Below are 57,671 nucleotides of genomic sequence, written 5' to 3'. Positions count from 1 at the left end.
TGGGTGGTCAGGGGAATGTATGGACAGAATATATTTCCACTACTTCCCATGCTGAATATATGGCTCTGCCAAGAATGACCGCATTGGCCGAAGTACTCTGGAGCCCGGTAAATCTGCTTGACTGGGATAACTTCCGGTCACGGTTGCAAACCCAGTTTTCAAGGTTCGACCGGATGGATGTTAATTATTCCCAGGGTTCAGGAAAAGTTGATGTGACACCATTGATGAATATGGATAATAGGCCTTATACGCTGAGGCTCGAAACAGAAGCAACGGGGACCTCCATCTATTACACCCTGGATGGTAATACGCCGGACCGGAGTTCCTTTATTTACAGAAAACCCATAAATATCGACCATGATGGTACTTTAAAAGCAGTTGCTTTCAAAGATGATAAACAATTGGAAAAGCCTGCGGAATATGAGATAGAATATCATCGGATTGTTGGTAAAAATATTTTTTACCTTGAAAAGTTCAGTGAACGCTATCCTGGAAACGGGCCACAGACATTAAATGATGGCTTAAGCGGCTCATTGAATTATAATGATGGCTATTGGCAAGGATTTAATGGAAATAATGTGGATGTCGTAATTGATCTGGGTGAGGATTTTACTTTCAAAACCATTTCTGCAACATTCCTATTGGATCAGAAAAGATTGATATTTATCCCTGAAACAGTGAATTATTATTTATCGGAGGACGGGGAAAGATTTCAGAAAATAGCAAGTGTAACGCATAATATTTCTTTAAACAATGAAAGGGTACTGACTAATGATTTTACTGCCAAACTTAACAAGCCTTTAAAAGTTAAGTATCTCCGTGTTGAAGCCATCAACATAGGGGTATGCCCGGAATGGCATCCGGAAAAAGGACAAAAAGCGTGGCTTTTTATCGATGAAATCGTAGTTAAGTAAATTAGTGAATTTTTTAATAGCTGATTATCATGAAGATCGTATCCATCATCTCATTCCTGGTCATTTTAGCCCTCCCCGGGTTTTCACAGCCTGATCCTGCCGTTTATTACGCTGCTTCACGCCTTGACTATTATACCAGTGAAGAAGTGGGAGAGATACTGGTATACGTTCCCGCAAGGTTAAAAGGACATAAGATCAACATCGACCTTGTTTTTGAATATGAATCCCTGAACAAGGGCTATCCTGCTGCTTCAAACGGTATTTCAACCGTTCCTTTTCCTATGGAGCGTTTAAGACAAGGGCAGAATGAGATCACTGTTTCTTTTTATGAAGGTGATAAATGGATCGATTCACGAAAAGTCTGGATTACAGTGAGACCCCATCGCGACAACGCGGTAAAGATTGACCGGGCTACCGGCGGGCTTTCCGTCGCCGGGCTGCCTTTCTTCCCTTTTGGCTTTTACACATATTTTCCTGTGCTGCCGACCATGCCCGAAGAAGAAGCCGTCAAAGGATTTAACCTGATCTCCCCTTATCAGAAAATAGGCAAAAAATCCCTTAAAGACCGGAAAGCTTACATGGACAGGTGTGCCAGCCTGGGCATGAAGGTGAACTACAATCTATGCAGCGTTACCGGCGGTTGCGGTGTCGGAAGTTCCCGCCTGCCGGGCCTTTCCAGGCATGAGAAACTGGAAATGCTCCGGAAGGAAGTAGAGAAGTTCCGCGACCACCCGGCACTGCTGGCATGGTATATCGCTGATGAGCCTGACGGTCAAGACCTACCGCCTGACTCATTATTGGAAACTTACCGTCTTATCAAAGAACTTGATCCTTACCACCCGGTAAGCGTCGTTTTCATGTCGCCCAGGAAGGCCGCTGATTATCGGGACGTCATGGATATTGCCATGACCGACCCATATCCCATTCCGCAGGGAAAAGTTGTTGAGGTTACGGCATATGTCGATCTTCTTAAAAAAGCTTATTGGCTGGAAAAACCTGTCTGGGTGGTCCCGCAGGCCTTTGGAGGGAATGAGTGGTGGCAAAGGGAGCCGGATCCACGCGAGATCAGGGTTATGACCTGGCTGACCATTATTCATGGGGCAACTGGTGTACAGTATTTCATCCGAAGCGGTCCGAACAGCTTCCCCAAATCCACTGCCATGTGGGATGAATGTGGCGCCATGGCGCTGGAAATTGCCGAATTGACGCCGGATATAAACTCTCCCCATCCCGCCCCGGCATTGACCTCAGATGATCCTCATATTCATGCGAAAGCCTGGAACAGGGCAGGCCTGGTAACTATTGCTGTCGTAAATGCCCGTAATGAACCTGGTGAATTTAAGCTGAAAATGGAAGATCTGGATTTCACGATAGAGGCCGATGTGTTTTTTGAAAACCGAAAGATCCAGATTAAAGAAGGTGTTATTGAAGATATTATAGATGGTTATGGCACAAGGGTTTACCGTTTCGATGCCAGGAATAAACCTGACCGGATGAAGGGTTTAATGCCAGGCAACCTTACGGTTGATCCGGGTTTTGAAAATCTTTCCACTGTAGGTGTCCCGGCGGCCTGTTATGTTTATGCAGGTGATGACCGGGGCAATACTTATTTCATCGATTCCCGCAGATTTCAACAGGGCGAGCATTCCCTGCGGCTGAACAACCCGTCGGTGAGGCCTGGCGCCAGGCTGTCATTCTACAGCTTCGAACCGGAGGAAAACAAGAGCTATACGATCAGTATCATGGCACGGTCCGGCCAGTCATCAAACCAGCCAGGCAGAAAAAAAGGCGGACCTGTGAGGTTCAGGCTGGCGTTGGGGACTGAAGAACGAACTTTTAACTGTTCGGAAAACTGGCAGAAGTTTGAGATTAATGCTGTGCAAGCTGGCAGCCAGGCAGAAGGGAACAGCAGGCTTTCACCTCAGCTTGAAATGGCGGGCAAAGGCACGGCCTGGTTCGACCTGTTGCAGGTTTATCCGGACATGGAGATGGTGGCGAGAAGTGGGGAAGAGGGGAAAGGGAGTATTATTGAGTTAAAATCGATCCATCCGGAAGCAAAGATTTATTATACCATTGACGGGAGTGAGCCATCTACCGGATCTTTGCCATATATGATTCCGGTTGAAATCGACAACACTATTCTCTTCAAAGCAGCGGCTTACAAGGATGGGATAAGGGTTGGGTATATTGAGGAAAAGGTCTCTCCCTGATCTTTAAAGTCTTCTGCGCAGCCTATTTAACAATGATTGCGTACTTGAAGAGATTTACAATTTACAGTTTACGATCTAAGATCTAAGATCGAAAATTGTAAACTGTAAATCTCATTGCTTTATTTCTACCATTGCCGAGATGCTTAGCTCCGCGAATTCTTCCAGCGGAATACCGATCAGTTCACACTCCAGGATGTTTTCCCGGCTGACAGATGCTGCAAATGCCTTTTCTTTCATCCGTTTAGTTATTGATTTGGGCTTAACGCTGGATATTTTTTTATCCGGATACACCAGTGAGGTAGCGAGGATCAGTCCTGTGATTGTCTCTCCTGCCGCCAGGGCATGGTGAAATTCTGAAGTACGTGGCAAGTTGGTAGCTTGTTCATTATGTAATTTGATCGCTTCAGCAATATCAGAATCTATGCCCATCTCAGTGAGGATGCGGGCGGTTTCCAGCCCATGTACCTTCGGGTCGGCATGGGTGATTTCGACATCAAGGTCGTGCAGCAGACCTGCCAGTCCCCATTTCTCCTCGTCCCTTCCCAGCCGTCGGGCCAGGGCGCGAAGTACGGCTTCCGAGGCAAGGGAATGAAAGATCATCCGTTCGTTTTTAATGTAGTGATGGAGCAGTTCGATGGCTTTTTCTCTGGGTAATAACATGGGAAGAGTTTTTGTAAAATTAAATGAAAAATCGTACATCGTCCATGAATTTCCCTCCCCATAATCTCCAGATATTTCTAAATTTGCAATACACGTAAAACCCAATACTCAATACCCAACACTTAAACCTCAGCACTCAACACTCAACACTCAACACTATGTCTAAAAAAGGCTACATCATCTCCATCACGATCATTGGGATCTTCTTCTTTATCTTCGGGTTCGTTACCTGGCTCAACGGTATCCTGATCCCTTACCTGAAAATTGCCTGTGAGATAACCAACTTCCAGTCGCTCTTCGTGGCCTTTGCCTTTTATATCTCTTATACCGTGATGGCCCTGCCTTCGTCATGGATCCTAAAAAAAACCGGTTTTAAAAAAGGCATGAGTGTGGGACTTATCGTAATGGCCCTGGGCAGCCTGGCCTTTGTCCCCGCCGCCATGACCCGCACATACAGTTTGTTCCTGACCGGCTTGTTTATCATGGGCACCGGGCTGGCTATCTTACAGACGGCGTCTAATCCTTATATCACCATTATAGGTCCCCGGGAGACTGCCGCACGGCGAATCAGTATCATGGGAATCTGCAACAAGCTGGCCGGTGCCATCGCCCCGCTTATCCTGGCCTACTTTATTTTCAGCGACGGGGATGCATTCATCAAAAGCCTGGAAGGCATGGGAGAAGCTGCCAGAACTACGGCACTTGACGAACTAGCCAGCCGGGTGATCGGGCCTTACATCGTAATGAGCATCGTGCTTTTCCTGCTTGGACTCCTGATCCGGTTCGCCCCGCTGCCTGAAATCGAGGCCGAAAAGGAATCGGAAGAGGATCTGGCATCTATAGCCGGTAAAACCAGCATTTTCCAGTTCCCGCATCTGATCCTCGGCGTCATAACTTTGTTTTTCTACGTTGGAATTGAGGTGATCGCCGGCGATACGATCATCCGGTATGGCATGGCGCTGGATGTTGCCCTTGAATCGGCTAAATACTACACTTCCCTGGTCCTGGTGGCCATGGTGATCGGGTATGTCATTGGCATTCTCCTGATCCCCAAAGTGGTGTCGCAGAAAAACCTGCTCACTTTGAGTGCCCTGTCAGGGATAGTTTTTACCTCCCTGGCCCTGATCATTCCAGCCACCGCAGCTATCCGGTTTCCTTTTATCGACCTGATGACTTTTCACCAGGTAGAATTGGTACTCCCGTATACAGTACTGTTCATCGCTTTGCTCGGCATTTCCAACGCCATCGTCTGGCCGGCGATCTGGCCACTGGCCATCCATGGCCTGGGCAGGTTTATCAAAACGGGCTCAGCACTGCTGATCATGGGCATTGCCGGAGGTGCAGTACTACCCCTTATCTGGGGCTATCTTTCAAATATCTGGTCAGCCCAGTTGGCTTATTCTATTGCCATCCCATGCTACCTGTTCATACTCTATTACGCTACCTATGGACATAAGGTCAGAAGCTGGAAATAAGTTTCGAGTTTTAATTTCTAATTTCTAATTTCTAATTCACATGTCCCCAACTCTCCTCATACTAGCAGCCGGAATAGGCAGCCGCTACGGCGGGCTCAAACAGGCCGACGGGGTCGGGCCTTCAGGCGAGGCCATCCTCGATTATTCCATCTATGATGCCATCAGTGCCGGATTTGGAAAGGTTGTTTTTGTCATACGCAGGGATATTAAGGATGATATGCAGCGGATTTTCTTTGATAAATGGTCGAAGAAGATCGAACTGGATTATGTCTTCCAGGAACTCGATCATTTACCGAAAGGTTTTATGCCCCCGGAAAGAAGGGCAAAACCCTGGGGTACAGGCCATGCTATCTGGGTAGCTAAAGAGAAGGTACGGGAGCCGTTTTGCGTCATCAATGCCGATGATTTCTACGGCAGGGGAGCGTATCAACTGGCTGCCGCATTCCAATCCAATCTGGATAATCTGCTCAACAGCCGTTATTGCCTGATCGGCTATATCCTGAAGAACAGCCTGTCGGATCATGGCTTTGTTTCCCGTGCCGAATGCCGGACCGATGAGAATGGCTTACTTTCTTATGTGAAGGAACGGACAAAGATTAAAAAGGAAGGACAGAAGGTGTTTTATGAAGATGAAAACGGAAACCGGATGGGAATTGACGAAAATACCACTGTTTCAATGAATATGTGGGGCTTTATGCCTTCTTTATTTGAATATCTGGAGGAAGGATTGATAAAGTTTTTCGAAGAAAACGCGTCCAGCCTGAAAGCGGAGTTTTTCCTCCCGGACCTGATCGATGACCTCATCAGGACAGGAAAAGTGGATGTCCCCGTTCTCCGGACCGATGAAAAATGGTTTGGCATGACTTATCAGGAAGACCGTGAGATGGTGCGCGGACGGCTGGCTGAGCTGGTGAAGCAGGGAGTTTACCCGACACCGATCTTGATATAGTGTTAAGTTTTAAGTTTTGAGTTTTAAGTTGGGGAATTTTTTAATACCCGAACTCAGAACTCAGAACTCATAATTCAGAACTCAGAACTCAGAACTATGATCCCTCCAGAAATCAGTAAAGTAATCGAGCATTTCAAGCTGAGCGATTCACCTGTCAGTGTTAGTCGCTGGGGTGAAGGCCACATCCACGAGACTTATCTGGTGGAAACGGGAAACCATAAGCCCGATTATATCCTTCAAAAGCTCAACCATTTCGTTTTCCGGAATATACCGGGAATGATGGAAAATATCGAAGCCGTTACCAGGCATATCCGTTCCAAACTTACCGGCTTTCAGGGACATAATCCTGATATTGAGTCGCTTACATTAGTTTATACAAAAAACGATCAGTCTTTTTACCTGGATGAAAATGAAGTTTACTGGCGGATGTATGTCTTTATCCCGGACACATTCTCACTCCAGAAAATCACTGAGCTGCCCCAGGCCTTTGAAGCAGGGAAAGCCATAGGATTCTTCCAGGCCATGCTGGCCGATCTGGATACCCGGCTGGTAGATACTATCCCTGATTTCCACAACATCGATTTCCGAATCAGCCAGTATGAACAGGCTAAAAGCATCGACCCAGCCGGGCAGATTGCACGGGTTCCGGAGGATATACGTTTCGTGGAACAGCGTTTCGGGCAGATGAAATCGTATTACGCGTCATTGAAGGAAAAGGCTGTCGTGCGGGCAACACACAATGATACCAAAGTGAACAACGTCCTTTTCGACCGGAATAATAAGGCACAATGCTTAATCGACCTGGATACGGTCATGCCGGGCTATGTGCATTTCGATTACGGCGATGCACTGCGCACGATAGCTAACACGGCTTTGGAAGATGAACGGGACCTCGGGAAGGTTCATTTCAATGAAGATGTCTATCAAGCATTCACAAAAGGCTACCTCAAGGAAGCCGGCAGTTTTCTGAATCAGCATGAACTCGAACTTTTGCTTTACGCACCCATCTTCCTTACATTTATTATCGGCCTTCGTTTCCTGACGGATTATTTAAACGGAGATGTCTATTATCGCATCCATCATCCGGATCATAACCTCGAAAGGGCGAGGGTTCAGTTCAAACTGGTGGAGGAAATGGAAAGGGCTCTGAATTTTAATTAGCAATCAGAACTTAATATTTTTTAATCGAAGACTATTCATCACCACCGACACCGAGCTGAACGCCATAGCTGCCCCGGCAATCATCGGATTTAAAAGAATGCCGAAAAACGGGAACAGTACCCCGGCTGCTACCGGTATCCCGATGAGATTATAGAAAAAAGCCCAGAAGAGGTTCTGCCGGATGGTATGCATGGTTCTGCGGGATAAGCTGATTGCGCTGACGATTTTGTTCAGACTGCCTTTCACAAGCGTGATCTCCGCTGTTTCCATCGCCACGTCTGTGCCGGTGCCCATGGCAATGCCAACATCAGCCTGCGCCAGTGCCGGCGAATCATTGATCCCGTCGCCCGTCATGGCCACTTTTAACCCTGCTCCCTGGAGCTCTTTCACGTAATCCAGCTTTTCCGCCGGAGTCACACCTGCACGGAAATGCTTGATGCCAACAGCTTTGGCAATCCGTTCAGCAACTTTTTTGTGGTCGCCGGTGATCATATGGATTTCCAGCCCGATTTCCCTGAGCTGCCGTATCGCTTCCGCCGAATCATCTTTTATAGGGTCAGCAACCGCAATCAGGCAGAGAAGCTGCCGGCCGGAAGCCACAAAGCTGACAGACATAGCCTCCTCCGTCCATTTATCAAAGATTAGTTGCGCTGTTTCCGGAACTGAAACCTTGTATAAATCCATTAAGTTTAGGTTGCCTGACAGGTAAACATCTCCGGCAATTTCTGCCCTGATGCCTTTCCCGGTAATGCTTTCAAAAGAATCAACAGTTGTTTCCGGTAAGTTATCCGAGCTCAGATTCTTTACTATAGCCCTTGCTATGGGATGTTCTGAAAGTTTTTCGGCGGAAAGTACAATACTCCTGATCCTGTCACGGTCAATATCTTCCTTAACCCAATGCCATCCCGTCACCTTCGCCTTGCCTTCGGTAATTGTGCCCGTTTTATCAAGCACGATGACATCGAGGCTATGCGCAATTTCAAGGCTCCGCGCGTCTTTGATGAGGATACCCATCTCTGCGCCTTTACCGATCCCGACCATAATGGCCGTTGGCGTGGCCAGTCCCAGGGCACATGGACAGGAAATGATCAGCACCGTGATCGAGGTCATGAACGCATAAGTCAGGCTGGGGGCGGGGCCGAAAAACCACCATCCCAGGAAAGTCACAATTGCAGCACCGATCACAGCGGGGACGAATATCCCCGCGATGCGGTCAGCCAGCTTTTGCACCGGCGCTTTGCTGCCCTGGGCCTCCTGTACTTTCCGGATGATCTGGGCAAGCATAGTTTCTTCACCGACTTTGTCGGCGACCATTTTTAAACTGCCAGTGCTATTAATCGTAGCGCCTATCAGTATATCTCCCGTTTGCTTGTAAACCGGCAGCGATTCGCCCGTTATCATGCTTTCATCCACCGAAGAGGAGCCTGAAATAACACGACCGTCAACCGGAATCTTATCACCAGGCCTGATGAGGATGATATCTCCTTTAATAACCTGATCAATAGGTGCTTCAATCTCAATTTCGTCCCTGATTATGGTAGCGGTCTTTACGCTAAACCCCATTAGTTTCCTGATGGACCCTGAAGTGCGGAACTTTGCCCTTTCTTCGAAATATCTTCCTAATAAAATAAGGGAAACAATCACGGCAGCAGCTTCAAAATACACGTGTGGCTCAAACCCTTGTTTTATTAAATAGGATGGGAAAAGTGTGTTAAAAGCGCTGAAGATAAAAGCCGATCCCGTGCCGATAGCTACGAGGGTATCCATGTTGGCACTCAGATGAATAGCTCTTTTATATGCATTTATAAAAAATTCCCGGCCAAACCAGGCCAGGACGGGTAAGGTCAGCAGCATCATAATCCAGTTTACGTTAGGGACCGTGTGGAAAGCCATTGCCAGAATGACAACCGGGATGGAAAAGCCAATAGAAAAAAAGGTTTTTCTTCGGCTGGCTGACAACCGCTTTCCTTCCTGTTGTTGTAACTTTTCGACGTCTTTGCCCGGATCTTCCGCCAGATCATAACCGATGGCCTGCAGTGCCGACTTTAATTGCCCGATATCTGTCAGGCGGTCGTTATAGTCAATCGAAACAGTATTCATAGCATAATTCACTGAAGCTTTTTCCACTCCCGGAGAGGCTGAAAGGGTGGTTTCAACGCTGATGGCGCATGCAGCGCACGACATGCCCTCGACCCGGTATATTTCACTGACTTGTGACAAGGTTCAGATTTGTTCGGCTTTGTAACCGGCTTGATCCAGGGCAGATATGATAACATCCGGTTTTATCTCAATGCCTTCAACGGTAAGCGTTCTTTCAGAAGAATTAAGATTGACGCTCCATTCCTTGATTTCTTTTATTCCTGAAAGAAATGGAGTGACAGTTTGAATGCATCCGTTGCATTTGATATTCGTTTTAAAATGAAGAGTGGTCATAGTAAAGAATCATGTTGTAATAAACATCAAAATTAACGTTTAATGGTCTGATATGTTCATTTTATTGTTACGACAATTACGCTTTGCAGGCTGAAAAAAAGAGGATGGAATGATGTGAGAGGCTCACCCCGTCAGCTACTGCTGGCGGGGTCGTTTACTCGTATTACCAACTGGCCGTTCTTGTCGGTCAATGAATTGTCTTTTATTTTTGCTTCACTTTCGACAAGTAACATGGATAAATTTAACAAAGCCCTGAAATTGAACAAACCAAGTTGACGGGTTTTGTTCGCCTTATCAATGAGGTGAGCAAATTGCAATTTAAAGTCTTTCAATTGATTGCCTTTGGTTAAAATGTATCCGTTGTGCTTTAATCTTGTTAGGTTAATTCCCCGCCCCTTGGGGCGAAAGTATTTTAACTGACGGGTTAACCCGTCAGTTAAACAGATACCCCGCTGCTTGCGGCGGGGAGTTTCATTCCAGCCATGTCTTGCCATGGAATTTCAGGATGCGATTCCGATCGTTCTTAATCATTGATAAATAATTTGAAGATCTTCATGAATACTCTCTTTTATAATGGTATTCTTGATTGCCCCTTCCGTAACAAGGTCGACTTTAATGCCCAGCTTTTGAGAAATTAGATTCTCAACATGGACTTGTTGGAGAAGTGATAGGGTCGATTTGAACCTTACAAGAATATCAATATCACTCTTACTTGTGTGTAACCAAATGACCACCTAAAGATAGTGAATATAAATACTATTGGTTACCCCGCTGGCCTGGATAGGTTCGCCGTAAACAAAAACAACAACTTCTCCTTTTATTGCCCAACCTTTTTCAATTATTTTAGCATCAACATCCCGGATGAAGTCACTGGCACTCATAGGTTGGTTCATAAATTCCGGATGTATGCCGTAAAGAAGGGACAACCGGTTCAATGTTGCCGGCACGTCGCTGAAAGCAATGATAGGCCTTGGGATATCAAGCTGGGATAGATATAGCGCTCCTCCTCCAAATTTTGACCAGATGACGATTAATCTGGCATCAATATCTTTCACGATCGATTTAACCCCATGCGCTAATGCGGCAGTGCGGTACCTGGATTCCTGCATGTGCTTCGGGATGGGATGGCTGATCTTTTGCTCCCGGATATAGCGGTTGGTTAGCCGGGCGATGCGGCTCATCATACGGACCGTTATTGCCGGCCATTTGCCTATTGCCGTCTCACCGGAAAGCATGACAGCATCTACACCGTCGAAAATCGCATTGGCAACATCCGACACCTCGGCACGGGTTGGCGTGGGGGACTCTTTCATGCTCTGAAGCATCTGGGTGGCTACGATTACAGGCACACCATAATCGTGACAGGTGCTGATGATCCTTTTTTGTAAAATCGCCACTTCCGCCAATTCCATTTCCACGCCTAAGTCACCCCGGGCAATCATGATCCCGTCGCTTTCGGAAACGATATTATCAAGATCGTCTATCGCCTGCGGCTTTTCGATCTTGCTGATGATGGGAATAAAAAGCGAATTGACCGGTAGCATGCTTAGATCTGTATCGCGGTATAATATAGGTTCATATGGCCTGGCCCCCAATGCCTTTAAATGATCTTTGAGCAACCTGACATCGCCAGCACTCCTGACAAAACTGAGCGCAATGTAATCAACCTGCTTTTTAACAGCAAATTCAAGGCATTTAAGGTCCCATAGGGTTAATGCAGGGACTGACAATTGGGTTTCCGGTAGATTAATTCCCTTTTTTGATGTAACAAGCCCCCCCTGGATTACCTTGCATAACAGGCGGTCTGCGTTTTTGCCCGTGCAGCGGAGATCGATATTGCCATCGTCGATCAACACCCTTTGCCCGGGTTCAACTTCTTCTATGATTCTGGGCAAAGTGGTCGAAAATACAGCGGTTCCGTCATCTGCAAGGTGGCCTGTGGTCTCTTCCCTTGTAAATTCCACCATTCCATCATTCTGCAGGGTGATCCCGGGGTCAGCAACTTTTCCGATCCTGATTTTCGGACCTGACAGGTCGCCCAGGACAGCAACAGGGATGCCGGTTTCATGGGATGCCATCCTAACCTGATCAATCAGTTCGGAGAACCCTTCAAAGCTCCCATGAGAGAAATTGACCCGGAAAATCCGGGCGCCTTCTGAGATCAGCTGCCTGATGTTTTCCACACCGGTACTGGCCGGTCCGAGGGTTACAATGATCTTCGTGAGTATTAAATCTTCCATATTTATCTTCAATCTTCTGAATACTGCCTACTACCTTCTGTCAACTGTCAACTGCCCTATATCTTCAACACATACTGCACCATCACACTGCGCAACGGCTCTGCTTTAAGCGGTCTGAGAGAATAAATGCTGTTCATGAAGTTATTGCTGATCAGGCTCACCTCATGGTGCTCGCTGATTTTATAACTGGCCCGCAGATCAAATATCCATTTGCCTGTGTTATTGGTTTCATAATAATCCATGTATCTGATACGCTGGATGGACCCACCGGCAGCATCAGTTGATTCTTCAAATTTTTTAATGGCCAGATCCAAATTTTCAATTTTACTGAAATATTTCGCGCTGAATCCAACGGAGAAGGAATAAACGTTCAGCTCTATATCGCCTTTGAAGGTATGAAGAAATCTGTATTTCAGAATGTTATTTGATGGATCGAGACTTGTGTTGTTATAGCTGTAATTAGTATCATAGATATCCACTGCGTAAACATAATCCGGATCTAATGTCTTCGGCAAAATGTAATTATAACCGAGAATGGTACGCAAAGTCACCTTATCTGCCAATTGGGCGGCCCCGGAAACAGAGATGTCAGCACCGATGATCCGTGAATGGCCTGTATTCAGAAACTTAAACCCTGCTCCTCCGATAGTAGAGTATGTAGAATCCCAGAATCCGAACAGATACTCTACAGTATTCGCGTATTCCTGCTGGAACAGCGCAATATCGATATATCCGAAGTACTTGAAAAATTTGAAGCCCTGTTTTACACCAACTTCTGCATTCCAGCTTTTTTCAGGTTTAAGCTCAGGGTTCTCAAAAACGCCAAAAGTGCCGACATTTGTCCGGATGTAGCGTTCGGCAATTGTCGGAAAACGGTACCCCTGACCATAAGAAAACCTGACATAAGTTTCTTTCATTACTTTCAGGTTAAGGCCTGCCCTGAAAATCGGCTTGAAATCATTTTCAGTACCGTTCATATTATAATACTCAACCCTGAGGCCAACGGATAGGGTAAGGGTTTTGAAAAGATTGTCTTCGAATTGGGCGTAGCCGGAAAAATTGTAAAAGCGGTTGATGTCGTTTCCTCCTCCCTGATACATATCTGCATTTGCGAAAGCATACTGTCCGGACAGTCCACCTATAAATTCCAGGCCCTGGAGGAATTCGTAATCTCTGCGGAAATTATAATCAGCAAATATAAAAGTGCTCTTAATATCTTGATTATTAGATTGATGAGTATTGTTGTAAAGAATTCTCGCTTTAAAACTGTGCCTGAAACCAACCTTCGAATAATAATTGACGAAAGGGTCGAGATTGCCGATGAATTGATCTTGCAGGAAAACGGCGCCGGGATATGCACGGAAAAAGCCAGAGGTATCATCCAGCCAGGCCAGCACCATGGGAGTATGCTGTAACATGAAATTGCCATTAACACCGTAATTCAGGCCCTGATACTTCTTTGAGCGCTGCCTCAGGGTGAAATTAATTCTTGCCCTTTGGGTTGCCATCTCAGAGTCAGCAAAATTAGAGATTGTATCCGTTACAAAAGGGCCTGGCCTTGGCGCACCGATATAGCCATGATCGAAGTAAAGGTTTCCGCCTAACACAAAGTCAAAATTGTCAATTTTTCTGAGGTGCAGGAAATTGGCACCGGTGATATAAGGATAATCATTCCACCACTTCTGGCTCCGATCAGAGGGTGGGGTATAAGCACCGCAGAAAACCGTTACTTTGGTAAGCGGTTTGTCACCAGGCATCGCTGTCCTGATGTGAATGGCCCCGCTTAAGGCTGAGGTGCCGGAAAGCACCGAGGATGCCCCTTTGATCACTTCGATCTGTTCAATATTTTCGACAGGTATAAAATCCCAGTATGGACGGCCGGCATCACCGGAAAGCATAGGCATATCATCTACGAGAACGGCCACTTTACTGCCCACGCCGAAAGTAAAACCGCTCCCGCCGCGAATCTGGGGCTCATTGTCAAGAATGTTAAGACCTGGCGTGTAATCAAGAATAGTCTGGATATTCTGCGTATTTTTCGCTTCAATAAGATCGGCTTTGATGATCTCCATGGAAACCGTCATCTCTTCGATAGGGCGGTCAAATTTCCCCGCCTTGATCTCCACCCCCTGCAACTGGCTGACAAATGGATCCAACAATATGTTCCGCTCTATGACCTGGCCGGCTTCGATATGAAAAGAAACCGAATCGGATTTCATGCCTGTGTAAGACACTTCAAATATGTAAGAACCATGATTGAGCAACAGGGAAAATTCCCCGTTGATATCTGCTGCCGTACCGAAAGAGCGGTCAAGCCTGAGGATGATGCTGGCCCCAACCAGCGGCTCGTTAGTCAGTTTGTCCCTTACGCTGCCACGGAAAGTCCCTTGTCCCTGGCCATAAAGCCCTATGCTGAAGATGAGGGCTGCAAAGATTAGAATTTGCCTGCCCATCCGCTACCGAATCATTACTTTCTGCACACACCGCCGGTTCTTGCCGTTGAGGACTGCAACATAGACCCCTTGCGGCAAATTGGCCGGAAGCATGACCTGGTTATTGTCAAGCTGTTTCGAAAGAACGGTCTGGCCAGTCACATCGATGAGATAGAACCATTGATGAAAGTACTCTTCCTCGGGATTAAGCTTTATAACCAGCCTTTCATCAGCAGTGAAAAGAAAAGATTCGGTAATGCCGGGATTGGAAATGCCTGATGGAGGATAGATCAGTTGCAGATCATCGACCAGCAGGTAGCTACTGTCGATTGCACTGGTGCTGTCTCCTGAATTAATAACTGTCAGGACATATACAGGGGTACTATCATTAAAATAGGTGAAAGGCACAGAAAAGCGGGTCCAATTATCATAGGTGACACCGCGTTCGGTGACATGTACCGCCATACCCACCCAGTTGGGCAGGGTGCCGTTTTCAGGTAATTTACATGAATCGACATGAAGAATAACCTTGAACTGGGCGGCATCATCTTCCTTCGGGAAGAATTTAAACCAGCCGGCCAGGCTGTCAGGGCGGGCAGTAAAAGGAGTGTTCCATTTAGGGTCACCTGGATCGGTGTAAGAGTAACTGGCGTCGAAATCAAACTCGGCATGAAATCTTCCATTAGTGATAGCACCGGTGGCTACCAGGTTGAAAATGGAGACATTGTACAATTTAAGTGAATAATTCCCTGAATGGGCGTCTTCGCTCCGGTCAAACGTGACAGGTGTAAGAGGAGCTATTAGTGGATCATCACATGTTTTAATTGTACTCCAGTCGACCGGTTCGTCTCTAACTGTACCCGCATTTTCCCAATTTTCGAAACCCGGGTTTTCAAGCTGCTGGCCATAAAAGAACGCAGGTAACATCAATAATAAAATGAAAAAGCGTAGAGGACTTTTCATATGATTTCAGATTAGTGGATCTTAAAATTAGTTTCTGACTTTCAGAGGGGTAAAATTACAAAAAACTGATGAATCTCTGATTAAGATTTTTTTCTTTATGCCGTATCAGCGGCTAATGCCTGGATTGAGAAGCCTGATCGGCTTTTTAGTTGAAAACCGCCTGACGATATTAAAACGGTACATTCCTGTATCATAACTGATAGTCCGATCAGAAACAGGTGCCTGCGTGACAACAGACATATTCGTGAATGAAACCCCGAAATACCATCTGTCACTGTTATACCCGGCTGAAATAAAAATTTCCGCTCTAAAACCCAGGACTAAACCTGATTTGACTTTGTTCTCGTTATCAACAAGGAGAAGTTGGGTATAACCAACATTCCCCGAGCCATTGATCGCACCGATGATGAAAAAATGTTTTTTAATCACAAAAGAATATGCATAACCTAATATAGGCCCTATGGAGAAATTATTAGACCGGTCGAACTTCATGTTATTATAAAATAAACCATAATAAAGCTGAGAAGGAACGATGGATGAGTCGCCGACGTTAGAATTATAAAACAAGCTTCCTCCCACAAGAAAAGACCCGGCGCTCTTTTTCTGCCATTCATTCTGCAATACGGCAGCACGGTAAGAAAACTTACTGCTGTTAACGATGTAACTTACGTCCAGGCCTATAGTCCATGACCGGATATCCCCTCGGATATAATAAAGATCGCCTGCCTGCCAGCCGGGGATCATATCTTTGGTATTTCTCAGGTAAAAACCCTTGTAATTCTGAAGATATATCGTTGCATTGAAACAAGGCGCAAAAAACCTCATGGTGAAATCATAATACTTTGTCTTCCCGTATTTTTCATCATCCTGGTTTACAAACGGAAAATTTATCCCGATATTTAATCCGAGAATTCCGTGATTAACACCAATCCCGAGCAGTAATTTGTTATTTGGCGTGTATGCCAGGCTTTTCCCGACTAAGTTGTCGTTGAAACCCATATTACTGTATTTCACTGAACCATAAACCCGGGTAGTATAATCGGCTATATAAGTTGAAATATAATTGGTGTCATATGTGACGGTAAATATTTTTTTAAAGAAAGCTCCTTGCCCTTTTGCCATTAAAGCGGGAAAGAATAAAATTAAAATCAGAAAGACTAATTTGAATCTCATATTCAGCATTTAACAGCTTAATTTGGGCAAAATCAAAAGTAATTAATCTTTAATTATCAAATGCTACAGAGTATATAGAAGGATTTTATATATTTGATTTTCGAAGAGTAATATTTTCCGGTTCTTATGAGTAATAAGGAAGTCAGAAGACGGTTTTCATTTTTAATCACCGTTTTAGCGGGAGGTTCTGTATCCCATATTATACATCTGCTTGTAAGTCATAGCCTGGATATAAAATATGCCGGAAGGGTTGCAGGTACTGTTATTGTGAGTTGTATCCTGGAACCGTTTCGCTGGTGGGAAGAATTGACCTGGAGAAGAAGGATCAGAAGGGTAAGCATTTCGAAACCACCGGTTTTTATCATCGGTTTTTGGAGAAGCGGGACCACACTTCTCCATAACCTGCTATGCCGTGCGCCTGGCACAGCTTATATCACAACCTATCAGACCGTCTTCCCCAACCATCTCGGTCATTCCTGGTGGTTTAAACCTATTATCGGGAAATTCTGGCCTACACACCGGCCATTTGATGATGTAAAAATGGGCATGGACCTTCCGCAGGAAGAAGAAATTGCCCTTGCTAACGTACAGGATATCAGCTTTTATAATTTTCTTTGTTTCCCGAAAGATTTTGACCGGTTTTATAATAAGGAACTTTTCATGAAAGATCTGGACGATAAACTTATCGCCAGGTGGAAGTCTGAATATTTAAAGCTGATCCGTAAGGCAATCCTGAACAAGAAAGGAGACAGGTTTATCTCCAAAAACCCTTCAAATATGGCAAGGATCAGTCAAATTCTCGAAATGTTCCCTGATGCCAGGTTTATCTTCCTCTACCGCGATCCCTACAAGACTGTCGAGTCTTTTTATCGTTTTTTCCAGGAAGTCATGCCTGTTATTCAAGTTCAGGATGCCAATGAAGAACTGACACGCGAAAGATCAACCCGTGTTTATGCTGATATGGTCAGGCATTATTATCTTGATAAGGATAAAATCCCTCCACAAAATCTGATGGAAATCAAATTTGAGGATTTCAGTCAAAATGCCATTGAAGGCTTGAGAAGGATCTTCGATCAATTTGATATATCCGGCTTTGAAGATTCCCTGCAGTATTTTGAAAGCTACATGGATGAAATGTCCGGTTTTAGACACGACAGCTATGAGGTTACCAGTGAAACAATCCATTGGGTAAATAAATACGCCGGCGATATCGTCACCAGGATGGATTATCCAGCCAGAAGGGCATACTGATCCAATTGGTACCTTGAACTTATATATACTATCTTCGCGCCATCATTTTACACCTTAATTTTATAGAATAAAGATGAAAAAAGAAGATTTCGGTAACGATAAACGATCAGCATTTGAAGCAAAAACAGAAGCACAAAAGATAGCCTTCGGCCCTGTGATGTTCCAGGCAGCCCGTGCATTGGTTAAACTAGGAATCCTGAAATTGGTTAGCGAAGCCGGATCTTCTGGTGTTCCTTCAAAGGATGTTGCTGACCGGCTGAACCTCTCGGAATATGGCGTGGAGGTTCTCCTGGATGCGGGTCTGAGCATGGGCATTGTCATGATGCAGGATGAAAAATATATCCTGACCAAAACCGGCTTTTTCATCCTGAACGACAGCATGACCATGGTTAATATGGATTTCGTCCACGATGTCTGCTATGAGCCATTTTTCTTCCTCGAAGAATCGGTCAGAAATGGCAAACCGGAAGGCCTGAAAGTGTTTGGCGACTGGAAAACAATATATCCCGGGTTGCAGTTCCTGCCTGAGCAGACAAAGAAAAGCTGGTTTGGCTTCGACCATTACTACTCTGATATCGCTTTCCCGGAGATCATCCCCCTGATTGCTAAAGATAATCCATCTACTTTAATGGATGTGGGAGGAAATACCGGCAAATTTGCCGTTCAGTGTGTGACACAAATGTCCGGATTAGAAGTAACGATAGTCGATCTTCCGGATACCCTGAAGGCAGCCCAAAAAATCATCACCGAAAAAGGGCTTGGAGAAAGAATCCACTTCTTTGCGGCTGATATGCTCGACCATAAAAACGACTTACCAGAGGGATTTGATGCGATCTGGATGAGCCAGTTCCTCGATTGTTTTTCCGAAGAGCAGATCCACAGCATCCTCACCAGGGCTGTCAGGGCAATGGACAATCATTCTGCCCTCTATATCCTGGAACTTTTCTGGGACCGGCAGAAATATGAAGCTTCTTCATACAGCCTCAATGCTACTTCGCTTTACTTCACCTGCCTGGCCAACGGCAATAGCCGCATGTACCATTCATCAGACATGCACAGAATGATAGAGGCAGCAGGATTAAGGATTGAGGAAATAACGGATCATATCGGGATCAGCCATACGTTGGTTAAATGCCGGAAAGCGCGATAGCTGAATTTAAATGCGCTTTAGCGCATTTTCCGCTGTAAGAATCAGAATGGGTAACCTATCCCGAAGTTGATTATTACATCTGAAAATTGCCATTTATTTAAAACCCACCTTTTGCTTTCCGGTTTTGCGGGATTATACAAGGGGATCGCAAAATCAACCCTCATGAGGAAGAAGTTGAAGTCGAGCCTTACTCCTAGTCCTACATCGATCGCTAACTCTTTATAAAATCTGCCGAAACTAAAATTCCCTCCGGGATAGGATTCGGCATCTTTTAACAGCCAGATATTGCCAATATCGGTAAACAGCGCGCCTTTGATAAAACTGTAAACCGGGAAACGTAATTCTATGTTCGCCTCAAACTGAACATCACCCATACGGTCAAAATTGTCTTCCGGATTCTCATATGAACCAGGCCCGAGCAAACGATATGGCCATCCCCGCATACCATTGGCACCTCCGCCATAAAATCCTTTCTCCATCGGTAAGACTTCAGCATTGCCATAAGGAATGCCGACGCCCATGAACAAACGGTAAGCCACAGAATTACTCCGGCTGATTACGTCAAAGAAACGAATGTCGCCGTCAATCTTGACATATTGCGCATAAGGGATGCCAAATAAAATATAATGCCCCAGGGTGTCTGTCTTTGCATTGAAAATAGTGCTGCCAGTTTTTAATACATTACCGGCTGTCTCAAAGTTTCCTTTGAAATAGAAGAAGTTCTGGATTTTCCGGATATCCTGTGTGTTATAGGTGAAAGAATACCTGGCAGCCGTGATCAGGTTATCCTTATATTGATTTTTAATACGGTCATTTGGCACTTCCTTCAATTGCTGTTCGAATTCCGGCGATAGCGTTACATTGACAAGACTCCAGTCAAACGGGAAGAGCTGATGCCGTTTTCTTTCCGATTCTCTCCAGTCATATCCAAAAGAAAGACTGGTCAGCCACCTTTCATATTCCGGCCTGATTTCATAACCGATACCCAGGCTTGTCGTAGTTTTTGGTCTGAAGTACTTGGGAAATCTTTCCTGCCTGACCGGGATTAAAAAACGAGGGAATATGATACTCATTTCCAGGCCGGATTCGATGGTATTAAAAAATGGAGTGGCCGCGGAATAAGCAACGTTGTTGCCGAATATTTTCTGGGCTTCCATTGCCCCCCTTGCTTTGAGTCGTAAAGTCTCAGATCCTCTGAAAATATTGCTGTTCTGATAAGTGAAGTTCAAGCCGATACCAGGCCTTCCGCCTGAATTGGTCACCTCGGTTTCAACCGTAAATGAATGAAGTTTTCTCTTCGACAGGTCAATATTACAATCCAGTAACCCTCTTAAAGCAGTATCCGGTGTCAGGACCTCCACAAAACGGATATTGGAATAACCAAAAACGCCCAGTTCAGCTATTCTCGACCGTGTCTTGCTGATATCGACCTTGCGATACGAATCGCCGGACTTTATAAAAACCGACTGGACAATCGTTCTGGGCTGAATATTGTCCTTTTTCTGGTGGAGAATATAGTAATCACTTGGCCTTTTCTTCTTATCTTTATAATATACAGTAAACTTAAGCGTATCCATTTGAATGTCTGGCTGTGCCAGTGGATCAAAATTCGGCCGGATATATATGTTCCGGATAAAATAGCGCTTATGGGGCAGCGGAATGATTTTCCAGGGCTCGGTTACGGAAGCAACCATATTGGGCTTGATCTTTACCTTAAGATTCATCTCCCGGTTGTTTAGAGCGCTATCGATCTCAAAAAAGACGAAATCACGGTTAAAGTAGTAATAACCATTATTTTGCAGAATATCTGTTATCCTGCCCCTTTCATCATCAAGATCGAAGGCATTGTAAATCGAACCGGGCTTAATCTTGCTTTCCGATTTACTATTCCTTATAAACTGAAGCAGGACGCTGTCTTCAATGCCATATTCCACTGTTATTAACCGGTAAGGAGCAGAAGGATTGACCAGGTAATCAACTATTACTTTCTTATTCCTGAGATGCCTGGTATCAAAGCTGACATCTGAATAAAAATACCCAACCTTGTTAAGGTAGGATTCCATCTCGCCGGTGGAATTGATAGACGCTAAAGAATCAAAAAGTGCAGGCCTTTCTCCGGCCCCGTCACGCAGCCAGACCCTGAATTTACTTTCTTGTTTTCCTTTCGTACCTAAATGATACAGATATGCTTTAAGTCTGAAAATACCCAGGAATTTTCGATTGGGCCTTGGCCTGGCAATAGAAGACAGCTCATCGCTGCTGATCCCGGGATTCTTGCCGGTATATTTTATATGATTCTTTATCAGGAGATATTCTTCGGGCTGCAGGGAATGGGTTAGACTACAGGAAGATAAGATGAATGCGGAAATCATCACGCAAGCACCAGTCATGTAAGAGTATGAAAGGAATTTCTTCACAGGATGTGATTACACCGCAAACCGCAAAGGTAGGGAAATTTAAATACTGCTTCTGCGAAAGGATCGGCACAATAATTAAACTATATATTTCCTAATTTTGTTTTCCTAAATTCTTTTCATGTTAATCCTTTTTTCCAGATTAATTCTTAGGCTGATGGGCTGGAAGATCACCAGTGTCATTCCTCCCGGAACGAAAAAGTGTGTCATAGCCGTAGCTCCCCACACCAGTTACTGGGACTTTGTCATCGGGCGGCTGGCCTACTGGGTGCTAGGCGTCAAGGCAAGTTTCCTGATCAAAAAGGAGGCTTTCCGGTTCCCGTTTAAACACCTGCTGCTCCACATGGGCGGCCTGCCTGTCGATCGCGGCCGCAGCAGCAAAATGGTCGACCAGGTTGTCGAACGATTTAAAAAATCAGAATCCCTGTTCATAGTCATCACCCCTGAAGGGACCAGAAAACCCGTCAGGCAATGGAAAAAAGGCTTTTACTACATTGCCAACCAGGCTCAGGTTCCCATCGCCTTAGGTTATCTTGATTATGCAAAAAAGAAGGGAGGGGTCGGAAAGGTGATCTTTCCCAATGGCGATATGGAAAAACAAATGAAAGAAATCAGGGATTTCTACCGGGGAGTGACCCCCAAGTACCCGGAGAGGTTTTACCTGGGGGAGTGAGGCCGTTGGCCGGAAATTCTTTAAAGCAAGTTGAAAGAAGGAAGTTTGAAAGGATCGGAATCCATTCCCATGTAATCTTTTACGGCATAAGCAAGATCTTCACGGGAGCATGAACCCGACTCAATTACCGGAATTACCGATCCGATATAATAATCCCATAGCCGTTCTGTTACATTGCGTTTATAGTCGGCTTTGTCTTCAGCTTTGTCTGTAGCTTTGTCTGTAGCTTTAATGCCTTCTTCTTCAAGAGGTGCATAATCGTAGAATCCGCGTTTGGTCTTGATGCCTAAGTGGTTGAGTTTCACTAATTCTTCCATTTTTTCAATCAGCGGGGCATAAAATGCTTTATTGCTGATAGCTTTCGTGTAGGTTTTAACAGATGAAAGCATAACGTCGATCCCCACATGATCGAAAAATTCAAACACTCCGATCGGAAAAAGATGTTTTCTTACCAGTTCATCAATCTCCTGATAAGATAATCTGCCTTCCAGGAAAACTTGGTAAGCCCCTGCCTGGAAATCAAGAAACAACCGGTTCAAAATGAAAGCATTTGCTTCGTCCTGGTGAAAAGGTTTTTTATTTATCCGCGAAAGAAACTGGTTCAGCAACGCTTTGGTTTGCAAGGATGTTGACGAACGAGCAATAAGTTCGACAATGCTCTTCATCGCCACAGGAAAAAAGAAGTGCAGTCCGCAGAACCTGTCTTTCCTGTTTTCTGATGGGAATAACTGCAATGGAAGAACAGACGATGAATTTGTGGTGAAAATGCAATCGATATTTACTGCCTTGTCAAGCGATTCAAAAAGTTTTCGCTTCAAACCAATATCTTCTGTAATCGCTTCGATGACCAGGTCACAATCTTTTAAATCCTCGAAAGCAGCAGTAATTACTGTTTTCCCCTGCTTTGAAACATAATCCTTTTCTGTCAAAACGCCACATTGAAGCAGGAGGTTTATTTTCTTGCTGAAGGTTTTCCGAGCTTTATCTCTTTTGGCTTCTGAACTGCAAAGCCAGGCCAGCCGGAAATCATAACCGCTCAGATAAAAGAATATGGATGTACCCATTTTCCCTTCACCAACTACACCAATATGTTTGATTTCTTTCAATCGATCAACCGGTAAAATCATCTGTATTTCATAGTATAACCTGCCTGCATGAATTTACTCACTTCGGTCACGAAGCTTAATACCAGGTCTCCGCTCACCAACGGCTCCTCGCGCATGATCTGATCAAGACAGATAAAAACCATCGGTGGCCCGGCATATCCCAGGCCCGACATTTTTGTATAGAGCGTATCCCTGGATATGCCTAAAGATTCACATTCTTCAATGATCAATTCGGAAATATGTTTTGACGGGAAATTTACCTGGAAGTATTTCAACCGCGACAGGTCGGCCGGATATTTCCTGAGAAAGCGCTGAAGTCCATTGAAAAAGACAGTTCCATCCGCCTCATGAAAATTCTTTCTTAACTCATCCTGGAACATTTGCGACAAATGATGGTAACCTTTCTCGAATTCTTCCTTTGGGTTCATCCAGTATGCCGGTCGCCGGTTTTTCATGGCGCTCGGTTTACTCCCGCCAACCGATTCCATGTATACATTTTCAACGTACAATCCGCTATTACCTGACTGGTCGGCTTCCAATACAATTGCACCGGCACCATCACTTAAAAAGTAACGCAGGAACAATTCTTCTTTCCTGACTATTGGCTGGTTGTAATATTCTGCCTTCAACTCTGATGACGACATACCTGATGAAATGACAAGGGCATTTTTATACCTGCCGTTTTTAATGAAATCATGGGCTATAAGCAATGCTTTATAAGCAGATGTGCAATTCGCATGAATTGAGATTTCTCCGCATTGATCAATTCCCAGCGCTTCCTGTATCCTGACCGATGCCGTCGGCATCTGATCCATGTGGGCGCTTCCATAAGCAATAAATTCAATTTCGCCTGCCGGCATATTTGCCATTTTGAGTGCTTTTCCCGCTGCTTTGACAGACATGGTGATATTATCTTCCGTAAATTCTCTAGTTACAGGGTCAATCGCGTAATGATACCTTTCTACCTCAAGCATCTCTTTCATCAGCAATTTCATCCGTTTCAGCCAATTTTGAATTTTTTTGGGCGCTTCTGTCAATTCACCCAGGAAATAATCAACCTCATCGATGGAAATAGGTAGTCCGGGTAAAAAGCTTCCAGTCCCGGTCACCCGAACATCAATATTATTCAGATCAGCCATGCTTATTTATTTTTTTTAACTCTCAATCAACGCCTTGACCATTTTCAGGGTTTCCCCGATCAATACCTTTCTGTGTACAACTTTGTGTACAATCCCCCAGTGATAGGCCTCGGCTGCCGAAAAATTTCTGCCACTGATGATCAATTCTATTGCTTTTGATCGTCCGACTATTGCCGGAAGCTTAACTGAGCCGCCGCATCCCGGCATTAAGCCAAAAGAGCTCTCAGGAAAACCAAGCACTGTACCTTCGGCACAAATCCTGTATTTACAGGTTAACGCCAATTCTAATGCAGATCCAAAGCAGGTTCCCCTGATCGCAGCAAAAGTAGGGATCTGTAATTGATCAATGTAAAGGAAACTTTGTATTGTCTTATTTAAAAAGGAAGGCAATTCTGCAGGATAACCTTCCGGAAGATTTTCCCTGATCCGGTCAGAAAGATCATAATGATCGGCGCCTGCAGAAAAATGACGGCCATTGCCATATATAACCAGTGATTTTATTTCAGATTCCGGAATGATTTCAAGGGTAAGAAGGTTCAACTCATCAAAAAAATACCTTGTCATGATATTAGCCGGAGGCTGGTTTAATACCAGGTGGCCAATATTATTCTCTATTTTCCAACTTATAGTTCTCAACATCATTTACAAGCAAAAAATTGTCATTCCGGTGATATAGTTCCTCGAGTGGGATACAGAGCAGAGTATTTTTTTAATCCCGGCCCGCTCAGTTGCATGGCGGATATTCTCTCCCAGTATTATCTCCGGTTTTCCGAAAGAATCGTTCAGGATTTCAATTTCTCTTATGTAAGCAGGTTCATTGATATGATCACAAATCCTTTTCTTTATCAAATACCTGGCGGCAAGACTTCTGACATTCTCTGGGAATGAAAATACTTCTAATTCTTTTTCCGAAAACCACCTTTCAGGGTTTTCACCTGAGGAAAACAAGTGGATGAATTCCTCCTTTTTGATCAGGTCAACATGCTTGCTGTATGCCGGGGAATGTTCCATTCAAGCGTTATTGTTTGTCCTGCATGTTTCTGACTGCCAGGGCACAGAATAATTTCGTTTCCTCTTCAAGCGCTTTTTCATACGATAGCGTCTGAGAATTATTTATGGATTTCATCACCGAATGGATGACATTAATGTCTCTGTCGGCAGTCATTCTGTTCAGAAAATCAATTGTATATGAATGCAATTCCTTAGTGGGCACTACATAATCAGCTAATTTCAATTCAAGTGCTCTTTGAGCATTCACAATCTCTCCCGAGAGAATAATCTCAGCCGATCTTCCCGGGCCAATGAGTTTTGTGAGCATTACTGTTCCACCCAGGCCCGGAATGATGCCATAATTCGTTTCAGGAAAAGCGAATAAGGCATTTTCGCTGCAGATTCGGATATGGCATGCCAGCGCTATCTCAAGACCCCCTCCAAAGCATACCCCGCTGATAGCGGCTATGACAGGAATATTTAAATTTTCAATAAACCGGATAATTTTCTTGCCGGCTGAGATTTTTCTTGTGAGCAATGCTTCATCCTTAGCAAGTTGTTGCAACTTATCTATGTCGGCCCCTGCCGAAAAATGACGACCACTGCCCTTGATAATAACTCCTTTCAGGCCAGGTTCGCTAAACATCTCCTCAAGCAGTTCCATCTTAATGAACTCAGGTTCATCAAGATAATTCTCATGTAAACTGTATAACGACAAAACACCTATCGCTCCGGTTCTTTCCCATATGTCGCTTTTTTGATATTCCATTGTCATATGAGTTTATTTAAAAATACCGGAGGGATATCACGTACTAATTTCCCCTTATCTGTAAATAAGGTTTTGACAGTTGAGGTACACACTTTAATATTCGATCCGTTAAAATACATTTTGTGATTAAAAACCAGGTAGGGCGCTTCTTTTGCCACTTTTGTCCGAATGATCATCTCATCAAACAGCGTGATTTCACGAATGTACCTGGTTTGAATTTCAATAACAACCAGTAGCAAATCATTCTCTTTGAAATATCCGATCAGGTCAAGCTGCCTGAATAATTCCCACCTCGCCTGCTCAAAATAATTCAGGTAAATGGCATGGTTAACATGGCCGTAAGAATCCAGTTCATATCCACGCACACTGAATTTATATTCAAACATAATGACTCTTAATATATTTATATCTTGATAAATTTATGATGAAATATATTTACCGGACAAAAATAGAAGTAAAATTTTACTTTATTTTGCTAATGAGTATAAAACCATAAAAACACACATTTCATTCGAATTTCCAAATTTTCATATCTCAAATTTTCGAATCCGCATGCATAAAAGAGTTGTCATCACCGGCATGAACATCATTACCTCGCTTGGCCTGGATTTGCAGACAAGCTGGGAAAATATGGTTGCCGGAAAAAACGGTGTAAAACCGATTACTTTGTTTGATCCTGCTGGCCTTCAAACCAGGATCGCAGCCCAGGTTCCCGATTCATTTGAGGAATATGCCTCAGAATATATCAGGAAAAGAACCGCCGAGCAAATGACCAGGGTTACGAAGATGTGCTATGTGTGTGCTGCTGACGCAGTCAGGCATGCTGCTATCGACTTTGAATCGCAGGATAAATCAAGATGTGCCGTCATCCTTGGTGTGGTAAGTACTGCTAACACCAGTACTGAGAAGGGAACCACCGCGAAAAATAAGGTGCTGAAAAGTATGAGCAATGCCATGTCGGCCTGGATTTCTCTCGAATACAAACTGCGCGGCCCAAATTTCACAGTTTCTTGTGCCTGTGCTTCATCAGCTTATGCAATCGGGATCGGGTATGATATGATCAAAAATGGGGTGGCAGATATCGTCATTACAGGTGGAGCCGATTCGATCATTAACCGGGAGGAGATAGAAGGTTTCAATGAACTTTATGCTTTATCGGTGAATAATGATCCTGAAAAAGCATGCTGTCCCTTTTCAAAAGACCGCGATGGATTTGTCATCGGCGAAGGCGCCGGTATTATGATTCTGGAATCGGAAGAATCTGCATTAAAAAGAAACGCCAGAATTTATGCAGAACTCACAGGCTATGCAATAACCAGCGAAGCTTACAATATTATGGCCCCGATGAAAGATGGCGAAGGCATCATGCAAACCATTGAGACAGCTCTGAAAAATGCCGGCGTGAAGCCGGATGAAGTCGGGTATATCAATGCACATGGTACTTCGACCACCCTGAACGATAAGTATGAAACCATGGCAATTAAAAAAGTCTTCGGCGATTATGCTTATAAAATCCCTGTTTCTTCGACAAAATCGATGATAGGACACACAGTCGGAGCTGCAGGTGTTATCGAGGGTGTTGTCACGGTGATGAGTATTTATCATGATATCATCACGCCTACCATACACCTGGATATTCCCGACCCGGAACTGGACCTGGATTATGTGCCAAATAGAACCCGAAAGCAGCCTGTTCGTTGCGCTATTTCAAATTCTTTTGCATTCGGGGGCCATAACGCTTCATTGGTCTTTAAAAAATATATCTAACTTTATCCCGGAAACGGGCATCATTTTCTTTTAAAAAAATAAAGTCAACCTATGATAGAGATAACTGAAAGTATCAGAAAAGAAGTAAAAGAGATTGTCTGTCAATTCTTTGCAGAAGAATGCGAGGTTGACCTCAGCAAGATAAATGATCAGACCAACATTATTTCCGACCTGGAAGGTGATTCTCTTATGTTCCTCGAACTGATCGAAATTTTCAAGAAGAAATATAACCTCAATATCGAGCTAAAGACCGTCGGTAAATATGTTCTTAAACATCCCGTAGAAACTATAGGGCAATTGATTGATACCCAGCTCCTGATGATAAAATATGAAAATAAGATCACGGAACTTGATTAATTTATTTTCAGAACTACCAGCGAATGAATGAAATCCTCGGATGCGGCATTGATATTGAAGAGCTGATCAGGTTTAATAAGCATATTCCTTCAAAAACAGAAATTCCGGGCTTTATCCATCTGGTTTATACTGATGAAGAAATCGCCTGCAACCTTAATCTTCATTCACAGTTGACTTTTCCATTGGGTTTTTCCTGCAAAGAAGCATTTTTTAAGGCGCTCGGCGTGAGCTGGACCAACAGCAGGATATCATGGAAAGACATTGAAATTCTGTTTACTAATGAAAAAAATCTTCGGGAATATTCTATCCATCTGAATGGTTATGCTGCAGAACTTTTTCTTAAAAAAAAATATCGCAAAATTGAATCATACTTTGAATATTCAAATGAGTATGTAATTTTTCAGATAATTTTGCACTCCTAAATTAAAGCGTCATTACAACATGCATTATTTTCCCGGCCTTCGTCAGCGAATATGCCGGAACAGAGCGGCAGGCGATCCCAGCTTATGAGAATAATTTTGACCGGCTGCTTGCAGTTGCTTCGGATATACTGAAAGTAGATCTGACCATGTTCGACTTCAGGGAAAATGACTTTTTAAACGATGAGCTAAAGTCGCAGTATATCAGTTATATTTTCAGTTGTTCGATCGCAGATATTCTTAAGAGTCAATTTATCAGGCCTGCCTTCGTTTCCGGTTACAGCATGGGTATCTATGCTGCAATGTATTATTGCGGATCAGTCACCTTTATCGACGGACTGCTCCTGGTGAAAAGTGCCTGGGAGAATATATCCGGGGTCGCCGCCACCGGCAAATATGGGATGGGGATGATAGTTGGGCTGATCGAGCCCGATATCCTTGATTTGTTGCATGGAACAGAAGATGTACGGATCTGCAACCAGAACAACCCGCATACATTTATCATTTCGGGCAAGTATGATGAAGTAAAGCGTATTTTAAATTCCGCAAAAGCTGAAGGAGCATTGCGCACGAATATGTTGCCTGTTTCAAAACCCTATCACTCAGGATTTCTGAAGAATGCAGTCCCTGGATTTTCCGAAATCGTGCGAGGAATCAATTTTACAGATCCGGCCTATAGGTATATTTCAAATATTGATCAGAAAATTATTAATACCGGAGATGGCCTGATCAGAGAGGTGATCGATAACCTGTATTCCAGGATGAACTGGCTGGATACGATGAATATGTTGCTGAGGCAGGGTGTGGATATCTTTTTTGAATGTGGCGCCGGAGATGGTCTTACGCGTAACTTTCGGTTCATTGCCGGTGATTTTAAATCATTCTCCGTCAATAAGCTGGATCAGTTTATAGAAGCCGTTTCAGGTTGACAAGTCAACCATTAAAATCATATGACATCTTTACCAAGCTTTATCTTCCATAAACTCCCGACACTTTCATAGAATTTTTCAACCGGTATTTTTGTTTTCAGCACGCAATTGAAGAAGTTATATTTTGAAAGATTAAAATCGATGATCTGATCTTTTATTTCCTTATACAATATTGTTCCAGGCATGGGAGTCAGGATGGTATATCCTGCATATACAACCTTATGTGAACCGGCATAATCGGCCAGCGCCCTGAAATCACTCTCAGTATAGTCATTCGGAACAATATAATTACCACGGATCATGATACCGTTCCGGTGAAATATTTCAATGGAGTCTTCAATATTATTTGCAGATGATTTCTTGTTATAATTTTTCAGCTCCTCTTCACGGAATGATTCGAATCCGCAAATGACCACTTTCAGCCCGGCTTTAGCCAATTTTTCAATTAAATCAGGATGTTTAACTGCAGTATCCGGCCGGATGTCCATGATGTAGGTTTTTTTAATACCCTCCTCGTTTATCCGGTCAAATAGCGAATGAATGAAACGGATATCCACGATTGTATTGGCATCTGCAAACCTTACTACATTATAATCATCCAGGTAATTAAGTTCATCCACGACCGATTCAATATCACGCATGTAATACTTTTTGTTATGCTGCGGCCATATGGAACAGAATGAACATGCATACGGACAGCCAAGGGAGGTAAAAATATATGTGACCGGGGAGGGATCATTACCGACTTTGTAGGTCGAGAGCCACTTTTTGAGATGGCTTCGGTCGGGCATGATAAAGTTTTCTCCTGCAGCATCCCATTTCGGGGCAGGCAACGAAGAACTGCGGAACCCATTTTTAGTGTTAATGATGATACCGCCGACATTTTCAAATGGCAATCCTTTTTCCTTTGCGATGACCAGTTCACGGAATATTCCGGCAGCATGTCCCGGGCATAAAATGTCAACTGATTGATCAGCGAAATCTTCCTGACAGATCGTTACATGCAATCCGCCGGCTACCGTAAGTATCTCCGGATCGAATCGTTTCGAGACGCGGAAAATTTCAAGGCCATAGTACAGTTCCGAAGCAATGAAAGTTACACCGACAAGGTTTGGCTTATATTCCTGGAGATATGACAAAACCAGGTCATTTAACCCGGGAGCATCAGGATGGATGTCATATTCTCCTTTCAGGTCGATGACGGTGACATCAAAATCCTTTACCGCGGCAGCAACAGTCAATAATCCAAGAGGAGGGCCGATCAGCTTCTTATGGATAAACGGCAATGCATCTGCGGGTGCATGCTCCAGGATTTTATTTTCCGGCGACCTTGGCGGATTGAACAGGAGGATTTTCATCTGTTAAAAATGGTTTCCAAAATTAGTTTTAAATTTCAATTTTTAATCTTACTTTTGCAGCCCTTTTTAAAGGGAGTTTAGCTCAGTTGGTTCAGAGCATCTGCCTTACAAGCAGAGGGTCACTGGTTCGAATCCAGTAACTCCCACAAGTTGAAAACCAGTTAGTTAACATCAATGTTGGCTGGCTGATTTTGCGTTTAGGTAAAGGTATAGGTAAAGGTTTGACCTCCCGATTGGCCATATTGTTAATAACTTTCAATGGTCACCTCTCCACGAAAACCATCCAGGACTACTTCTCATGGTTCGATGAAGAACCAAAGCGGGAGATTATGAGGAAATAACTGGAATTTGGGGGAAAATAAATATCCAAAGATTAAAATGTTGTAATTGTAAAAGGAAAACAGACCGAAGTCCCTGTAATTATATTAATCACCTTTTACTATGGTAGTATTTTTCATTAATTCGTCAGATAAATTAGTTAAATTAAGAGTAGGGATATGTATTACTTCCATTCCGGATAATGCAGTTAAAGCCGCAATGTACGATCTAATATAAGGGAATAAGATAGCAGGAGCATTTGTGTAAAAATATGTAGAAAGTTCTTTTTCCTTTGCTCCTTCTGCAAAACTAAAAAATCCAATACAAGTTACATTCGCATTAAATCTGTTGTTTTTCTCCCATACTTTTACTTTAAGTGTGAGCTGAAAATCTCGTGTAATCTCAAAATAATTCCCTACCGGATCAATTTTAATATGAAATTCATCTTCCTTTGTTTTAGGCTCACGTTTTATGTGACTTTCCTGAATTAAATAGCCATTAAATACAAATGATGAATGTTGACCTTTCATATATTAAATATTACGCAGCTAAAGCAAAATCATTTTCTCCACTCTTTTCCCTTGTAACTGGAGCTATTATAAAAGGCGTTGAGTTTTGTTTAATGAGTTCAATCCAATTCCGGAGTTTAGAATATTCAGTGTTAATCATTGGTATTTCTAAAATAGGATTAGTCACCCTAATGAGGTCATCTTTCTTAACAAAAAGAATTGTTTCTTCAGGAAATTGTGACAGGAAATCATAAATCAAATCTGCCTCTGCTAACCTATATGACTGGTTGCAATCAAATACAAAAGCTGGATGGATTTCAATTATATGGTTATTGTAAGATCCATCAAATTGATATTTAATACTGATAGGATGCCGTTTGGATAATTTTTCTAATTGATCTTTCAAAAAATCAACACTTTCCATATTACATTTTCTTTAAAATCTCTAAAATTTTATCTTTCTTTTGTTCAGCTAAGTGACAAATATCATAAGTAATCTCTTTACTTTCGTAATCACTTTCTTCTCGAGATATTTTTAAACTCGATAAACTTCTTTGTAAGTCTAAGGCCGTATATTTATTGGCTGAATATGCAATTCTATATATTGTCGTGTTGTAAAATGTATGTGTTCCACCCAGTTTATTGTCTTTCAAATTTTGAATAGCAATTTTTATTGAATCTTCAGTATAGCCATATTTAGTTATAAGCAAATGAATGATTAATTGAACACATCCATAGTAAAGACAATGAATACTTGGTGAAAATAAACTTCTATCAATTAATAATTTTGATCCATCGAAGTTGAAATCAGACTTATTTTTAAAATTAGTCATTTAAACTATGCTTGATAAACGAATTAAGCCTGATAATGTTTCAAAACTTGGCAAAATTAATACAAATATAATATTATCAAATATTATTCCCAATTTCTTTAAATAATTCAATGTAAAGGTAGTTCCAATCCGTAAGTGCAACGCTGGGTATTAAATCAGTAAGATAAGCCCTCCCTCGATTTATGCCCTTTCACCCCAGGATGATATGAATGTCCACCTTCCAGGAGATCGCGCAAAATTCGGGCGATGCTGACGTAAATTTGGGCAGTATTTAGGTCATCCAGAACTACTTCCCTGGGTTCGATGAAGAGCCCAATCCGCGTTTGCCAGGGGTAATCGGTTTAATTCTTCCTTGTAAAATTTAATCTGGGCATTTGACTTATACAAATCAGCAATAATCATACTTCATTGTCTTATTTCGTCTTTACATACGTAATCTCACACCCCTTGCATAAACGCTTCTCCTGATAATACTCCGCAATGTCATACCAGCCGTTGGTCTTCTGGAATATATCCAGCCCCCTCCCAAGGACTATCTTCCAGCCGTTATCCATCACTATCGAGCGGTCGTGGGTGTTTTCTACAAACTCGTATGTGAATATGATGCCAAGTGATTCCAGCGAATCAGCGATCTCCCTGAATGCTTCCTTGGAGTTTTCGATGAATTCCTCGTTGTTGTATGTGATTAGATGGATGGTAACTTCTTCCAGTTCATCCTTTCGGGTGGAAACCAGTTTGGCAAACTCCATAAAGTTTCGCAACTGGTAAGGCAGGCGTATGTACGGGTCGGTTATGGTAATTTGCTTTGCCCCGACAAGGTAATCACCGAACAGCATTTCAAAGGATATGCCCGATTGGTTATCACGGATGATCTTTTGCCCTTCCTTCAACTCCACAGTTGCCTTCGCTTCTTCTTTTTTGGGCGTTGGCTCGGCTTCTTCTGGCATCGGCTCGTCATCTTGCAGCCCCAGCAGTTCTTTATTTTCAATATATTCCAGCGTCTGCACAAAAGTCTTCTTGCTGGTTTTCTTATTGATGTAAGAGAAGTCTACTCGTTCGAAGGTTTCATCCATCTTTCGTAGTTGGTCTTTTACTCGTTTGCGGTTTTCAATGGCAAACTCAAGGATGATTTGGGCTTCCGCTTCCGTATATTCTCCGTGGGGGAATATCACCTTAATCAACCCAGAAAACGTCTTGGCGATGGAAGTCTTATCACGGGTGGTGATGGTATCTGAAAGTTCAAAATATTTGGTGTAATTATTCATTCGGTCTTCTTTCCGAAGTTCCTTCAGTATTTCCGCCAGATAGTCTACAATGAATCCATAGTTGTCGGAGAACATTTCATTGCGCAGTTTTTGTACTTCCCATCCTGCCAAGTAACAGTGCAACCTGTCCAGAAATGCAGTATCGTAATACTCCTTAGGCAAGCAATCAAACAGGTTGCTGTGTTTGAGCATATACGGCACTGGATGATCGGTGTTACCGATGAATGCCATAGATGCCGCTGCACCGTAAACTTCCTTGCCGCGGCTAAAGGACTTGTTTGCCATATAGTTCTTCATTATGTCCACCAGCCCCCTGTCGACCTTTTTGGATTTGCCAGCAAATTCATCATAAGCCACTACATCCCAGTATCCAACCAAGCCGATATCACCATTGCTATTATTTACAAATAACTTGGCTTTTGATACTTCACCACCAGAAATTAAGATGCCGTGTGGCGACATCTCCGAAAAGATGTGGCTCTTGCCCGTTCCTTTCGGCCCTAATTCAATCAGATTGTAATTGTTCTCACAAAACGGGATCAACCTTGCCAACTGGATCAATTTTGAACGGAAGGTGAACTCCTCTGGGTTCAAGCCCAAGGTTTGCATCAGCAGATCAACCCATTCATCGGTGGTGAACTGCTTGCGTATCTCTTTAAATTCATCCACATCCACGTTTGAAATCTGGATGGCTTTCAGGTTCTCAATGATCCACGGCGATGAATCCCGTTCTTCGGATGGTTCATATCCCATTGTGATCAGACACCATACGCCACCTGAAAGCAGTTTCTGGTTGTGTTTAACGATATCCTCATTGATGGCAACCTTATTCAGTCCAAGATTTGCAAAAAAGGTTTCATACAAATCCCTTTTGTCATTCAACCTGACCGAAACTTTGTCGATGATCCTATGGGATTTGGTATCACGGATGGTTGCCTTTATCAACTGGGCTTCATCACGGTGCACGAAATGCTTGGCGATGATGCTTTTTACCGTTTCCACTCCTTGGGCGATGGTTTCTTCATCATCCGTGGCACAGTACTGCCCCAGCAAGTATTCCAGCACATATATGGGCACGATGGCATTCCCTTTGACCAACTTGGTCAGGTCTTTGCGGACGACCTTTCCAGCGAAATGCTGGTTTATTTTCTTATCCAGTTCATTCATAATTACATATCGTCAAAATCGTTGGTGAATGAAATATTCAGGGTATATGTGTATTCCTTGTACTGCTTCCACTTGCTGGTGCCTTCAACGGGTTCTTCCAAAACCAGTTTGATGCGCTGATTCTTGTATTTTCCGCTGGCTTTGCTGCTTAAATGGAAACGGTGCTTCACTTCGCGCATCCGTTCAGTGCCTTCCATAACATCAAACAGATATGTGAACTGATCGCTCAACATTTCCCCGTCATCGGCATACAGGGCACTTCTGATATGTCGTGGCAGGACTTTATCGCTGACCAATTCCGTTTGCAGGAAGGAAACCGCCAGAATATTGGTGGTAATCTTGTCCGTTGATTTGATAATGTCAACATCCACTTGCTTGGTGGTATCCTGACGCTTTTTGGCGACCTTCAGCAGCGGGATGACGATTTCCTGCAATGTTGCCCCACCGTGAACATACCGCGCTCCTGCGCCCTTGATTCGAATCCTGTTGATGGATTTGGGAATGAGCACTTCAGCATCACCCGAAAGGTTGAGTTGCTCGGCGGTGAAATGCTTTGTGCTGGCATCACCCTTGAGGTTCTTGCCGATGACATACCTGCGTGATTCCTTCCAGATATCACCCGATATTTCCCCAATGGAGAAGTCGCTGTCGGCAAGTTCTTTATTTTGGTAAAGAAACCCGTGGTCTGCCGTGATGAACATATTGTTGCCGTTCATAGCGGCGATCTTTTTCAACACATCCATCAAAAACTCTATTTCCTGCTCCACGGCTTCAAACACCTTTTCTTCCGATGTCTTGTCATCACCCACCTTGTCAATGCGGTTGTGGTAGATGTATATCAGATCATACTGCTTAACAAACTCCCTGCCGTCCGTGGCGGAGTTCATTTTCACAAAATCTTCCGCGTTGATTGCCGCTGCCCGAACCCCAGCATTCTGCTCCAGTATTTTACTCCTTGCTTGAACACCCTGCGTAGAATTGCCGTCAATCAGCACATATTCTGATTCTGGCTGGAAGGACATTGCCTTGTTTGGCAGCAGTGCCGCCATTCCCAGTTGGGTATAGGAAGGCAAGGTAGATACCATATGCTCCAGTTCACCTTCGAATCGTTTTTCCGCCTGAATCTTTTGCAGGCATTCCTTCCCACATTCATAGCGAAATGCATCGGAGATGATCACAAACAACCGTTGACCCTTGCTGACAAACGGCTGCACGTGGTCGGCAAAGAACCTGCCCTGAGCCACCTTGTACTGGTTGTACCATTTATCGGTGCCATCAATGATCTTCTGCCATCGGTTGCCATAATCCAGTAGCCAATCATTGCAATAAACCTTTTCCACCTTTTCGGTTAGTGGTTGCAGGACTTTGTTCTGTTTTGCCCTGCGGTAATGGTAGATGTATTTGCGGTAATGGTAATCAATCTGGTACTGTTTTCCCGCATAAGCGTTGATACCATCCTCAAATGATCCGATCTCTGTCTTGTCAATTTTGCGGATCAAACTGATCATCTGCATACCCATATCCAGACAAGCATAGAAATCTTCGTAATCCAGATACCAGTACTTGTTTTCCCTTTTCTTGGTCAGTTGGCTCAGCCTGTCGGCGGAGATGCCTTCTTCACAGATCAGTTGTGCCAGTTCGGAAATGATTTTCTTGTCGATCAGTTCGAACAAATCATCGTCGATGACATCATCAATGCTTGCATCATTCAGCACGGACTCTATTTTCAGATCACCTGCGATCTTTTGGGATAGGGAGCGGTAGGCATCCTTGTAGGAGATGGAGTCCTTCCACATTGATATTAATATCTTGGACTCCTTTGCTATACCTGTGCGCTTGCTAATGGAAAAATTATTGTTGAAAACCTCTATAAGGAAATCATATACTGTGGGTTTTTCATTGGTATAGCCATATTTGCGGGATATCTCCTTCCAGTAAAACGTTTTCAGGTTATAGCGTTCCAGTTCCCTGTCGTAACGTTCATTGCCGTCGTTATAGGCTGATGCGTGTACCTGTAGGAAAGAAATAAGACTGACATTATCGGTATTGAACAGCACCGCCAGCATTTTATAACGGATGGCTTGGAAGTCATCTTCCTTGCCCAGCAAATCCTTTAGTAATGCTCTGCGATCCTTGTTTTTGAAAAATTCTATGTGTTCGGCAATGAGCGCGGTGAAATCATAATCCAGTTCGAGTTCTTGGGCGAACATCGCTTCCTGTTTGGTCTGGAAGACATAATGCGCCAGTTCCATATCCAGCAACCAGTTTTCTGAATGAACGGGCTTTTTGGCGGGAATGTACAACAGGAACTGCTGGTTGGGCTTTTGCTTGTTGGTTAAATACTTGACGTAAAACTCATTCTTATCCACCACCACCTTTTCAATGCCTTCCAATGCCAACGCATCAAATTCTTCCTTTAGTTCGGAGCCTTCGTCGTACCAGAGGATGATACGGTGCTTGGCAAATAGTTTTGATAATGCTTCTTCTATCTTGTTCATCGTATCTGCGTTGTGTCAATCCAATCAAATTTCCTGACCTTATCTTTGGTCTGTTTGTCGTTTAATCCGCTAACCTCTTTGACAGCCTTGCCGAACTTGTTGTAGTTCACCAACACGCCGTCATCCAAGTCAATGGATATTCGTTCCGTTGCAAGCGGGAATAATACGTCGCGTTCGTATTCCTGCAATTCAATCAGCATTTTGTCTATGCTATCGGTTTCCTTGATGGCTTTGGTCTTTTCAGACGGTGAGCCGCTGATCTGAACCCGCTGAAGATGTTCCTTGCGGGTGTGCAGTTTGCCGATGAACTCCTTCAGGTATTTGTTCAGAATATTGCTAACCGTATCGGGCGTGTAACGGTGCATATAGATCAAAGCATTAAAGTAGCCCTTGGGAGAGGAAAACATCCAGTATATCGGACGCTTTCTATAACGCTGGATATGGTCTGAGTAGAAATCTCTGATGAAATAACTGCGGATATCCTTGCCAATCTGTTCTTCTATGAAAGCAAGGTTCTTGTTGAAGTTCTTTTCGTCGAACGTTACTTTCAGGAATTGGTGGAACCTTCCCACGATGTCATCTTCGAACCATTCATTATCCAATATAGGGATGATATTGTCTTCATCGGGCAGGAAGGAACATTCCTGTGCCGATTTGCCGATCTTCTGAAGGTAATCTTGAAGGGTTTCCCCTTGATTTGCCAAAACTAATCCATCTTTGTCCAGACTGTAGCGCCCGAACATACAACCCACCGAATAACTGATGAACTGCGCCATAATCTCTTGGGGGATAAAGGGCAATTCTATTTCGTTGTAGTTCAGGACTTGGTGGGTTTCTGGATCGCGGACAAATTTCTTATTGAGTTTGACAAGGGCTTTTCTGTCTAATTCGTCTTGGAGAATTGTGATGTCTTCTAAAGGAATATCTGGAGATAATTCATCCCGTAAGCCGTAAATTTCTATGAATTTGCTATTTATTTTTTCTTCGTTTTGATGAAGGTTATAGAAATTCCGACGCCATTTCTGTGTATACTCCCCATATATTTCATCAATACTCCTTAAATGGTTATCCAAGTTAATTATAAGAGAACATTTTGTGAAGCCCCAGGCAGATTCAAATTTGTTCCAGTCTTCAAAAGAGTTTAATATATTCGAATTAGACAGTTTATCAAAATATATTATAGTATCTTCTGGGGGTATTACTATCGGGATTGAATTTATATCTCCAACTTGCGTAACCATTGTTGGATTCGTTAGTTCAGTAAAGAATCCAGCAAGTTTTGAGTTAAGGAAGCCACAGAATGATTGGTAAGTCAGATTTGACTCCTTTTTTAAAAACAAACTACTTCCTTGAACATCAAATATATGCCCCTGTTCTTTATACCTAAACGAAATTCTCCCTGTAAGATTAAAGGTTAATCCTTCTTTAAAGTAGAAGGACTCATTCTGGGGTCTTGACCTTAAACTACCATTTGCATCCTTGAAATTCTTGATTTCATCCCCATCCATATCCCAATCCACTACATTCAAATAATTACCATAGTATTTATGATATCCACCACCTTTATCATAGGGATACCATTTTATACCAAACTTATAATTTGATGCAGTAGCCGCGAATTTCTTATTTTCAATTTCCCAATAGAAACGTACAAATCTGTCATTATTACCTGTTGCTAAACCCTGTTTTACATCAATAAAATCTTCAATTAATTTTGATTGGGATACGATGTCTATACTTTTTTCATTTAGTTTATAAGCAAATGCTTGGTGGTTTAACTTTTTATATATATTAATGTTTCGAAGGTATTTATGTGATTTATGAAGTTCAGATTCTTTATCGTTTGTTTTAGATAAATCTATGAAAATTGTTAGATAATTTGATTTATTGTTTTGTATTGTGAAAACGCAAGATTTAACGACTTCTCCCGAAATAGTTTCGAACGCCCCACTACCAAGAATAATGCTACTCTCTAAATGATATTGTTCAACAAATACTGTTCGAAATTTTTTAAAATCATTCGTAAACATCCAAGAAATTTGGGTAATCATACCTGTTAAGCCCATTTTCATACTCGAAGTAATACATCGCTTGATAAATGATGAGTACAAGTCACGAGAAACATCTGAATACCCTTCATCTTTTAGCCATTGAGATGTAGCATCTTCCATTTTTCTGGAACCAAGATAGGGTGGGTTAGTCACCACACAATGGTATTTCTCTGCAAGTGCTTTAAGTTGCTCATCCGCTCTGACCAGTTCTTCTATTTTATTCCTCTGGAATACATCAGCATTTGTGAGTAATTGCTTTAGTTTTTCACCTACCTGTTGGATTTCTGTCGAATGTGAATGTGGAATGATCAATGAACCAAAATTTGTGGCTTGCTGCATTTGATTCAGGTCGTGTATCAGTTCATCCGATACCCGTATGCTTAGCAAGCGCAGTGATTCTTTTATTTCACCAGTAGTCAATCGCAAATCCTGAAAACAGAAAACAATTGGCTTGATATCTTTCCTGAATGCCCTGCGCTGGTATTCCCGCGCTTTCATCATCAATGCAAGCGCTGTAAGTTGTGCCGCTCGTTCATCAATTTCAAAGCCGTAAAGGTTCTTTTCAATGATCAACTTCGGAATGTCGCTGGTGTTATACCCCTGTTCTTCATATATCTTGGTGAACAAGTCAAACCCATATACCAAAATATGTCCGCTGCCACTGGCGGGATCAAGTAATCTGATCTCTTCGGGGGAACTTATTTTCAAATAATCATCTGCCGTAAGCGATACCGATTCAATGAAATAGGGCATATGTTCCCTGAGTCGGGATTTGGGATTGTTCTGCAACCAAAGTTTTCCGACCGTATTCTGCACCATATATTCTACGATCCATCTTGGGGTGAACAACTGGGTTGCCGCAGGGATGTCTTCCTTTTTAACTTTTTCCTTTGAAGCGAAAACTTCATCCTTCTTTTCTGAAATATAAAATTGATATAACCACCCAATAATTTCCACGTTCTTGCAATCATCTGCTGGCATCCCATTTCGCACCTGCGTAACAATTGAAAAGTCGCTGGTTAAATCATCTGGCATTAGCAGTTCCGTGTAATCATTAATTCTTTCAAAAAGGAAGGGAAAAGTGCTGTGAAGATGGTTGCAGGACGCGATCAGCAGTTCCTTGAATGCTTCATTCTGGGGATTTGAACTGGGTATGCGGTTATCCAGCAGATCATACACCCTTTGCCTGTTTAATCGCAGTTCTTCGGGTATGTTGCCCCTTTTTGCTTCGTCCAGCATTTCTGGCAGGGTATATCCTTCTTTTGGCGTAATGACACGGATGCCCAAGGGCTGATAGTCATTGGCATCCATAAACCGCAGCGCCATCAAACGGTTAAACCACGTATAGGCAACCTTTTCGATCAACTGCTGCTTGGTGGTTCTATTTAATTCTTCCCGCAGTTGTTTTAGTTGTCCAGCTTGTTCACGCAATACAGCCGTATCAGCAGTCAGCACAAAGGAAAGTTTTGCCCCGACCTGTTCTATAAGTTTTATGCGTGCTTCCTGCGCAAATTTCTTGAGTTGGTTTGTGTTCATTCTCTACAGGGATATTCGTTTGTTCTGTTCGATTAATTCGTTGAGTTCCTTCTTCAGGGCTTCCACATACGCATCCACATCCTCTTTTGTCTTCAGTTCGTTTTTGGGAAAATTAACTTTGATGGAATTAATCCGCCGATAATGCATAAGTGGCTCACCAACATTATCTGTCGGAGTGGTTAGTCGCACCATTTCGTTCAATTGATGTTCCAGCAAACTGCCCGTAACTTTTGCCCGTGTTTCACGAAGATTGGCAATAAAGCGTTGATCCTTTAATTTGTTTAATTCATCTTCAAAAGGCTTTAAAAGCATCTTCTGCTTATCGGCATCCAGTTTATTAAAATCATCGTGTGATTTCAGGCGGTCAATAGCAGATTCAATCTTTTCTTTGGTAAGAGCCTTTTCCTCTTCAATGAGTTTGATGATCTTATTGCTTAATGCATCCTTGGCTGATTTGGCATCTTTGATAACATCGCCTTTATATGGCTGGGAATGTTCCATCGCATTCCGAAGAACAGTAAGTTCATCGCATTCGATGTATTCCAGATTGGACTGGTTCCCGCTGAACAAAACACGGATGGAGTCATAAATCTTCTTCTGTTCGCCATTCCAAAACCTCTTAATCGGGTCTATGATCCCTTCCTTGTAATCCAGCAAATCATCCTCAAAAGTCTTTACATTGGTCAGGTAATGGGTATATTCCTTTCTGCTTAGTTTTTCGATGAAATCGGCAACAGGTGTCAGCACATCCAAGAAAGTATATGGTTCTTTATTCATCAGCAGTTGGTTGAGCCACACCAGTTCCTCGTTGAGTTTATTTTTGAAAGCAATTGCCACATCCTTGGCTTCTTTTGCGGGGCAGGGCTCGTCGAAGAAGTCGTTATACACCGTTGCCAATTCCTTGATCAATTTCGGGTCAATGTCAACCTGTGGTTCCAGCAAAGTATTGCCATAATACCTGTTATTGGTTAGGGCAATCAACACATCGTCATCTTCCAGCAGGTTGGAATCCTGAATGAGTTCAACCTTCCCGCGCTTGTACAATTTTGCCACAAGGCTCCAGATGGCGTTCGAATACCAGCCATAGGGTATGCGGGCAAATTTATCCCGCAGATCGCTCAGAGAGGTTCTTTCGGATTGCATTTTCCTTCGCTGGATGATGTTCAGAACCTCGCTTTCCGCTACAGACATTGTGGTTTCATCCGTACCAAACAGGTCATCTTGGTTGCTGCGGATGATGGATTTGATGGTATCTTCTGAAAACTGTGTCGTGCCCAACATTTTCAGATTAGGGTATGCCAGTTTCACAAGGTTCTGGAATGCCTTCACCAGTTTGTTCTTGCCATCCGAAGCGCTACCAAAATCCTGCTTCATCCCGTTCATATAAACATCCGACTCCCCAAGCGAACGCCTTAACAGATTCACAAGGCTCGCCCTACGGGTAATGTTCTGCTGAGCCTTATCATAAAGGATGCGTTTAACATTTTCCTTATTGGTCGTAGACTGGTACTGGCGGATATACTTTTCGGTTTTCAGGTACATTCTGATGTCAGTTAGCAGATGTTCGTCATTAGGCAAGACCATCATCAGCAGGGTGCTGTAGCCCATTGTCTGGGATTTGAAAAAATCTTCCCTGTCGTGATCGCGGAAGTTCGGGGTGATGATCTCCACCACCAGTTCTTTTTCCCTACCAAGAATGGTTCCATCAATCTTGCTGGCGTATTCATATTCCTGCCTGTTATCCAGAAACTGAATCTTGTTCTCCCCAATAATGGTGTCGAATATGATTTCCTTGAACAACTGGGTAACCTGCCCGTCATCTATGTCGGTGGCTTTTATGGCTTGTTCTATGTCTTTTTCGTCATCAGTCAGGTATTCATACAATTCGCCGCTGCGCTGGATATACGTCTGGTTCTCCAGAAGCGCAAGGGCTTTATTCACCCGCTGGTCGTGTTCTTTTAAGTCGACATTAATGCCATCTATCATCAGCGTCGAGATATTCCGTGCCGTAGTCTTGAAATTGCTGAAGAACTTGACCATAAACAGCGCCTTCAGTACTTTTACGGCGAATTCATCGTCGACTTGCTTTTCGGCAAGGATGATAGCGCTCTGCAACTCTCCACGGATCGTGGAGCGAATGCCTTCAAACAAAAGGTCAAAACTGACAAAGGCGCTCTGGTCTTTGGTTTCAATCTGCTGGATCACGTGCTGGAATACCCCCAGCATCGACCTTTCACCCACCGAAGCGTGCTTGCCCTGAAAAGCGTTGTGGGTGGACAAAGCCTTGATGCATTGCTGGAACAGGTCGAACTGGTATGATACAAAGGGATATTTGTTTATGAAATCCGCATCGCTTTGGTACCCTTTGAATTGAACGCCCACCTGTGAAAACGAAAGCAAGGTTTCCATTTTGGACTGCTCGCGCTTCCACACGTTTTTCAGAAGGTCGGTGGCAGTTTCTGTTTTGCTCAGCAACCTTTTTTCTATGACTTCGTCCACATTGGCGGAAGTCAGGGGTATCTTGGTTTTGAATCGTGCCTGAATCTTTGAGAAGTCGTTCTGCTGGGCTTTATTCATATCGCCAACGACACTTTCTATGTCTTCCTGCGAGGTTACCAGAACCCACGAATCACCTTTGGTTTTTGAGGCAAGGGTTTCGGCTATGGTCTGTAGGTTGAGCATCAGTTTGGTGTTATCCGAAATGTACTGCCCCACTTCATCCACAAAGAAATTCAGCCTAAAGCCCTTAGGCTGGGTTTTTATGTACTCCTGCACCTTATTGCAGAAGTCATCCACCGACACTTTGGAATCAGTGCGAATGGTGTCGATGATATTATTATAGTCTTCGGGCTTTTTGCCCATCAGTTTGGCAAGCGTATTGCCAATGCCTTCTTTAACCTTTGGCGAAAAGTACTTCCTGCGGGCATTAGACCAGAACTCGCCCGTCTGCTTTTCAAACTCTTCCTGAAACTCCTTGTATAACCCTTCTTGGTCAATCCAGCGTTCAAATTCCGCCACGTGGCGCTGAGCGCCATAATAGCCCAGATGGTCGTTAAAGACCTTGTAGAAGACATTCAACAGGGCATCTTCTTCCTGTTTGGTGGTGATCTGTGCCTGTTGGTCGATGTTAAATAAGATGGATTCGGACTTGATGCGGGTGGCATTGATGATGTCCGCTTTCAGAAAAGAATCATCTTTGATTTTTTCGGCAAATAACTCACCCAGTCTGTACCCATCGTATTCGCGGTTCTCCAAGACATACGAAAGAATCTTCAGCAAATGGGATTTCCCTGACCCGAAAAAGCCAGATATCCATACGCCGTTGGCGCCCTTGTAATCATTATAAGCCGAAAAGAAGTCGCGGATTTTCTTGGATACCTCTTTGGTAACCACGTATTCCACCACTTCGTCAAGCACGTGTTCTTGGTCGTCGGCTTTGATAACCGTTTCTATGGAACGGTTAATGTCCTTTTCGAAAAAGTCTTTGAGTATCATCTCTATAATTTGTAGTTCTCTATGTTAAATGCGCGGTAATAATTGTCATCCTTGAGCAAGCCAAAAAGTTCCAGCGATAATCCGTTATAGTCGCCAGCGAAGAACAATACAGTCGGAGCCTTCTTAGCCACATTTTGAAGGTTGTTCAGCACGTTGTGCGAGCGGATGAACGGGAACACCAGCCCGATGCCCGTCAGGAAGTACACTCTTGCGTTACTGGCATTAATGATGGACTTGATTTTCGGAATCAGAACTTCGTTGAGATCAAGTATTGATTGCAGGGCTTCCTTGAACTCCCGTTTGTCCATACTCTTTTCCAGTTCGAAAATTTCCCCCTCGCCCAGTTCATTGCTCAGGATTTCCAGCGACAGATCATATAGGTTCAGTTCCAGCACGGGGATTCCACCAGTTTCCAGTTTGTTTTTCAGCCCTTTCACTGCCCTATCAACCTCGACTTGTTGTCTGGGATCATAGGCGGAAATAAAGAAAGGTATCTCCCCGCCCAAAGATTTTTTGCTTAAAAAATCCTCATTGGATATAACCTTGTACAAGTGGTCGAATTTCTTTACAATATCTTCCATACTAATATTTTACCTGTTTTATGTCCATATCTGCCATCAAGAAGATTTTCAGCCAAGCGGGGTCTTCCTTCACCACCACACGGACAACATCTGGTTGCACGATTTGTGGCAGGATCACCTTGTCGGTGGCATTATTGATGATACCAGATTGCTCCAAAATGCGAAACATCACCTGTTTGGCTTTCTTTAGCGTTGATTCGGAAAATGTTTCCAGTTCGGGGTGAACGTTTATCCTGCGGTCAATGAAAGAATTAAAATCCGATTCATTGATCGTGTAGTCAAAGACCAGCGTTTTATCACGCAAAACTTCGATGGTGAAATCCCTAATGAAATCATAATGCTTGCATACAGCCAAAAACGCAATTTGCTTCTGGGAGATAAGATCGCCGTTGATCAGTACATTCATCTGGTCAGGGGTGAATGCTTCCAACCTTTTCTGGATTTCTCGAAATTCCCTTTCTGATGTTCTGCTTTTCACAGAACCAAACACCACGCCCCGATCTTTCAGCGTCTTCAGGTCTGATATGCCCATTTCATTGGCGGTTTTAGCCACCTTCACCATCTCATTCAGCCGCAAAGATGCGGCGGTGAAGGAAAGTATGTATTTTGATTTGCGCGCCATTTAGGAGTTTGTTAATGTCTTAACTGGTACATCCAGCAGTTCACTAATTTTCTGGAGATGCACTCGTTGGGGAATGCTTTTTGCACTACACCATTTGCTGACGGTTACTTCGGAAACTCCCAGTTTGTTAGCAAGCCATTTTTGTTTTATGCCTTTTGATTTAAGAAGTTCTTTTAGAAGCATCGGTTTAAGAAATATTAAAGTGGATGGTTTTACGAATGTATGACAAATAATTGAAACCGCAATATGAAAAGCAAAATCTTTGGCGGATGGATCATTGCTATGGTGTTCCTGACCACTCCCGTCTATTCCCAATTCATAGCCCTGCAAAAAGGCGACAAGGTGGAAGTACGCGACATCAACGGCAGTTACCTCATAAGTGGCTATTATTCTGGATTAAAGCACATAGCGCAAGGGGAAAACATCATCTTGCTATGGTATGAATCTGGTAAGGTTGAAGTTCGCAGCACCGACCTGAAATATCTTACATCGTCATACTACTCCACTCTAAAAAAGATCAGCGCAACCGCAGACTATGTGGTGCTTTATTATGAAAGCGGAAAGATTGAGGTAAGGGATAAAGACCTGAAATATTTCAGTTCGTGGTACCAGTAAAAAACCGTTGAGAACGGCAAAAAAAGCCCGTGGACGAACGCGATGCTTTTATCTTATCTCTTTTTGCACGCATATACGGGGCTAAAAATGGCTTAAATAAATCTATTAATGAATTTTTGTATTTTTAGAAAAAGTTTTTTTATGCCATCGAATGAAACTGTTGAATCCCTAATAAAATACTGCCAAGAAGACGAACGTATTTGTCCTATGCCGATTTACTGGAATAAATTATGGGAAAAATTAAAAAACCGTAAACGTGTCGATTCAGGCTGGGAACCATCTTTACCATTGATACTTGCGGCGTGGTGGGAAGCGTCTGATATGTCGAAACAGGCAAGGTTATATGAGCATATTAAATGGGCTGATAAACAAGGGCAATTAGATGAAATATCTCATTTTCTGCGTGGGTTGAAAGAAGAAGAGTGGTTTCATATAAATGATTAATAATGTGAATCAAGGGTTAAAAATCAAATATATATAAGCTGCTGCTAACTTGCCAAATACATGAACTAAAAGGCCTTTAGCAGATCGCACTTTGTTCGCTCTTTGAAAATCTGTTTTTTCGATCAACCAGTTAAAGAGTGATTCTATGGGTTGTCGAACACGGGAGACTGCTCTTGAGAATAAATCATTAGCTGCTTTGTCAAATTGTTTTTCCCAATCAGATTGGTTTTTAATGGCTTTGACAGGGGTAAGCATAATGGTTTTCTGACTTTGGGCAAGATGATCAAAATAGTCCACATTGTGATAGATCTTGTCACCATAGAAAGTTCGATTTTCAATGCTACTCCATGCATTTCGGAATACATTCAAGTCATTTTCCGAAGCCGGTGTAATCAGAAGTTGTTCCGGAAAAGGCATTTGCTTTTCTCGACGAAAACCAAGGGCATGAAGTTTGAGCCCATAGAAATACATCGATTTTGTTGAACAAAAGCCTTTATCTGTGAGTTCGGGGGCAACCTTACCTACGCGTTTGCCATGAGCCGTGACAATGGGCATTGAATCCAGCAAACTCTCTTGTAAGATGCAATCGATTGGCTGATAATCTTGAAGCAAAGATGTTGTCAACATTTTGAAGGCTTCACTTAATCGGTTGAGTCGATTGTTGAAAGCAGCATACGAAGGCAGCTTTGGAAACCATGAACGCAGGTAACCATCAGCAAATCGATAGATATCTTTGATTTGATAACGCTTTTCCTGGCTTATGACGAATAAATATATGGTCATGATTTCCTGATCAGTAAACTCTGGATTATTGTTATTTGTAAATCGCTGACATGAAAATTTTAAATCTTTTTCAAATTTTTCGCAGACGTAAAAGTAAATTTCAACTAATTTGGTTGTCAGAACCTTAGGAATCATATCATCAGATGTTAGGTGGAACTTTCATCCAAGATACTGATTACTAAGGTTTTAATATAATTATGTTATCATAACTTACTAACTATCAGTTGTTTATAACGTAGTATTTTTTTAATTTTAACCCTTGATTCACATTAATAATTAATTATGGAAAAAACGGTCTTTACAGTTGTCCAGGCAGTTTTGCATAAAGAACTGACTGACATAAAAAAATTGAATCCCAGATATTTCAAAAAAGGGATTGCCCAAATTAGTGTTCTGCCAGAGCATTTAGAATTGCATACAGTTGGTATAACAAGATATATCCCCGCAAAAACCGAAGGCTATTTTGATGTTTTTATACCTCTTCGCTTTCTTTTAGCCTATTCAAAAATTGAATCCCTGCCCGTGTTGACTTTGGAAGTGGAACAAGGTGTAATTCGATGCGGAAATGGCATTCTGACAAGCCCGGAAATAAAAGTGAACAACATTTTCAACGCAACGATTGACGAATTGCCGTTGAATGCTGATGAATTTGATTTATTAAGGTATGCATTAAGAGCTGATCCACGTGAAATAGCAAATTATGGATTAACAATGAAGGTCAATAATGCCAGGGATAAATTGAGGGTCAGGATAACCGAGGCCGCTTCAATACTGGAGGGTTTTCGGGTGTCATACACAGATTTAGAAAGTTTAATAATGAATAAACTTAAAGCATAATCTTTCAGTTCCTCATCTTGAATAAGGTTTCATTACCAATCACAATATTTTATTCATAGTGTGCATTATGAGAAATATACCTCAATGTATACATAATTATTATGTATTGGCTCACCTTGCATTATCAATCATTTCCTTTAATACCGGTAGTTTCAACCAAATTGGGTATCAAACTATGCGTATCTAAGACCTCATACTAAAAATGAAATAGTTTGATATTATGTACACTAATTATTTGATAAAATATTCTCACTAAAATCGCTCTTACTTTTGATTGGCATGGGTTACAACCAATTTTAGCATACCGTACAAAATTGTGGTCAAAGAACGAGATTATGAGATCAACCTACTGCATAAAATAAATCCAAATTGTACACATTGATACCATACATTTTGCACCATTTAAAAATTGAATAAAATCAGCTATTCCATTAGAATAATAAGGCTTCTGGAAGAAATGAGTATATGAGCAAACAATGCAATACTTGAGGAATGATGTTATAATGTTATTAAGTTTTAAATAAGGTAATGACATAGAAAAGGTTGTAAATAAATCAGAACGACAAAATTATCTATGTTTTACCAAGTAAGGGGTTTTGCGATTGTTCTTCCATCTGGGAGGATAAAAGGGTCGTTTAATTGATGAGCTAAATAATTAGCCTTGTTTATTTTAAAATGTCCATCAACGAGACTGACAAGTTCATCGTTTTTTCTATGGTAAGGAAATAATGAATAGAGTTTAATCCTTGGGAACTTTCGCTTAATCGTTTTAATGCCTGGAATAATATCTGTATCACCTGTTACAATAACATAGGCATCATTACTATCATCAACGACCAGTTCCCAAAGTTTATTGATAATAGCGATGTCTGTTTGCTTCTCTTCATATTTTACAAATTCCTTCCTACATAAATTACACCACACGGTCTTTTGTTTGAATTTACCATATTCAATTTGTATCCCGAAAGACTTTAGTATTTCTATATACCTTTTATGCCTCAAGATTGTATCGGGATTTTTACTTTGAAGATGCAATCTTAGCGCGGTAAAATAATAAATTGAATTAAGGGTTGCTTCGTTGGATATATGGGGTAAATATGATTTAAGGAGGGAATGAATATTCAGCCATTTCACCTTTGTACCTTCCAAATGTTCTAAATCATCAATGGAATGGTAAAGATTAAATCCATCAATTAGAAATGTTGTTTTCATAAAATAAAAACCCTTGGAACGTATCCCAAGGGGGGCTTGTGGAGTAGCAATTTATCCACAAGTGGAGTTGCGAGTACAAATGTATTACATTTCAAGGCCAAAAAGCAAGTATTTAACATTATATTAAGAAATTTAGAACATATCTAAATAATTTAGATGATACAAACCCTTAATATGAAAACAGTATTTATCTTCTCAAACTCCACTGACTCTTAGTTAATTACACGATTTTAAAGAATGTCTTAGATTAAACGACTTCCATGACACTTTCCAAGATTGATTTTGCCAGGTGTAGATGTTTTAGTTCAATGATGAACGGAATCGGATCAAAGAGGGTCAGACTGTTCTGTTCACGTTGAATTAAATACTTGACCCTGTTCCTAAAATTGCTATCATTATTTCGACACCGGTGTGCCTCAATGTATCCCACATATTTTACGCCACAAAATCTTGAGGTTGGTCGTTGGCGTGAAATATCTCTCCCACAGGATAAACAGTAACGACGTGGAGGCTCAGTAACATTTTCCTCAACCTGAGTGTCAGGGGTGTTTCCCTCAATATCAAACATTACAGGTTTTAACCCTATACCTGAACTGTTAATTTCCGTAAACTCCGAATTTACAACCCCGGTTAATTTCTGTAATGTTTTAGGATCGCAGTATAAAAGATCATTCCATTTTTGAATGATGAGTTTACCGACAATTTCAGAAATATCCTGGTTAGCGTGTTTCTTTACCAAGTCCTTAAACCGGATTCGTTTTTTATAGTATAAATTAGGGTTATTTTCTAACAAATTCAACCAATATGCCGGGGTTTGCCCCTGGGTTAGAATAAGGCGTTCCTGTGTCTTTATTTCCATGGAGGGTATTGTATAGTCATAAACCAATAAGCCGTCAAAATCCTTCTTTAATGCGACTCCCAAGTGGTGTAATTTGACCGGGTTTAAAAGGTCTACCAATGAACTAACGCCTATTTTTTTCAGGTGTTCCATTTTACGGGTTTTATTTTCAAATCGAAATATATTACCCTGCTTATATTGCCCTCCTTTATCATAAGCTTTAATGATATATCGCTCTCTTTCGCATTCACGGAAATATTTGTTTTCTCGATATTCATGGGTAAATGGTTTTCCTTTGTGATTTATAATGGATCTCAAAAATTCCTTTGTCAGTACCGGTGGGTTAATATTAACTCCAAATTCGATGTTTTCCAATATACACGAACCGGGTTCCAGGTCAAACGATGTACAAAACTCCTTGATAACACCGGTTAAATCTGAAAAAGTGAAATCATTGTAATTTTGTTCCCCTCTTAGGTTGATACTATTCCAATATTTATGTAAACTCCCAGTGACGTAGAGGTATTTGTTATGGATAATTGTAAAGGTGATCCCGTGATAAATAGCGGTGTATTCTTTTATTTCGCCCGTATTTTCGATTGCAAGCTGTTCCCAATCCAGAAGAGTGTTATTCTTGATATTTTGAATATTGTCGTTCTCTATCCGTATTTTAACGAAGTCGATCATAATAATGATTGATCGTGTTTAATCATACCGTCTTAATCGGCCGAGGTATCTCTTTTTGTCTCTATCCCCGAAGTCCAGTTGCAATCGAATCTTGTTTCTCTTTGTATGCCCATTATCCCACCACTCCACCTGCCAATCTTCAATATACTCCGGTGATCTATTCGGTAACTTTGAGGAGAAATCCACAAGACCATAGCTGATTATCTGGTTTAATCCCTCGTCTGAATTTTCGTGTACCTTTTGAAGTAGCACCAATGGGAATTGGAAGTATTTATACTTGAATATTCTCATTTTCCGCACGATTGTAGCAGACAGCAAGGGAGCTGTGCGAGCTGGTGCGGATCAGTCGCAACAACGCCCCGTGTCTGCAATGGTTTAATATCTTAATGAAATTCCGCACTGTTCCACTCCCCTTATTGCGTTTCGACTCTTCCCACTTTGCGTTTATTTAATTCCACCGCTTCTTTCAATGTTCTAAAATCCTGGTGTCGGGTCTCCAGCCAGCAAATCACCTCCTCGGGAATCAGCCGAATGGTTTTTGGCCCAAACCGGTGTGTTGGAATCCCACTTCCGAAAATTCGCGATTTATAAATCTCGCCGTAAAAGAATTGCTTTGAAAACCCTGTTAGGGCAGCAATTTCCGAAATAGACATGAACTTCTTTTCCATATTAAAAACCTTTGTTTTTCCTGATTCCAAATACTTAAATTTCAAATCCCAATAGGTTCATTTAATTTCAATGATTAGGGATTATATAGGGACTTGGTTAATTGATATAAAGATAGCAGATTTTGCACACGTTTAACGAGTGTTAATAAATAGTGTGTACATTTTCCGAGTTTTAACAGAAAATGCTAATTAACCTGGTAATGATAGGAATCAGACGTGCTGGGAAAAATGTTGTTATAATGAATTTAAGGCTTTCTGTAAATCATCTTCATCTGCCTTATTAATATACTTCATTGTCGTTTGATCGTTGACATGAGCACCCATGGTTTTAATAATATAGAAAGGTTGCTTATTACGGGCCAACTCAGTAAAAAACGAATGCCTTATGCGATAAGAGGTCATATTTCCTTGAATCCCTGCTTTGGCTGCAAAAATTCTCAATTCAGAATTATATACCCTCCGAATTTTATGCACACGGTTGTGTTGAGCGGTGGCGGTTTTATATATTTCCGTATGAAGCACTGGAAATATGTAGCCTGCCGGATTTATACCTGTTTTCGTTCTGAAGTATGCAAGTGTTTTCAGTGCCTCAGGGTGCAATGGAATCCTAACCACACCCTTCTTTCCACCGTATCTGCTCAATTTCTTACGTTGATATTGCAAAGTAGTGCCTTCAATGATATTAGACCATTGTAAAAAGCACATATCAATAAACGCCATCCCACCAGCGTAGAAACTAAATATAAGATACCTATAATAATCACTATTAATGTTCAATGCTAATAATCGCTTGATCTCATCACTTTCAAGCGCCCTGTGGTTGTCGTTGCCCTCGGGTATCATATATTTGCCATCACCTTCAATGCGGTGAAATGGGTAATAATCTCTCAAGTAAGGCGCTTCACCAGCCGCCCTGTTATACAAGGCCCTGATTGTTCGCATGATAATATTGACCGTGCCCTGCCGCTTATCCTGGTCATTATAACCTTTCCTTAAAAAAGACTCGAAATCACGTAATAATGGGACGTCTAATTCAGTGAATAGAAAATCACTTTTGCGGAATGGCTCACTTATCCATCGGCCTTTTTTATCTTTAGTACCCCTCAGTTTATTTAATGCGGTTTTATAGGCTCTATAATTACCCATCTTGCCGGAATCTTTCAATTCATTACACCGTTTCTCAAAATATTTGTAAACAAATAATCGCTTTCGTTTTGGTTTGCTTTCATTTAGTTCCTCTACCAAAGTATTTAACGAAATGACCTCTATTTCATCTCCCAGCTCTTTTAATTTGTCTCTGACTTGCTTTTTCTTCTTTTCTATCTTTTCAATAACATCACTGTATTGTAATTCATCCCCTTTAATTTGTTTTTTTTCAAAATCCCATGCTTTCTCAGGTAACTTAGCGCCAACACTGATATACTTCATTTCATCACCTTTAGCCAAACGGATATAAACCGGGCATTCACCATCTTTGACTTTTTGCTTATTAACGTAGGTTGTGATTTTCATATTCAATGATTTTAAATATATTTATCAAGGTAAAGGTAGAGGTAAAGGTATCATATTAAAAATGATTAAAAAATATAAAAGCTAAAATAGTTAATTTAGTAGCAATATCAAAGGGTGGATAAAAAATGTTATAAACTGTTAAAGATAAAAAACGCTGCCTTACAAGCAGAGGGTCACTGGTTCGAATCCAGTAACTCCCACAAGTTGAAAACCAGTTAGTTACATTGATAATTAACTGGCTTTATTTTTATTGGCTTTCCTTTTAGTTTTCAGGTTTTTTCTTTTCTGTCGATAATTCCTACCTTTGCCTGAATTAACATAACCAAAACATTTTCATACATGAAAAAATTAACCTATTTCTTGCTGAGCAGCCTGGTCATGCTGTTCATAACAATTTCTCTTTTTGCACAAGAGGTCACCTATGCCCCCAAGACACATGTGCCGCTCGACCCTGCCGTGATCTATGGCAGACTCGATAACGGAATGACCTACTATATCCGCGAAAACCGGGAACCGAAGGAACGGGCCGAGTTATACCTCGCGGTGAACGTGGGTGCCCTGTCGGAAGATGCCGACCAGAACGGCTTGGCACACTTCTGTGAACATATGGCCTTTAACGGAACTAAAAACTTCGAAAAAAAGGACATCCTCAACTACCTGCAATCTATCGGGATGAAGTTCGGCCCGGAAATTAATGCCTTCACCAGCAGCGACGAGACCAATTATATGCTGCAGAGAGTGCCAACCACCGATCCGAAAGTCATCGATACGGCCCTGCTTATCCTGTACGACTGGGCCAATAATATCTCTTTTGAAAACGAAGAGATCGATGCTGAGCGGGGCGTGATCCACGAAGAATGGCGCCAGGGCCGCTCTGCTATGTTCCGCATGATGAAGGAAGCCAATAAGGTCGTCTTCCGGAATTCTAAATATGCCGTTCATGATGTCATCGGGGATATCGCTATCATCGATACCATCCCTTATGATGTGGTAAAACGCTTCTATGCCGACTGGTACAGGCCCAACCTGCAGGCTATCATCGCCGTCGGGGATTTTGATGGTAAACAAATGGAGAAACAGATCAAGGACCTTTTCTCAACTGTCCCCAAAAAGGAAAATCCAAGGGAACGCGAATACTTCCCGGTACCTGACCACCAGGAAACGCTGATCACGGTGCAAACCGATAAGGAAGCCCAGTATCCGATCGTCGAAGTTTTTTATAAAAAGGACGCGAAAGAAAACCGTGATATGGAATATTACCGGAACGGTTATAAACAACAACTGTTCAATTCCATGCTGAATACACGTTTGCAGGAACTCATCCTGTCAGAAAACCCGCCTTTTGTTTACGGTTATGCTTTTTATACCAACCTGGTCAGGACGAAAGACGGCTTTATGGCGATTGCCGTGGGCAACAATAATGAACTTGACAAGGCGCTCCGCGCCCTTCTCACTGAAAATAAACGTGTCCTCCAGTTTGGCTTCACCGCAACAGAGCTGGAACGGGCGAAAAATGACCTTAAAAGGGGTATCGAAAAGCAATATGCTGAAAAAGACAAGATGGAGAATGATTCCTATGTATGGCAGTACTTCTCGAACTTCCTCGAAAAGGAGCCTGCGCCGGGAATCGCTTTTGATTATGCTTTTGTAAACCAGGTCCTGCCCGGGATCACGCTGGAAGAAGTCAATGCCCAGGCGAAAGAATGGATCACCAACGAGAACAGGGTAATCGCGATCATGGCGCCGGAAAGCGCGGATATCAAAATACCGCATGAACAGGAAATCAGGGATATCATCGCTGCCGTAGATCAGGAAGTTGTTACGGCTTATGTTGATAAAGTTACTGACCAACCTTTAATGACCACGGAACCTATACCTTCAGTTGTAGATAAGAAAGGCAAAAACAAGACCCTTGGAACAACAGAATGGACTTTTGAAAATGGCGTGAAAGTGGTGATGAAAACCACTGATTTTAAGGACGATGAGATCCTGATGAGTGCCTTCAGCTATGGCGGAAGTTCCCTTTATGAAATCAAAGACGTGATATCAGCCGATTTCACGACTTATGTTGTCCAGGAAAGCGGCCTGGGTGAATTTGATAAAATGGCCCTCGGGAAAAAGCTATCCGGCAAAATTGCCAATGTTTCCCCTGTTATCCAGGAAAATGCCGAAGGCTTTGAAGGATCCTGTTCAGCCAGGGACCTGGAAACGATGCTTCAGTTGGTGAATTTGTACTTCACCGCCCCGCGGACCGATGATGTGGCCTACAATGCCTTTATCAAGCGGATGAAGGCCGTTCTCGATAACAAAGCCCTCGAACCCGAATCAGCCCTGATGGATACGGTTACGGTCCTGATGGCGAACCATAACCCAAGGGTTCGACCTTTAACCTCAGAACTATTAAGTGAGGCTAACCTGAAAAAAATGCGGTCCATCTTTAAAACCCGTTTCGGCGACCCGGGAAGTTTCATTTTCTACTTTGTCGGGAATATCGACATAGAAAAGGCTAAACCACTCATGGAAAAGTACCTGGGTGGATTGCCAAAAGTCAGTCGCGAAGAAACCTGGGTAGACAATAATGTCAGGCCGCCGGCAGGAAAAGTGGACAGGGAGATCAAACGCGATATGAAAGTCCCGAAAGGAACCGTTTATATTACCTATTCCGGAACTTTCGATTATGATGATTTCCAGGCACGGATAAACCTTTCATCACTTTGTGATGTACTTGATGTCAGGTATGTGGAAACTATCCGGGAGGAACAAAGCGGTACTTATGGTGCAGCAGTCTATGAAAGTATGGATAAGTACCCTTATGAAAATTATTCAGTTTTGATCTATTTCGACTGTGACCCGCAAAATACCGGAAAGCTGAAAGACATCGTTTACCAGGAGATAGAAAAGCTGAGAACCGAAGGCCCCACTGAAAAGGACCTCCACGGTGTGATCGAAAATAAACTCAAAGTGCACCAGGAAAATCTCCGTCAGAATCACTATTGGATGAACATTATCAAGAATAAGGATTATTATCAGACAGACCTGACCGAATATCTTGAATACGAAAATTATGTGAACGGTATGACACGGGAATCCCTGAAGGCTGCCGCACAGCAGTTCTTTGGCGGGAATATCGTTGAAGCTGTTCTGTTACCGGTGAATATTGAAGATAATACGGCGAATCCGGTGCATAAGGAGTAGGCAGTTGACAGTTGACAGTAGGCAGTTACCTATTCTGTCAACTGTCAACTATAACTCCAGTTCCAGGTCCAGACTTTCCCTCAACGCTTTGAGCGCCGGGTTTTTCTCTGCCATTACGCGGTATTTGTCTTCGGCAGTGTAAGGCTTCGACTGGCTGACCGATTCAACAAGATCAGTTTCCAGTTGAATCTTCTGATTCCGTAATTCCCCACGAAGAAAATCCAGCAAATCGCCCTTTCTTTCCTTGAGGGTCAATTCCTGTGCCCGATTGTCGATCCGGAGTTGAATGATGAAATTCTCCTTCAGCATTGGTTTTCGGGTGGAAAGGATACTGTAAAAATTAGGATATTGCTGGGCAATGCTTTCCGTGTAATAGGTCCAGACTTTTTCCAACTTTTCCTGGTTAAAATCATTTTGTGCAACATGCTCAGGACTGCTGCCATTTTCCCCGCCTTTAACAATTTTTGGTATATGATTTTCAGGTTTGATGGAGATGGTACGGGAACCAGAAACAGATGTGGGGGGACGATCAGCAGGCGGACCCGGGCTTACGGCCGGTTTTTTAACTTCTATCTTAGACGAAACGGGAAATGCAGTTTCATTACTCTCTGTTTTAACCCCTTCCGGGGGAATCAGGGAGTTTTTTTTTTCGCCGCCTGCGGGATTTGCCACGACAGCCAAGGTGCAGATCTGCAATAGGGCGAGTTCTAGCTGCAACCGCTTATTATTGCTGGTTTTATAGCTTTGGTCGAACTGGTTATGTATCTCAAGGGCTTTTAACAGGAATAATGGCGAGCAGCGGACCGACTGTTCAATATATTTTTGATGCAGATTGGCGCTGATCTCCAAAAGCATGACCGTGGCCGCATCCTGACACACTAAAAGGTTCCTTAGATGTTCCCCTAACCCGATCAGGAAATGCTGCCCATCGAACCCCCGGTTGATGATCTCGTTGATTGTCAGGAGAAGTCCGGCGGTATCCTGGGCAAGTAACTGGTCAAGGACCCTGAAATAATAGGCGTGATCAAGAATGTTAAGGTGTTCGGTAACCGTTTCATAGGTAAGCTTATTGC

48 protein-coding genes and 1 tRNA gene (2 of these 49 cut by a window edge) are annotated in these 57,671 nt (G+C 42.6%); 17 read left to right on the top strand and 32 right to left on the bottom strand.

Going from position 1 to position 57,671, the window contains the following annotated elements:
- Positions 1-914 carry the 3' end of a glycoside hydrolase family 20 protein gene (locus M0Q51_03385; GenBank protein MCK9399026.1) on the top strand. It extends 1,459 nt beyond the left edge of the window, so the window shows 914 of its 2,373 coding nt (coding positions 1,460-2,373); its start codon lies beyond the left edge, outside the window; its stop codon occupies positions 912-914.
- A 29-nt stretch (positions 915-943) separates the two neighbouring features.
- Positions 944-3,124: a chitobiase/beta-hexosaminidase C-terminal domain-containing protein gene (locus tag M0Q51_03380; GenBank protein ID MCK9399025.1), complete on the top strand. Its 2,181-nt coding sequence runs from the start codon at positions 944-946 to the stop codon at positions 3,122-3,124.
- Between the two features lie 111 nt (positions 3,125-3,235).
- On the opposite strand, the gene M0Q51_03375 is transcribed toward M0Q51_03380, so the two are convergent.
- Positions 3,236-3,784 carry an HDIG domain-containing protein gene (locus M0Q51_03375; protein MCK9399024.1) on the bottom strand — a complete coding sequence of 183 codons (549 nt, stop codon included), beginning with the start codon at positions 3,782-3,784 and terminating at the stop codon, positions 3,236-3,238.
- A gap of 158 nt (positions 3,785-3,942) precedes the next feature.
- On the opposite strand from M0Q51_03375, the gene M0Q51_03370 reads away from it, so the two are divergent.
- The 3 genes from M0Q51_03370 to M0Q51_03360 all read left to right on the top strand — a co-directional run bounded on the left by M0Q51_03370 (position 3,943) and on the right by M0Q51_03360 (position 7,369).
- Positions 3,943-5,259, top strand: a complete 1,317-nt coding sequence (locus M0Q51_03370; protein MCK9399023.1) for a sugar MFS transporter — start codon at positions 3,943-3,945, stop codon at positions 5,257-5,259.
- A 40-nt stretch (positions 5,260-5,299) separates the two neighbouring features.
- Positions 5,300-6,208, top strand: coding sequence for a nucleotidyltransferase (locus tag M0Q51_03365; GenBank protein ID MCK9399022.1), 909 nt, complete (start codon positions 5,300-5,302; stop codon positions 6,206-6,208).
- A 96-nt stretch (positions 6,209-6,304) separates the two neighbouring features.
- Complete coding sequence (locus M0Q51_03360; protein MCK9399021.1) at positions 6,305-7,369, top strand: aminoglycoside phosphotransferase family protein; 1,065 nt, start codon at positions 6,305-6,307, stop codon at positions 7,367-7,369.
- 3 nt (positions 7,370-7,372) lie between these two features.
- Here the strand turns inward: M0Q51_03360 and M0Q51_03355 are convergent, their stop codons facing one another.
- The 7 genes from M0Q51_03355 to M0Q51_03325 all read right to left on the bottom strand — a co-directional run bounded on the left by M0Q51_03355 (position 7,373) and on the right by M0Q51_03325 (position 16,610).
- Positions 7,373-9,553, bottom strand: a complete 2,181-nt coding sequence (locus M0Q51_03355; GenBank protein ID MCK9399020.1) for a heavy metal translocating P-type ATPase — start codon at positions 9,551-9,553, stop codon at positions 7,373-7,375.
- 39 nt (positions 9,554-9,592) lie between these two features.
- Positions 9,593-9,802 (bottom strand): heavy-metal-associated domain-containing protein, encoded by a 210-nt coding sequence (locus M0Q51_03350; GenBank protein MCK9399019.1) that lies wholly within the window; start codon positions 9,800-9,802, stop codon positions 9,593-9,595.
- A 131-nt stretch (positions 9,803-9,933) separates the two neighbouring features.
- A complete protein-coding gene (locus tag M0Q51_03345) occupies positions 9,934-10,296 on the bottom strand; it encodes a hypothetical protein (protein MCK9399018.1) in 363 nt (120 codons plus the stop codon).
- 240 nt (positions 10,297-10,536) lie between these two features.
- Entirely contained in the window at positions 10,537-12,042 is a 1,506-nt protein-coding gene (locus M0Q51_03340) for a pyruvate kinase (protein ID MCK9399017.1), read from the bottom strand.
- A gap of 56 nt (positions 12,043-12,098) precedes the next feature.
- The gene (locus M0Q51_03335; protein MCK9399016.1) at positions 12,099-14,495 is read right to left on the bottom strand and encodes a TonB-dependent receptor; all 2,397 of its coding nucleotides are present in this window, start codon (positions 14,493-14,495) and stop codon (positions 12,099-12,101) included.
- A gap of 3 nt (positions 14,496-14,498) precedes the next feature.
- On the bottom strand, positions 14,499-15,437 hold the full coding sequence (locus M0Q51_03330) for a PCMD domain-containing protein (protein ID MCK9399015.1): 939 nt from the start codon (positions 15,435-15,437) through the stop codon (positions 14,499-14,501).
- Between the two features lie 105 nt (positions 15,438-15,542).
- Complete coding sequence (locus tag M0Q51_03325; protein MCK9399014.1) at positions 15,543-16,610, bottom strand: DUF4421 domain-containing protein; 1,068 nt, start codon at positions 16,608-16,610, stop codon at positions 15,543-15,545.
- Positions 16,611-16,736: 126 nt separating this feature from the next.
- Here M0Q51_03325 and M0Q51_03320 point away from each other — a divergent pair, with 126 nt between their 5' ends.
- Positions 16,737-17,861, top strand: coding sequence for a sulfotransferase (locus M0Q51_03320; protein ID MCK9399013.1), 1,125 nt, complete (start codon positions 16,737-16,739; stop codon positions 17,859-17,861).
- Between the two features lie 73 nt (positions 17,862-17,934).
- Complete coding sequence (locus M0Q51_03315) at positions 17,935-19,011, top strand: acetylserotonin O-methyltransferase (protein MCK9399012.1); 1,077 nt, start codon at positions 17,935-17,937, stop codon at positions 19,009-19,011.
- Positions 19,012-19,052: 41 nt separating this feature from the next.
- On the opposite strand, the gene M0Q51_03310 is transcribed toward M0Q51_03315, so the two are convergent.
- Complete coding sequence (locus M0Q51_03310; protein ID MCK9399011.1) at positions 19,053-21,428, bottom strand: BamA/TamA family outer membrane protein; 2,376 nt, start codon at positions 21,426-21,428, stop codon at positions 19,053-19,055.
- 154 nt (positions 21,429-21,582) lie between these two features.
- Here M0Q51_03310 and M0Q51_03305 point away from each other — a divergent pair, with 154 nt between their 5' ends.
- Positions 21,583-22,098 (top strand): 1-acyl-sn-glycerol-3-phosphate acyltransferase, encoded by a 516-nt coding sequence (locus M0Q51_03305; GenBank protein ID MCK9399010.1) that lies wholly within the window; start codon positions 21,583-21,585, stop codon positions 22,096-22,098.
- A gap of 20 nt (positions 22,099-22,118) precedes the next feature.
- Here M0Q51_03305 and M0Q51_03300 read toward each other — a convergent pair whose 3' ends face one another.
- From M0Q51_03300 to M0Q51_03275, 6 genes are read right to left on the bottom strand one after another with little or no spacing between them, the layout of a single operon-like run.
- Complete coding sequence (locus tag M0Q51_03300; protein ID MCK9399009.1) at positions 22,119-23,204, bottom strand: 3-hydroxyacyl-CoA dehydrogenase family protein; 1,086 nt, start codon at positions 23,202-23,204, stop codon at positions 22,119-22,121.
- A gap of 17 nt (positions 23,205-23,221) precedes the next feature.
- On the bottom strand, positions 23,222-24,343 hold the full coding sequence (locus tag M0Q51_03295) for a hypothetical protein (protein ID MCK9399008.1): 1,122 nt from the start codon (positions 24,341-24,343) through the stop codon (positions 23,222-23,224).
- Between the two features lie 15 nt (positions 24,344-24,358).
- The gene (locus tag M0Q51_03290; GenBank protein MCK9399007.1) at positions 24,359-24,985 is read right to left on the bottom strand and encodes an enoyl-CoA hydratase/isomerase family protein; all 627 of its coding nucleotides are present in this window, start codon (positions 24,983-24,985) and stop codon (positions 24,359-24,361) included.
- On the bottom strand, positions 24,986-25,354 hold the full coding sequence (locus M0Q51_03285) for a hypothetical protein (GenBank protein ID MCK9399006.1): 369 nt from the start codon (positions 25,352-25,354) through the stop codon (positions 24,986-24,988).
- Positions 25,355-25,361: 7 nt separating this feature from the next.
- Positions 25,362-26,102, bottom strand: a complete 741-nt coding sequence (locus M0Q51_03280; protein MCK9399005.1) for an enoyl-CoA hydratase/isomerase family protein — start codon at positions 26,100-26,102, stop codon at positions 25,362-25,364.
- 2 nt (positions 26,103-26,104) lie between these two features.
- Positions 26,105-26,488, bottom strand: a complete 384-nt coding sequence (locus M0Q51_03275; GenBank protein ID MCK9399004.1) for an acyl-CoA thioesterase — start codon at positions 26,486-26,488, stop codon at positions 26,105-26,107.
- Between the two features lie 166 nt (positions 26,489-26,654).
- Between M0Q51_03275 and M0Q51_03270 the strand changes: the two genes are divergently transcribed.
- From M0Q51_03270 to M0Q51_03255, 4 genes are all read left to right on the top strand, one after another.
- Positions 26,655-27,869 carry a beta-ketoacyl-[acyl-carrier-protein] synthase family protein gene (locus M0Q51_03270; protein ID MCK9399003.1) on the top strand — a complete coding sequence of 405 codons (1,215 nt, stop codon included), beginning with the start codon at positions 26,655-26,657 and terminating at the stop codon, positions 27,867-27,869.
- 51 nt (positions 27,870-27,920) lie between these two features.
- Positions 27,921-28,226 carry an acyl carrier protein gene (locus M0Q51_03265; GenBank protein MCK9399002.1) on the top strand — a complete coding sequence of 102 codons (306 nt, stop codon included), beginning with the start codon at positions 27,921-27,923 and terminating at the stop codon, positions 28,224-28,226.
- A 23-nt stretch (positions 28,227-28,249) separates the two neighbouring features.
- Positions 28,250-28,648: a 4'-phosphopantetheinyl transferase superfamily protein gene (locus tag M0Q51_03260; GenBank protein MCK9399001.1), complete on the top strand. Its 399-nt coding sequence runs from the start codon at positions 28,250-28,252 to the stop codon at positions 28,646-28,648.
- A gap of 146 nt (positions 28,649-28,794) precedes the next feature.
- On the top strand, positions 28,795-29,574 hold the full coding sequence (locus M0Q51_03255; GenBank protein ID MCK9399000.1) for an acyltransferase domain-containing protein: 780 nt from the start codon (positions 28,795-28,797) through the stop codon (positions 29,572-29,574).
- Between the two features lie 17 nt (positions 29,575-29,591).
- Here M0Q51_03255 and M0Q51_03250 read toward each other — a convergent pair whose 3' ends face one another.
- Positions 29,592-30,932, bottom strand: a complete 1,341-nt coding sequence (locus M0Q51_03250; GenBank protein ID MCK9398999.1) for a B12-binding domain-containing radical SAM protein — start codon at positions 30,930-30,932, stop codon at positions 29,592-29,594.
- A 71-nt stretch (positions 30,933-31,003) separates the two neighbouring features.
- Between M0Q51_03250 and M0Q51_03245 the strand changes: the two genes are divergently transcribed.
- Positions 31,004-31,078, top strand: a tRNA-Val gene (locus tag M0Q51_03245).
- A 279-nt stretch (positions 31,079-31,357) separates the two neighbouring features.
- Here the strand turns inward: M0Q51_03245 and M0Q51_03240 are convergent.
- From M0Q51_03240 to M0Q51_03195, 10 genes are all read right to left on the bottom strand, one after another.
- On the bottom strand, positions 31,358-31,780 hold the full coding sequence (locus M0Q51_03240) for a protein-export chaperone SecB (GenBank protein ID MCK9398998.1): 423 nt from the start codon (positions 31,778-31,780) through the stop codon (positions 31,358-31,360).
- A 10-nt stretch (positions 31,781-31,790) separates the two neighbouring features.
- Positions 31,791-32,183, bottom strand: a complete 393-nt coding sequence (locus M0Q51_03235) for a hypothetical protein (GenBank protein MCK9398997.1) — start codon at positions 32,181-32,183, stop codon at positions 31,791-31,793.
- 1 nt (position 32,184) lies between these two features.
- Positions 32,185-32,592, bottom strand: coding sequence for a hypothetical protein (locus M0Q51_03230; protein MCK9398996.1), 408 nt, complete (start codon positions 32,590-32,592; stop codon positions 32,185-32,187).
- Positions 32,593-33,005: 413 nt separating this feature from the next.
- Positions 33,006-35,024 (bottom strand): BREX system Lon protease-like protein BrxL, encoded by a 2,019-nt coding sequence (gene brxL / locus M0Q51_03225; protein ID MCK9398995.1) that lies wholly within the window; start codon positions 35,022-35,024, stop codon positions 33,006-33,008.
- A gap of 2 nt (positions 35,025-35,026) precedes the next feature.
- On the bottom strand, positions 35,027-37,522 hold the full coding sequence (pglZ, locus tag M0Q51_03220; GenBank protein ID MCK9398994.1) for a BREX-1 system phosphatase PglZ type A: 2,496 nt from the start codon (positions 37,520-37,522) through the stop codon (positions 35,027-35,029).
- Positions 37,519-41,109 (bottom strand): BREX-1 system adenine-specific DNA-methyltransferase PglX, encoded by a 3,591-nt coding sequence (pglX, locus tag M0Q51_03215; GenBank protein ID MCK9398993.1) that lies wholly within the window; start codon positions 41,107-41,109, stop codon positions 37,519-37,521. The genes pglZ and pglX overlap by 4 nt, the downstream gene beginning before the upstream one ends.
- A gap of 3 nt (positions 41,110-41,112) precedes the next feature.
- Positions 41,113-44,604, bottom strand: coding sequence for a BREX system P-loop protein BrxC (gene brxC, locus M0Q51_03210; GenBank protein ID MCK9398992.1), 3,492 nt, complete (start codon positions 44,602-44,604; stop codon positions 41,113-41,115).
- A gap of 2 nt (positions 44,605-44,606) precedes the next feature.
- Entirely contained in the window at positions 44,607-45,185 is a 579-nt protein-coding gene (locus M0Q51_03205; protein ID MCK9398991.1) for a DUF1788 domain-containing protein, read from the bottom strand.
- Between the two features lies 1 nt (position 45,186).
- A complete protein-coding gene (locus tag M0Q51_03200; GenBank protein ID MCK9398990.1) occupies positions 45,187-45,807 on the bottom strand; it encodes a DUF1819 family protein in 621 nt (206 codons plus the stop codon).
- Positions 45,808-45,990, bottom strand: a complete 183-nt coding sequence (locus M0Q51_03195) for a helix-turn-helix transcriptional regulator (GenBank protein ID MCK9398989.1) — start codon at positions 45,988-45,990, stop codon at positions 45,808-45,810. It lies immediately after the preceding gene.
- Positions 45,991-46,053: 63 nt separating this feature from the next.
- Between M0Q51_03195 and M0Q51_03190 the strand changes: the two genes are divergently transcribed.
- Positions 46,054-46,422, top strand: a complete 369-nt coding sequence (locus M0Q51_03190) for a hypothetical protein (protein ID MCK9398988.1) — start codon at positions 46,054-46,056, stop codon at positions 46,420-46,422.
- Positions 46,423-46,563: 141 nt separating this feature from the next.
- Positions 46,564-46,866: a hypothetical protein gene (locus M0Q51_03185; protein ID MCK9398987.1), complete on the top strand. Its 303-nt coding sequence runs from the start codon at positions 46,564-46,566 to the stop codon at positions 46,864-46,866.
- Positions 46,867-46,875: 9 nt separating this feature from the next.
- Here M0Q51_03185 and M0Q51_03180 read toward each other — a convergent pair whose 3' ends face one another.
- On the bottom strand, positions 46,876-47,784 hold the full coding sequence (locus M0Q51_03180) for a transposase (protein ID MCK9398986.1): 909 nt from the start codon (positions 47,782-47,784) through the stop codon (positions 46,876-46,878).
- Between the two features lie 147 nt (positions 47,785-47,931).
- On the opposite strand from M0Q51_03180, the gene M0Q51_03175 reads away from it, so the two are divergent.
- Entirely contained in the window at positions 47,932-48,486 is a 555-nt protein-coding gene (locus M0Q51_03175) for a hypothetical protein (protein ID MCK9398985.1), read from the top strand.
- A 579-nt stretch (positions 48,487-49,065) separates the two neighbouring features.
- On the opposite strand, the gene M0Q51_03170 is transcribed toward M0Q51_03175, so the two are convergent.
- The 4 genes from M0Q51_03170 to M0Q51_03155 form a co-directional block, all read right to left on the bottom strand.
- The gene (locus tag M0Q51_03170; GenBank protein MCK9398984.1) at positions 49,066-49,698 is read right to left on the bottom strand and encodes an NYN domain-containing protein; all 633 of its coding nucleotides are present in this window, start codon (positions 49,696-49,698) and stop codon (positions 49,066-49,068) included.
- A 247-nt stretch (positions 49,699-49,945) separates the two neighbouring features.
- A complete protein-coding gene (locus M0Q51_03165) occupies positions 49,946-51,223 on the bottom strand; it encodes a hypothetical protein (GenBank protein MCK9398983.1) in 1,278 nt (425 codons plus the stop codon).
- Between the two features lie 413 nt (positions 51,224-51,636).
- Complete coding sequence (locus M0Q51_03160) at positions 51,637-51,921, bottom strand: hypothetical protein (protein ID MCK9398982.1); 285 nt, start codon at positions 51,919-51,921, stop codon at positions 51,637-51,639.
- Between the two features lie 204 nt (positions 51,922-52,125).
- Positions 52,126-53,403 carry a site-specific integrase gene (locus M0Q51_03155; GenBank protein MCK9398981.1) on the bottom strand — a complete coding sequence of 426 codons (1,278 nt, stop codon included), beginning with the start codon at positions 53,401-53,403 and terminating at the stop codon, positions 52,126-52,128.
- 339 nt (positions 53,404-53,742) lie between these two features.
- Between M0Q51_03155 and M0Q51_03150 the strand changes: the two genes are divergently transcribed.
- Positions 53,743-56,598: an insulinase family protein gene (locus tag M0Q51_03150; protein ID MCK9398980.1), complete on the top strand. Its 2,856-nt coding sequence runs from the start codon at positions 53,743-53,745 to the stop codon at positions 56,596-56,598.
- Between the two features lie 48 nt (positions 56,599-56,646).
- On the opposite strand, the gene M0Q51_03145 is transcribed toward M0Q51_03150, so the two are convergent.
- Positions 56,647-57,671, bottom strand: partial view of a DNA polymerase III subunit gamma/tau gene (locus tag M0Q51_03145; protein MCK9398979.1) — the 3' portion only. The gene runs 691 nt beyond the window's last position; the window shows 1,025 of its 1,716 coding nt (coding positions 692-1,716); the start codon falls outside the window, past its right edge — the gene reads right to left on this strand; it ends in the stop codon at positions 56,647-56,649.

This window comes from Bacteroidales bacterium (assembly GCA_023229505.1).
Taxonomy (GTDB): domain Bacteria; phylum Bacteroidota; class Bacteroidia; order Bacteroidales; family JAGOPY01; genus JAGOPY01.
Note: the sequence above shows the minus strand (reverse complement) of the source record. Positions and strands in the feature narration are given on the sequence as shown.

Excerpts from the sequence above, each read along its gene's own strand:
- M0Q51_03380 (MCK9399025.1), top strand. The coding sequence starts at position 944 with ATGAAGATCGTATCCATCATCTCATTCCTGGTCATTTTAGCCCTCCCC.
- M0Q51_03375 (MCK9399024.1), bottom strand. The coding sequence starts at position 3,784 with ATGTTATTACCCAGAGAAAAAGCCATCGAACTGCTCCATCACTACATT.
- M0Q51_03370 (MCK9399023.1), top strand. The coding sequence starts at position 3,943 with ATGTCTAAAAAAGGCTACATCATCTCCATCACGATCATTGGGATCTTC.
- M0Q51_03365 (MCK9399022.1), top strand. The coding sequence starts at position 5,300 with ATGTCCCCAACTCTCCTCATACTAGCAGCCGGAATAGGCAGCCGCTAC.
- M0Q51_03360 (MCK9399021.1), top strand. The coding sequence starts at position 6,305 with ATGATCCCTCCAGAAATCAGTAAAGTAATCGAGCATTTCAAGCTGAGC.
- M0Q51_03355 (MCK9399020.1), bottom strand. The coding sequence starts at position 9,553 with ATGTCGTGCGCTGCATGCGCCATCAGCGTTGAAACCACCCTTTCAGCC.
- M0Q51_03350 (MCK9399019.1), bottom strand. The coding sequence starts at position 9,802 with ATGACCACTCTTCATTTTAAAACGAATATCAAATGCAACGGATGCATT.
- M0Q51_03345 (MCK9399018.1), bottom strand. The coding sequence starts at position 10,296 with ATGGCAAGACATGGCTGGAATGAAACTCCCCGCCGCAAGCAGCGGGGT.
- M0Q51_03340 (MCK9399017.1), bottom strand. The coding sequence starts at position 12,042 with ATGGAAGATTTAATACTCACGAAGATCATTGTAACCCTCGGACCGGCC.
- M0Q51_03335 (MCK9399016.1), bottom strand. The coding sequence starts at position 14,495 with ATGGGCAGGCAAATTCTAATCTTTGCAGCCCTCATCTTCAGCATAGGG.
- M0Q51_03330 (MCK9399015.1), bottom strand. The coding sequence starts at position 15,437 with ATGAAAAGTCCTCTACGCTTTTTCATTTTATTATTGATGTTACCTGCG.
- M0Q51_03325 (MCK9399014.1), bottom strand. The coding sequence starts at position 16,610 with ATGAGATTCAAATTAGTCTTTCTGATTTTAATTTTATTCTTTCCCGCT.
- M0Q51_03320 (MCK9399013.1), top strand. The coding sequence starts at position 16,737 with ATGAGTAATAAGGAAGTCAGAAGACGGTTTTCATTTTTAATCACCGTT.
- M0Q51_03315 (MCK9399012.1), top strand. The coding sequence starts at position 17,935 with ATGAAAAAAGAAGATTTCGGTAACGATAAACGATCAGCATTTGAAGCA.
- M0Q51_03305 (MCK9399010.1), top strand. The coding sequence starts at position 21,583 with ATGGGCTGGAAGATCACCAGTGTCATTCCTCCCGGAACGAAAAAGTGT.
- M0Q51_03295 (MCK9399008.1), bottom strand. The coding sequence starts at position 24,343 with ATGGCTGATCTGAATAATATTGATGTTCGGGTGACCGGGACTGGAAGC.
- M0Q51_03290 (MCK9399007.1), bottom strand. The coding sequence starts at position 24,985 with ATGATGTTGAGAACTATAAGTTGGAAAATAGAGAATAATATTGGCCAC.
- M0Q51_03285 (MCK9399006.1), bottom strand. The coding sequence starts at position 25,354 with ATGGAACATTCCCCGGCATACAGCAAGCATGTTGACCTGATCAAAAAG.
- M0Q51_03280 (MCK9399005.1), bottom strand. The coding sequence starts at position 26,102 with ATGGAATATCAAAAAAGCGACATATGGGAAAGAACCGGAGCGATAGGT.
- M0Q51_03275 (MCK9399004.1), bottom strand. The coding sequence starts at position 26,488 with ATGTTTGAATATAAATTCAGTGTGCGTGGATATGAACTGGATTCTTAC.
- M0Q51_03270 (MCK9399003.1), top strand. The coding sequence starts at position 26,655 with ATGCATAAAAGAGTTGTCATCACCGGCATGAACATCATTACCTCGCTT.
- M0Q51_03265 (MCK9399002.1), top strand. The coding sequence starts at position 27,921 with ATGATAGAGATAACTGAAAGTATCAGAAAAGAAGTAAAAGAGATTGTC.
- M0Q51_03260 (MCK9399001.1), top strand. The coding sequence starts at position 28,250 with ATGAATGAAATCCTCGGATGCGGCATTGATATTGAAGAGCTGATCAGG.
- M0Q51_03255 (MCK9399000.1), top strand. The coding sequence starts at position 28,795 with ATGTTCGACTTCAGGGAAAATGACTTTTTAAACGATGAGCTAAAGTCG.
- M0Q51_03250 (MCK9398999.1), bottom strand. The coding sequence starts at position 30,932 with ATGAAAATCCTCCTGTTCAATCCGCCAAGGTCGCCGGAAAATAAAATC.
- M0Q51_03240 (MCK9398998.1), bottom strand. The coding sequence starts at position 31,780 with ATGAAAGGTCAACATTCATCATTTGTATTTAATGGCTATTTAATTCAG.
- M0Q51_03235 (MCK9398997.1), bottom strand. The coding sequence starts at position 32,183 with ATGGAAAGTGTTGATTTTTTGAAAGATCAATTAGAAAAATTATCCAAA.
- M0Q51_03230 (MCK9398996.1), bottom strand. The coding sequence starts at position 32,592 with ATGACTAATTTTAAAAATAAGTCTGATTTCAACTTCGATGGATCAAAA.
- brxL (MCK9398995.1), bottom strand. The coding sequence starts at position 35,024 with ATGAATGAACTGGATAAGAAAATAAACCAGCATTTCGCTGGAAAGGTC.
- pglZ (MCK9398994.1), bottom strand. The coding sequence starts at position 37,522 with ATGAACAAGATAGAAGAAGCATTATCAAAACTATTTGCCAAGCACCGT.
- pglX (MCK9398993.1), bottom strand. The coding sequence starts at position 41,109 with ATGAACACAAACCAACTCAAGAAATTTGCGCAGGAAGCACGCATAAAA.
- brxC (MCK9398992.1), bottom strand. The coding sequence starts at position 44,604 with ATGATACTCAAAGACTTTTTCGAAAAGGACATTAACCGTTCCATAGAA.
- M0Q51_03205 (MCK9398991.1), bottom strand. The coding sequence starts at position 45,185 with ATGGAAGATATTGTAAAGAAATTCGACCACTTGTACAAGGTTATATCC.
- M0Q51_03200 (MCK9398990.1), bottom strand. The coding sequence starts at position 45,807 with ATGGCGCGCAAATCAAAATACATACTTTCCTTCACCGCCGCATCTTTG.
- M0Q51_03195 (MCK9398989.1), bottom strand. The coding sequence starts at position 45,990 with ATGCTTCTAAAAGAACTTCTTAAATCAAAAGGCATAAAACAAAAATGG.
- M0Q51_03190 (MCK9398988.1), top strand. The coding sequence starts at position 46,054 with ATGAAAAGCAAAATCTTTGGCGGATGGATCATTGCTATGGTGTTCCTG.
- M0Q51_03185 (MCK9398987.1), top strand. The coding sequence starts at position 46,564 with ATGCCATCGAATGAAACTGTTGAATCCCTAATAAAATACTGCCAAGAA.
- M0Q51_03180 (MCK9398986.1), bottom strand. The coding sequence starts at position 47,784 with ATGATTCCTAAGGTTCTGACAACCAAATTAGTTGAAATTTACTTTTAC.
- M0Q51_03175 (MCK9398985.1), top strand. The coding sequence starts at position 47,932 with ATGGAAAAAACGGTCTTTACAGTTGTCCAGGCAGTTTTGCATAAAGAA.
- M0Q51_03170 (MCK9398984.1), bottom strand. The coding sequence starts at position 49,698 with ATGAAAACAACATTTCTAATTGATGGATTTAATCTTTACCATTCCATT.
- M0Q51_03165 (MCK9398983.1), bottom strand. The coding sequence starts at position 51,223 with ATGATCGACTTCGTTAAAATACGGATAGAGAACGACAATATTCAAAAT.
- M0Q51_03155 (MCK9398981.1), bottom strand. The coding sequence starts at position 53,403 with ATGAAAATCACAACCTACGTTAATAAGCAAAAAGTCAAAGATGGTGAA.
- M0Q51_03150 (MCK9398980.1), top strand. The coding sequence starts at position 53,743 with ATGAAAAAATTAACCTATTTCTTGCTGAGCAGCCTGGTCATGCTGTTC.